Here is a 55,902-nt window from a genome sequence, read left to right on the forward strand (position 1 = left end):
TGTCAAAGAGCGTCGGAGCCGTAACCCCAAGAGACAAAATCAAACCGAGTGCGCTCTAACTACAAGCGCAACCCGCTCAATCTATCCCCAAATTCTCACCCGGATCTCCCTCAGCAGCACCGCTACCTCGTTCCGTCCGGTCCCCAGCGCCGCGTCTCTGCGTCGCCGTGAGGGGGGTTCTACGGTTTGATGCGGTGGGCCGCAAGTGCTTTTTTCACAAACGTCATAATTTTTTCATCGAGGCGTTTTTCCAAGGTATTTGAGAGGGTTAGATTGCAGGAGTTGCGCCGCGCGGCCCGCTGGGGCAACTTTCTTTCCCGCCTCTCGCAGGGTCAACGACTAGATGTTGCGTTATCCACAGACCTGTCCACAAACGGCCCGCCATCGGGCATGGACTCACAGGTCGGAACACCCCCCGAACGGTAACACGACGCCCTCTTGCGACACATCAGAAGAGTCGTTCTGGCCGTAGAACCGACTCAATCACCCGAACAGCGCGACGCGGTTTTCACAAACTGCCCGGATTTCATGCAAGGATTCGCGTCACCCGCTCATGAACCTTGCAGGTCTTGTCTGCGGTGAACCCGGATCAGGCGCGGTTCACGCGGCGTGACACGGCCCCGAAGGGCAGGCGCAGCGCCAGCAGGATCACGATCGCGGCCAGATAGGCCAACGGTTCAAGCTGAAACCCTTTGCGCAGCATCACGAAATGCACCGCCCCCAGAAGCACCACGATATAGGTGAGCTTGTGCACCTGCCGCCAACGCGGCCCCAGCCGCCGCACCGACCAGTTGTTCGAGGTCAGCGCCAGCGGGATCATCGCCAGAAACCCGATCATCCCGATGGTGATATAAGGCCGCTTCACGATATCGGCCCAGATCCGCGCGGGGGCCTGCACATCCAGCACAAGCCAGACCAGCAGATGCAGCGCGACATAGGTAAAGGCCAGAACACCGATTGCACGGCGGAACCGCAGCAGGTTGATCCCGGCGTACCGCCGCAAGGGCGTGATCGCCAGACCCGCCACCAACAGCTGCAAGGCGAACAACCCCAACTCATGTTCCAGCGCCTTGATCGGCTCGACCCCCAGACCCCCGGTCAGGCCCAGATACAGAAACCATGGCGCAGGCAGCAGCCCCGCCACATAGACCAGCCACACGGGCACGCGGCGGACCGCGCCATTCACACGCTCCGCCAGCATCGCTCAGAAATTCTCGGTCAGGTTCATGCCGGCATAGAGGCTGGCCACCTCATCGGCATAACCGTTCATCATCAAGGTCGGCTCGTTGCGCGCAAACAGGCCACCGCCCACGCGCCGCTCGGTCGCCTGGCTCCAGCGCGGGTGATCCACCTCGGGGTTCACATTACTATAGAAGCCGTATTCGCGCGGCGCCGCCTTGTTCCAGCTTGTCGGCGGCTCCTTGTCGGTCAGGGTGATCCGCACCACCGACTTGATCGACTTGAACCCGTATTTCCATGGCACCACCAGCCGCATCGGCGCGCCGTTCTGGTTCGGGATGTCGCGGCCATAAATCCCCGTCGCCATGATGGTCAGCGGATGCATCGCCTCGTCCAGACGCAGCCCCTCGACATAGGGCCAGTCCAGCACGGGATAGCGCACGCCCGGCATTTCCTCGGGACGCAGCAACGTTTCAAACGCCACATATTTCGCCCCCGACTGCACGCCCGCCATCTCCAGCAGATCGGCCAGTTCGAACCCGTTCCACGGAATCACCATCGACCATGCCTCGACACAGCGGAAACGGTAGATCCGCTCCTCGACCGTCATCCGCGCCATGATGTCCTCGAAGGCATAGTCTCCGGGCTTGTCCACCATCCCGTCGATCTTGACCGTCCATGGCGCAATCGTCATGCGCCCGGCATTCTTGACCGGGTCACCCTTGTCGGTGCCGAACTCATAGAAGTTGTTATAGGTGGTGATCTCTTCCCATGTATTGGGCTTCAAGCCACCATCCTGCGCCCGGCCCGGCCCGGCCAGACCCGCCAGCCCAAGGCCAGCCACCCCCGCCAGCAGCGTGCGGCGGTTCAGATAGACGCTTTCGGGCGTCACATCGCGTTCGTGCAGATCGGATTTCCAACGATAGGCCATGCGCCCCTCCTATGACTTTATATACAGGCATGTATCCCGGCTTTGCCGTTTGGCAAAACCACATTGCCTCACAATGGCGTGGCCGGATTGTAACTTGGACGGATCTTGTTCATCGGGATCGACTCGCCATTGGCCTGCACCAGCCGCACATGCCGCCGCCGCATCAGGCGCGGCTCGGACACGCCGACGGAATGGGCGATGGTTTCCACCTCCTTGATGATCGAGGTGGCGTAATTGGCGACCTTGAGGAACTTGTCCTCGACCACCAGACCGCGCTGCAACTTGGGGTCATGCGTCGTGATCCCCGTGGGGCAGGTGTTCTTGTTGCACTTCAGCGCCTGGATACAGCCCAGAGAGAACATGAACCCCCGCGCCGAGGTGACGAAATCCGCGCCTGCACAAATGGCCCAGGCCACATCGGACGGGTTCACCAGCTTGCCGCTGGCGATGATGCGGATGCGTTCCTTCAACCCGTGCCGGTCGCGCAGATCGACGACCCGCACCAAAGCCTCGCGCAGAGGCATCCCCACAAGGTCGATCAGGGGCATGGGGGCGGCCCCCGTGCCACCCTCGCCGCCATCCACCGCGATGAAATCGGGGGCCGACTCCGCTCCGCGCGCATTGATCAGGGTGAACAGATCCTCCCACGCCTCGGACGAGCCGATCACCGTCTTGAACCCCACCGGCTTGCCCGTCACCTTGCGGATATGGCCGATCACGTCCAGCAAGCTCTCGAAACTGTCGATATCCAGATGGCGATTGGGCGAGACACTGTCCAAGCCCATCGGAATCCCCCGGATCGCCGCGATCTCGGCATTCACCTTCTCACCGGGCAGGATACCGCCCTTGCCGGGCTTGGCCCCCTGCGCCAGCTTCAACTCGAACATCTTCACCTGCGGATGATCCGACACCGCGCGCAGCCTTTCGTCGCTCAGGTTGCCATGCTCGTCCCGCACACCGTATTTGGCCGTGCCGATCTGATAGACGATGTCGCAGGCCCCGGTCAGATGAATGGGCGACAGCCCGCCCTCGCCCGTATTCAGCCAGATCCCCGCCTTGGCCGCCCCCCGGCTCAGCGCCTCGACCGCCGGGCGGGAAATCGCGCCGTAACTCATGCCCGAGATGTTGAAGATCGACTTCGCACGATACGGGATCGCCGCCGTCGGCCCGATGATCATCGGCTGCGTGACGGAAAACTGGTCATCCAGCGGCGGGAACACCGCGTTCACGAATATCGGCGTGCCGGGGATCGACAGATTCCGCGTCGATCCGAAGGCCACCGTATTACCCTGCCCCTTGGTGGCGTTGTGAACCCAGTCCCGCTGCGCCCGGTTGAAGGGCATCTCCTCGCGGTCCATGGCAAAGAAATACTGCCTGAAGAATTCGCCCAGCGAGGTGAACAGATGCCGGAACCGCCCGATCACCGGATAATTCCGCCGCACCGCATCCCCGGTCTGCACCTTGTCGGCGACAAAGAAGATCATCGCCATCAGCACCGCGATACCCAGAACCAGAACGAACAGCAGCGCCAGCAGCAAAAGCGCATTCATCGCGAAATCCATATATTCAATCCTTTTGATTTGTATCAAGGTAGCAGGTGGCACAGGCTCTAGACTGATGAGATAATGAGTCCGCGGCAAGACAGGTTCCTGCCACATACCGGCATGGCCGGACAGGTTCATGCCGAACAGGGGCCTTGCCCCAAACAGGAGGAGACCACGATGAGACAGCTCATGATCGGGATGTGCCTTGCGGCGCTGACGGCAACGACGGTTCAGGCCCAGGACATGGTGACCTATACCACGGACCAGCCCTTTGAAGACGTGATCTTCGGGCTGGAGAATGCGATCATCGACCAGGGTCTGGTGATCGACGCCACATCGCATGTGGGCGACATGCTGGAACGCACCAAGGGCGATGTCGGCTCGGATGTCACCATCTTCACCAAGGCGGATGTCTACAGCTTCTGTTCCGCCGCCGTGTCCCGCAAGGTGATGGAGGCGGACCCGATGAACATCGTCTTCTGCCCCTATGACATCTTCGTCGCCGTTTCGCCCGACACGCCGGATCAGACGATGATCGGCTATCGCACCTATCCCGAAGGCCCGATGCAAGAGGTGCAGGCCCTTCTCGACACCATCGCAAAGACCGCGATCGGGCAATGACGACCCACCCGTCAGGGGCGTGTTGATCACGCCACACTCGCGCGGGATCACAAGGTTATCACTGGAAATCGCGAAACGCCGTGGCTTAGCGCTGCGGCGTTTTTCGTCAAGCAGGACAGGCGGAAATCCCCGCTGAACCAATGTCGGATCTGGCGAGTAGTCCTAGTGTTGCCAATGCAGGCATCGACGACACATATACTGGAGATCATCATGTTCCGCAGAACTTATCTTGCCCTGACCGCAGCCGCGCTGATCGCGACCCCGGCCTTCGCTGACACCCATTCCAAGGATATCGTGGACACCGCCGTCGAGGCTGGCAGCTTCACCACGCTGGTCGCCGCCGTCGAAGCCGCCGGTCTGGTGGACACGCTCAAGGGCGAAGGCCCGTTCACCGTTTTCGCCCCCACGGACGAGGCGTTCGCCGCCCTGCCCGCCGGCACGGTCGAAGACCTGCTCAAGCCCGAGAACAAGGACCAGCTGACCGCGATCCTGACCTATCACGTCGTGCCGGGCAAAGTGATGTCCACCGACCTGACCAACGAGATGATGGCAACGACCGTGCAGGGCGGTGATCTGACGATCATGACCGAAGGCGGCGTGACCGTGAACGGCGCCAATGTGACCACCGCCGATATCGAAACCTCGAACGGTGTGATCCACGTCATCGACACCGTGATCATCCCCGAGTGATCGCACCCTGATCTCCCTCTCAGGGTGACCGGGAAGGGCGGGCCGCGATGCCCGCCCTTCTTGCTGCGCGCCCCACCGCGCGCCGCCTGACCACGAACCGCAACACCCCGTCTCCTGCCCCATACTGCCCCCAGCCGCAGGAGATGCCGATGAAGTTGACCGAAATCCCGCTCCGCGACATCGCGGCCGATATCCTGCCCCGCGACCGGACCCTTGCAGACCCGACAGCGCTGGACGATCTGATCCGCTCGATCACCGCCATCGGCCTGCGCCAGCCGATCGAAGTCTTCGGTCTGGTGCAGGAGGACGATCAGCCCCACCCCTATGGCCTGATCTCCGGGTATCGCCGCTTCATGGCCTTCCGCGCGATGGGGTATGAGACGATCCCCGCGCTGTGTTGCAACCCCGGCGATATTCCCGCAGCCCTGGCCGCCATGGTCACCGAGAACGAGGTGCGCGCCCAGATCTCCCCGTGGTAAAAAGGCCGCCTGATCCTGCGCCTGCTTGAGGAAGGCACCTTTCCCGATGCCGCCGGCGCTGTCGAAACCCTCTACCCCGCCGCCAGCCGCCAACAGCGCGCCCGGTTGCGCGGCTTCTTTCTGGTGGTCGATACACTGATCGACTCTCCCCTGCGCACGCCCGAGGCGCTCAGCACCGCCCGCATGGACCGCCTCGCCACCGCCCTGCGCCTTGGCGGTGGGCCTGCGATCATCGCCACGCTGGCCGCCAATGCCACCCCGGCCCATGGCCTGCCCCAGCAATGGGAGGCGCTGCGTCCGATCCTCAACACCATCCTGACCGAGCCGGACATCGGCCCCGACCGCAAACCCAACCGCCCGCGCCATAGCCTCACCCTGCATCAGGGCGTCACCCTCACCCGCGTGCGGGCCCCGAACGGCTGGATCATCCGCCTGACAGGACCGATGGCCAAGTCACCGGGTCTGGTCGATGATGTCTTCGATCTGGTGGAACGCTGGTTGCAACCCGAGGGGTAGAGGGGGCGTCAGACAGCCTCAGGATGAACACCGCATATATCCAGGCCCAGCCCTTTCCGTGCCAGCATCGATTGAAGCAGAAGTATCGCGACAGGGGCGTGGTGGGACAGATTGATCTGCACGGGCTGTCCCGTTCTTCTCCGAACATGGACGTGCGTTTCATCATATGACGCAATCAATTTCCAGAACCCGCTTTCCGGGTCTACTGCCCCGACCGCTCCAGCCCTCACCGCGCGGATCAGACTGACGGCACCAGTTCCGCCAGTCGCGCCGGATCGTTGGCCAACAGCCGCAGCGCCGAATCCGCCGCCTTGCTGATCAGAACATCCCCCGCCTCGTATTTCTGAAAGGCATTCGGCCCCCCGCCAATGATCCGCCCTGCATCGCGCTGTGTCAGGCGCAACCGCTTGCGAACCTGCCGGATCTGGTCCGGCGTCAGCAATCCGGCCTCGCGCGCCTTCATCCGTGTGATCGCACGGTCGGACACCTGCATATCCGCCGGATCATGAAGACCATTCTCTGCCGTCGGATCATCCGCAGGATACCAGCCGGGAAGGTCGATCACCTCTTGCTGCGACCGGAACGACAGCGTGACGCGGCGCACCCCGCGCAGCAGAACAGCGCCTGTTTCGGGATGCCGGCGCGGGCTTGCATCGCTGGACATGTCATTTCTCCTTGAAGGACGTGCAGGTGAAGGCGGTCACCACATCCCGCACGACCTTGATATAAATCTCATGGCCATCCGCCCGCCCGTGATAGACATCCATCCAGACAGAATGATCCTGATGGGTCGTCACCGACTTGTAGAAATCCCGGCGGGACAGCCCTTTGATGACGCGCATCATATCGGCGCGTGTCATCCCCATTTCGGCAGCACCACGCAAAGCGCCACTTGTAACACCCATGGTTGCCCCCGCTGCGGACTGGATCGCTGCAAGATCATAGGACGGTTTCTTCTTTTCCGTCATTTAACACCATAATGGTGTATTTTCAAGCGATGCCATCGCAGGTATCCGCATCTCTCTGGATCAATGAAACCCGCCACCCACAGCATCCTGTTTTCATTCATTCCCAAGGGATCAATACCCGCGCCCAGGCGATGCGCTCTGGCGACGCTAGCCCCCAATTCATTAAAATTTCCCTAACGTGGGCGTGTAACCCACTGAAATAAAACAGTCTGGAAAATGTCCCACGGTGGGACAGACCCAAAAGAAAGGGCCGCAGGGTCTCCCCTGCGGCCCCTGTTTCAGGTCGGATGACGGGCGTCAATGCAGAACGGCATCATCCGGTTTGGGTCGGTTCGACGCGGCGATGCGGTCCCCGATGATCAGCCCGTCCGGTCCGGCGGACACGGGCACGGTAGCCCCGTCCTTGACGTCACCCGCCAGCAGCATCTCGGCCAGAGGGTCCTGCAGCGCCCGCTGGATCACCCGCTTCAAAGGCCGCGCCCCGAACACCGGATCATAGCCTTCATCCGCCAGCCATGTCTTGGCGCTCGCGTCCAGCTCCAGCGCGATCTTGCGCCCTGCCAACCGCTTGAGCAGGCGGCGCAGCTGGATCTCGACGATCCCGTCCATATCCTTGCGCGACAGGCGGTCGAAGATGATCGTCTCGTCCAGACGGTTCAGGAACTCCGGCCGGAAATGTGCCCGCACCGCGTCCATCACGTCCCGCTTGGCCTCGGAAGCGTCTGACCCGTCGGGCAACTGGCTTAACGCCTGCGCCCCAAGGTTCGAGGTCAGCACGATCAGCGTCTGCTTGAAATCCACCGTGCGGCCATGCCCGTCGGTCAGCACCCCGTCGTCCAGCACCTGCAACAGCACGTTGAAGACATCCGGATGCGCCTTCTCGACCTCGTCGAACAGCACCACCTGATAGGGGCGGCGACGTACCGCTTCGGTCAGCACCCCGCCCTCGTCATAGCCGACATAGCCCGGAGGGGCACCGATCAGACGCGCGACCGAGTGTTTCTCCATGAACTCGGACATGTCGATGCGGACCATCGCGCTGTCATCGTCGAACAGGTATTCGGCCACAGCCTTTGTCAGCTCGGTCTTGCCCACACCCGTCGGCCCGAGGAAGAGGAACGAGCCCAGCGGGCGGTTCTCATCGTTCAGCCCCGCCCGCGCGCGCCGGACAGCGTTGGCCACGGCCTTGACGGCGGTGCGCTGGCCGATCACGCGGCGGCCCAGTTCTTCTTCCATCCGCAGCAGTTTATCCCGCTCGCCTTCCAGCATCTTGGTGGTCGGAATACCCGTCCAGCGTTCGACGACCTGCGCGATCTGTTCGGGGCGCACGGCCTCTTCGACCATGACGCCATCGGCACCGACTTCCTCGGCCTCGGCCAGCTTTTTCTCAAGCTGGGGGATCACGCCATAGGACAGCTCGCCCGCCTTCGCCAGATTGCCCTCGCGCTTGGCGATTTCCAGATCGGCACGGGCGCGGTCCAGCTGCTCCTTGAGGTCGCGGGCACCCGCCAGCTTATCCCGCTCGGCCTGCCATTTTGCCGTCATTTCGGCAGAGCGTTCCAGCAGTTCGGCCAGATCTTTTTCCAGCGTCGCCAGACGATCCTTTGAAGCCACGTCATCCTCCAGACGCAATGCCTCGGCCTCGATCTGCTTTTGCAGGATTTCGCGGTCCAGCGCGTCCAGTTCTTCGGGCTTGCTGTCCACTTCCATGCGCAGGCGGCTGGCGGCTTCGTCCATCAGGTCGATCGCCTTGTCGGGCAGGAAACGGTCGGTGATATAACGGTGCGACAGGGTCGCCGCCGCCACAAGGGCCGAGTCGCTGATCCGTACACCGTGGTGCAACTCATACTTTTCCTTGATGCCGCGCAGGATCGAGATCGTATCCTCGACCGTAGGTTCCGAGACCATCACCGGCTGGAAACGCCGGGCGAGGGCCGCGTCTTTTTCCACGTATTTGCGATATTCATCCAGCGTGGTGGCACCGACGCAGTGCAACTCGCCCCGCGCCAGAGCGGGCTTGATCAGGTTGGCCGCATCCATAGCACCATCGGATTTACCGGCACCGACCAGCGTGTGCATCTCGTCGATGAAGAGGATGATCTCTCCGGCCGCCGCCGTCACCTCGTTCAGGACGGCTTTCAGACGCTCCTCGAACTCGCCGCGATATTTTGCACCTGCGATCAGCGCACCCATATCCAGCGCCATCAGGCGTTTGTTGCGCAGGGATTCCGGCACGTCGCCGTTGACGATGCGCAGCGCCAGACCTTCGGCGATGGCGGTCTTACCCACGCCGGGCTCGCCGATCAGGACCGGGTTGTTCTTGGTGCGGCGGCTGAGGACCTGCATCGCGCGGCGAATTTCCTCGTCCCGGCCGATGATCGGGTCGATCTTGCCCTCCTCGGCGGCCTGCGTCAGGTCGCGCGCGAATTTCTTGAGGGCATCATAGCCTTCCTCGGCACTGGCCGTATCGGCGGTGCGCCCTTTGCGAATGTCGTTGATCGCCTCGTTCAGCTTCTGTGCGGTGACGGCACCTGTATCCAGCGCGTCCTTGGCGGGCGATTTGACCATGCAAAGCGCCATCAGGATGCGTTCGACGGGCACGAAGCTGTCCCCGGCCTTGGTGGCCAGTTTGGTTGCCTCATCCAGAACCTTGACGGTGATGTTGTCCAGATAGACCTGCCCGGCATCGCCCGACACTTTCGGGATCTTGCCAAGGGCCAGCGCCAGCGCCTCGGTCACGCGGGCGGGATTGCCGCCGCTGCGCTTGATCAGGTTGCTGGCCAGACCCTGATCGTCGTCCAACAAGGCTTTCAGGATGTGTTCCGGTGCCAGACGCTGGTGATTTTCGCGCATGGCTATGGTTTGGGCGGCTTGGATGAAACCGCGCGACCGCTCCGTGAACTTGTTCAAGTCCATGGTCTTTCTCCTTTGTTCAAGCGCCCGTGTGTTGCGGTGCCCGCCCCTGCGGCACACCCTGATCCGGGCCTCGGATCAAAGATGGTTGCGCAGCGCAACCTGTTCAAGTCCAAAGCGGGGGCAAATCTTCAGTCCCCGAAAAAGTCCGCAATTCATCCGTTCCGCGCCCCACTTCTGCCCTTTGCGGGCGATATGCAAAGGGATAGGGACAGAAATGGAGAAGCCATGTTCATCACGCAGATCGACATCACCGCATTGAACACCAATGATCACGACAGTCTGACGCGGGCCCATGTGGCGATTACGTCGGACAGCGGGCGCGTGCTGGTGGATTGCCATCTGCCGCTGGCGCAGATCGAGCCGACCGAGCACAGACATGCGCTGATGCATGAGGCGATAAGGCAACTACGCCGAATGCCCGAGTATCGCAGCGGCAAGCGCGAAATCCTGCTGGCAGACGGGCTGCTGGCCTGAGGATAGCACGTCTGGCGCTGGAGCGATTGGCAATCTCAAGTCTTGCCGGGGGGCGGGGCAGCGGGTAACACCGCGCGACCCCCCGGACCAGAGGATGCCCTGTCATGACCACAGCTGATGACCGCCTGATCGTTGCCCTTGATGTACCCAACGCGCTGGAGGGCCTGGCCTTGGCCGAGACGCTGGGCGATGCGGTCGGGTTCTATAAAATCGGGCTAGGGATGCTGACGGGTGGCGGGCTGGCACTGGCGAATGAGCTGAAGCAAGAGCACGGAAAGCGCATCTTTCTGGATATGAAGCTGTTCGACATCGGGGCCACGGTCGAGGCTGCCGTGCGCGGTCTGGCACACTATGATCTGGATTTCCTGACGGTGCATGGCGATCCGCATGTGGTGCGGGCGGCGCGGGCCGGTGTTGGTGGCAAGGCGATGAAGATTCTGGCGGTGACGATCCTGACATCGCTGGACCGCGCCGATCTGGATGCGGGGCTGATGAAGGCGGGGGATGTGACCGATCTGGTACTGGAACGGGCAGCGCGGGCCTTTGAGGCGGGGGCGGATGGTGTGATCGCCTCGCCCCAGGAGGCGGCGCTGATCCGGGCCTTGCCGGAGGCGGCGGGGCGGTTGATCGTGACACCCGGCGTGCGGCCAATGGGGGCGGACAAAGGCGACCAGAAACGGATCGCCACGCCCGCACAGGCGGTGACGGATGGGGCCGATCACATCGTGGTCGGCCGCCCGATCTGGCAGGCGGCCGATCCGCGACAGGCGGCGCTGGATATTCTGGAGCAGTTGCGCGGGGCGTGAACCGCCCCGAGCGTTTCAGTTGTCGTTGATATCGCGGTCCCAGATTTTGACCTGACCTTTGCGCACACCCATCAGGCGGCGCAGCGCGATCCATGAGATCAGCGAGGCAATCGCGAAGATCAGGATCAGCACGAAAAGATTGCCGCCCAGCACGCCGATCAGCAGCAAAAAGCCGACGAGGGCTGCGCCGATGGCAAAGCCCAGAAGGATGAAGCCGGGCAACATCACCTCGGCCACGGCCAGCGTCACGCCGATCACGATCCAGACCCACCATTCCTGCCAGAGGATCATCAGCTACGCCCTTTCAGCAGGCCGAAGGCATTGCCGAAGGCCTCGAACGCGGAGGCTGGCATGAGGATGGTCTGCTTGCCTTCGCCCACGGCGACGGCTTGCAGGGCTTCGACCTGTTTGAGCGCAACCTGATATTGCGCGGCTTCGATCCCGTTTTCCTTGATCGCATCGGCCACGACGCCTGTGGCATAGGCTTCGGCATCGGCCAGAACGCGGCGGGCCTTGGCCTGCTGTTCGGCGGCATAAAGATCGGCATCGGCAGCCAGTTCGACGGCGCGCTTGCGCCCTTCGGCCTCGGTCACCTGCGCGCGGCGGGCACGTTCGGCGTTGAGCTGTTGCAGCATGGCCGAGCGCGTGGCGGCATCAAGGTTGACGTCCAGAATTTCGGCCCGCGTCACCTCGATCCCCCAGTCATCGACCATGGCGACGACCTGATCGCGGATCTTGAGGATCAGATCAGCGCGGTTCGACTGCACCTGATCCAGTTCGATCTTGCCGATTTCAGAGCGCACGATCCCGGCGACGGTGGTGGCAATCGCGCCGTCCACGTCACGGATTCGGTAGACGGTCTTTTCCGGTTCGGTGATGCGGTAGAAGACAGACGTTTCCACCTTCACCAGCACGTTGTCCGATGTGATGGCGTCCTGTTCGGCGTTGGGAAGCTGGCGTTCCAGCACCGAGATGCGATGTGCCACGACATCGAGGAAGGGCACGATGAAGTTGATGCCCGGCCCCAGCACGGTGCGCAGACGGCCAAAGCGTTCGACCACATGCTTTTCCGATTGCGGCACGATCTTGATCGCCTTGTAGAGCGATACGATCACCAGAACGGCAAAGGCCAGAGATACGGCGTTGCCGCCCAGAAGGTCTGTCAAATTGTCTTCCATGAAATCCACTCCCAAAGATGCCGGCACAATAGCCTGATGTCCGGTCCAGGGGAATCCGTGATTTATCCCGTGTCACCGAGATAAAGGCGTAGCCTGTCCTGAAAATGCGGGATCGCCAGCTTGTCGGTCAGATAGGCCTGCGGCGTCATCAGCCGCCAGCCCTGCCCTTCGTTGCCGAAGGCCACATCGCGCGCCCGTCCGGACTCCAGATGGGCGGCGAAGAACCAGACCGGGCCGGACGTGCCCGCAAAGCGCCGTGCCCATCGCAGGGCACCGGGTGCGATGACCAGACCCAGTTCCTCATGGGTTTCGCGCAGGACACATTGGATGGGGCTTTCGTCCCCGTCGCGTCCGCCGCCGGGCAGGTCCAGATGGCCCGGCCATGGGATATCAGGGCGCGCGTCGCGCAGGATCACGGCCAGATGATCCCCAAGGAACAGCGCCAGCTTGGCCCCGACGAAATGGGGATCGGTGATATCGGTTTCCTGTGTCATTCCGCTTCTATATGATGAAACTTATCGCCTACCCATCCCCGTGTCCGGAATTTCCCCGATGTCCAGCCTGTGCCGCGACTGCCTGACCCGGTTCGACGCAGCCCCTCGCTGCCCGGCCTGTCGGAGTCCGCGACTCGTCAGTCATCCTGAGCTGGAGAGCCTGAGCATCGCGCATATGGATTGCGATGCCTTCTATGCGTCGGTCGAGAAACGGGACAACCCGGCGCTGGCGGACAAGCCCGTGATCATCGGTGGCGGGCGGCGCGGCGTGGTGTCCACGGCTTGCTATATTGCGCGGATCAAAGGGGTGCGCTCTGCGATGCCGATGTTTCAGGCGCTGAAGCTGTGCCCTGAAGCGGTGGTGATCAAGCCACGGATGCAAGCCTATGTCGATGCATCGCGCGCCATTCGCGCGATGATGGAGGAGTTGACGCCCGCCATCGAGCCCCTGTCGCTGGACGAGGCGTTTCTGGACCTGACCGGCACCGCGCGGCTGCATGGCGCGCCGCCTGCGGTGATGCTGGCACGGCTGGTGCGTCGGATGAAGACGGAGCTGGGTTTGACCGGGTCCATCGGCCTCAGCCATAACAAGTTTCTGGCCAAGGTCGCGTCAGACCTGAACAAGCCGCATGGGTTTTCGGTGATCGGGCAGGCCGATACGATGGCGTTCCTGCGCGGCAAGCCGGTCAGGATGATCTGGGGCGTGGGACAGGCGACGCAGGCGGCGCTGGAGGCAGCGGGTATCCGCAGTTTCGACGACCTGCTGCGCTGGGAAGCGCGGGATCTGACAGCGCGGTTCGGCACGATGGGGGACCGGCTGTGGCATCTGGCGCGGGGGCAGGACAATCGCCGCGTGTCGCGCGACAGCCCGATGAAATCCATCTCGAACGAGACGACCTTCAACGAGGACACGTCAGATCCTGACATTCTGGACGGCCATATCTGGCGGCTGGCGGAAAAGGTCGCGGACCGGGCCAAGGCCAAGGCCATTGCGGGGCGTGTGGTCACCTTGAAGCTGAAGCGCGCGGATCACCGCATCCTGACCCGCCGCCATGCGCTGCGCGATGCGACGCAATTGGCGGATCGGCTGTATCGTGAAGCGCGGGCGTTGTTCGATCAGGGACCCGAGGCAGGGCCTTATCGTCTGATCGGCGTCGGTCTGTCCGATCTGGTGCCCGAAACGGCAGCCGATCTGTCGCAGGACCTGCTGGACCCACAAGCCGCGGCGCGGCAGAAGGCCGAGCGGGCCACGGATTCGATCCGCGCCCGGTTCGGCGAGGAGGCCATTCTGAAGGGCCGTGCGTTGCGGTGATCCGCGCTATTCCGCCGCCAGTCGCTGTTCGCGGGCACCGATCTGGACGATGCGGGCGATGACGCCGGTCAGGATTTTCTGGAAGGTGGCAAAATTGCCATTCGGGCGGATCAGCTGTTCGTTCATGTAGAGCGAACGGTCCACCTCGATCTGAACCACATGTTGTTGGCGCGCGGGGCGACCATAATGTTGCGCGGTATAGGCCCCGGCAAAAGGCGCGTTGCGCGCGACGATCAGACCCGTGCCCTCGAACGCGGCTTCGATCTGGTCAACGACCCAGCCCGAGGCCGAGGCCCCGAAGCGGTCGCCCAGCACCACATCGGGCCGCCGCGCCCCGGAGCGGGCGATGCCGTCCATTGCCTCATGCGGCATGGAATGGCAATCGATCAGGATCGCCTCACCGAAGCGGCCATGCGCCTCGTCCAGCAGGCGTTGCAGGGTGGCGTGATATGGGCGCCAATAGCGGCTGATGCGGCCCTGCACCTCATCCAGATCAAGTTTGCCGCGATAGATGGCACGGCCACCTGCGACGACGCGCGGCACGACTCCAAGACCCGAGGCGATACGGGGATTGTGCGAAAGTCCGCGCACCCCGTCGATCAGGGCCGGGTCCAATTCATCCGCGCTGCGGTTCAGGTCGATGAAGGCGCGCGGTGCGCCGGCCAGAAGAAGCGGCGCGCCGAAACCGGGGGCTGCTTCGTAAAGACGGTCGACAAAGGCATCCTCGGACGTGCGAATCGTATGTTCATTCAGGACGGTACGGCGCAGAAAGCTCCAGCTATAGTCGCGCCCACTGTGCGGCGAGGCAAAGACGACGCTGCTGCGGGTCTGTTCGGGCCGGATCAGGTGATAGGCAACCGCTGTCATGTGATATCCTTGTTTCGGGTTCATCATAGCGCGATAAATCGGTTTGCCAAAAGCCCTTGATCCCGCTTCCGACTCCTTTTATAGACCACGAACCGGCGCGGAAATCCGCGCCCCTCTTCGTTTGGGGGGCAAGGCCTCTGTCCGGTATCATGGGTGATTAGCTCAGTGGTAGAGCACTTCGTTGACATCGAAGGGGTCACAAGTTCGAACCTTGTATCGCCCACCATGATTTCTCCATTCCGGTGACGGGATGTTTCGCTGGCCCCTCCGGGGGCCATTTCACCGTCCCGTCACAGGGGCATGGCTACCACAAGGCGCAAGGCCCGCGCCGCGACTGATAGGAGAAGACCATGAAGGTCAAGAACTCGCTCCGCTCGCTCAAGAACCGGCATCGCGACTGCCGTGTCGTGCGCCGCAAAGGCCGCGTCTACGTCATCAACAAGACACAGCGTCGGTTCAAAGCCCGTCAGGGTTGATCGAAGCGCGATCCAAATGAAAAGACCGCCCTTCGGGGCGGTCTTTTTGTTTGTGCAGGGGCGTGGTGCGGATCAGTCGTAAACGCGCTGATCCTCGATCACCTTGCCGTCATTGGGCAGGCTGCCGGGGGTCAGCAGTTCGATCTTGCCCTTCAGCTTGAGCACCTCGGCGACGGAGCTGGCGTAAGCGTCGGCGCTGCCGCCTGCGGCTTCAATCTGCACGGTCATCACGTCCATCTCGCCCTCGCGGCTGGCGATGACGCGGGCGCGGCTGATCTCGGCGTGTTTGGCGACAAGCTGCGCCACCTGTTCGGGGCGCACGAACATCCCCTTGATCTTGGTGGTCTGATCGGCGCGACCCATCCAGCCCTTGATGCGTGTATTGGTGCGTCCGCAGGGGCTGATACCCTCCATGACGGCGGACAGGTCGCCCGTTGCGAAGCGGATCAGCGGGTAGTCGGGGTTGAGCGTGGTCACCACGACCTCGCCCACCTGACCGGGCGCGACAGGATTGCCGGTGCCGGGGGTCACGATCTCGACGATGACACCTTCATCGACGATCATCCCCTCCTGTGCGGCACTTTCATAGGCGATGTTGCCCAGATCGGCGGTTGCATAGCATTGCAGACAAAGGATGCCGCGATCGGCATATTCCTTGCGCAACGAGGGGAAAAGCGCCCCGCCCCCGACCGCGGCGCGGGTAATGGCCAGCGTCACGCCCATCTCATCCGCCTTGTCGAGGATCACCTTGAGGTAATCCGGCGTTCCCGCATAGGCGGTCACACCCACGTCGCGGCTGGCGGTTACCTGCAATTCGGTCTGGCCGGTGCCGGCGGGCAGGACAGCAGCGCCGACCGCGCGCGCGCCGGATTCGAAGATCATCCCCGCAGGTGTCAGGTGATAACCGAAACAGTTCTGCACGATATCGCCACGCCCGATGCCGCAGGCATGCAGGAAACGGCCCATCCGCCACCAGTCATGCTCGGTGCCGCCGGGTTCATAGATCGGACCGGGGGACTGGAAGATATGGGCAAAGCCGCTGGCGGGCCGTGTCGTCAGCCCACCGAAAGGAGCGGCCCCGGCCTGCGCGCGGCCCAGATCCGATTTCCGCAGCACCGGGAGCCTTGCCAATGCCTCGACCGAGGTGATGCTGGAAGGATTCACCCCATCCAGCGCACCGGCATAGCCGGGCAGCGCCTTGGCCCGTGCGATCTGGTCCGGCAAGGCCTTGGCCAGTGCCGCCGCGCGCTCATCAGGGCTGCGGGTTTCAAGCTCATCAAAATAGCGGGTCATGGCAGACCTTTCGCAAAAGAACCAATCTGTGGAGTGCCGCCCGAGTCGTCAGCTCAGCCAGCGTTTGCGGCGGCGGTAGGAGCGCACGTCGCGGAAGGATTTGCGGCCCTGTTCAGAGACACCCAGATAGAACTCCTTCACATCCGGGTTCTCGCGCAGATCGGCGGCGGGGCCGTCCATCACGACGCGGCCCGATTCCAGAATATAGCCGTAATGGGCAAAGCGCAGGGCCACGTTGGTGTTCTGTTCGGCCAGAAGGAAGGTATTGCCCTCTTTCTCGTTCAGGTTCTTCACGATGGTGAAGATCTCTTCGACCAGCTGCGGTGCAAGACCCATGCTGGGTTCGTCCAGCAGAATCGTCTCGGGGCGGCTCATCAGGGCGCGGCCGATCGCCGTCATCTGCTGCTCGCCACCCGAGGTATAGCCTGCCTGGCTTTTGCGCCGCTCTTTCAGGCGGGGGAAATAATCATAGACCATCTGGAGATCCGCCTCGATGGCCCCTTTGCCGTCCTTGCGCGTATAGGCGCCGGTCATCAGGTTTTCCTCGACGGTCAGGTGTTCGAAGCAATGCCGCCCCTCCATCACCTGGATGACGCCTTTCTGCACCAGATCGTTCGGGCTCAGATCCTGCACGCGTTCGCCGCGATAGGTGATGCTGCCCTTGGTCACCTCGCCGCGTTCGGAGTGCAGCAGGTTCGAAATGGCCTTGAGCGTGGTGGTCTTGCCCGCGCCGTTGCCACCCAGAAGCGCGGTGATCCCGCCTTTGGGCACCTTAAGCGACACGCCCTTGAGCACGAGGATCACGTGATTGTAGATCACCTCGATATTGTTGACCTCAAGAAGGGTCTCGTCGGTCCGGCCTGCGTCCAGCATCATTCACGCTCCGTTAAGGTTAACGCGCCCACCTTTTGGAAGAGCAGCGTTCAGGCTTCTTCTTGCTTCAAATATCCGGGTGCTGCGGGCAGCCGAGAGAGCTGCCCGCAGTTCGTCGCGCTTATTCGCAGCGCGGGGTGATGTTGGCTTCGGCGGCGTAAGCAGCCGAATCTTCCTCGATCAGCGGGTTCAGGACGTCCTGATCCGACTGGAAGAAGTCGGTGATCATCTTCCACTCGCCAGCAGCGGCATCCCACTGCTTCACGGCGCCAAAGCCGTCACCGCCATGGTTTTCACAGGAGACGCTGAAAGTCGGGCCGAAGTTCGGCAGGCCGAGCGCGGCCATCTTTTCTTCGGTGATCTCAAGCGCTTCCATACCGTCACGCATCATCGCAGGGGTGATCTGCGCGGTGCCATGGATGCCCTGTGCTGTCTTGGCAGCCTCAACCGCCAGCATTGCAGCATACAGACCACGGTTGTAGAGCACCGTGCCCATCTGGTCGCCTGCGCCGGCCGCTTTGCCTGCGTCCTTCACGTATTTCTGAAGGTCGGCATAGAGCGGATAGTCAGAGCCGAGGTTGTGGAAGGTCAGCGCCTTGTAGCCGTTGGCACCTTCACCAGCGGGCAGCACGTCGTTTTCCGAACCCGACCACCAGATGCCGATGAAGTTCTCCATGGGATAGCGGATGTTCACGGCTTCCTGGATGGCGACCGAGTTCATCACGCCCCAGCCCCACATCAGGACATAGTCCGGACGCTCGCGGCGGATCTGCAGCCACTGGCTTTTCTGTTCCTGGCCTGGGTGATCGACCGCCAGCAGGGTCAACTCATAACCGTGCTTCTTGGCCAGTTCTTCCAGCGTGCGGATCGGTTCCTTGCCATAGGCCGAGTTGTGATAGACGAGCGCGATCTTCTTGCCGCTGATGTCGCCGTTGTTCAAATCGAGGATATGCTTGATCGCGATGGAGGCCCCATCCCAATAGTTGGCGGGATAGTTGAAGATATGGCTGAAGACCTTGCCGTTCTTGGCGGAGGTCCGGCCATAGCCCATGGTGTGCATGGGGATGTCATCGGCGGTTGCCTTGGGGATCAGCTGATAGGTGATCCCTGTGGACAGCGGCTGATACACCAGAACGCCCTGGCCCTTGGTGGCCTCGTAGCATTCCACGCCTTTTTCAGTGTTATAGGCGGTTTCGCATTCCACCAGGTTGATGCGCTCGCCGCCGATGCCGCCGTCACGCTCGTTCATCAGGGTGAAATAATCCTGATAGCCATCGGCAAAGGGGATGCCGTTCGCCGCATAGGGTCCTGTGCGATAGCTGAGCGCCGAGAAGGTCAGGTCGGCCATCGCCGGGGCCGCGGCCATCATGGCCGCGGTTACCGCAGTGATCAGTTTCAGTTTCATCGGGTTATCCTCCCTTGGTTTTTCCGATGGTGGTGTCCGAAGGCGAGCCTTCGAATAGATTGCCTTGCCCCCGCCCTAGTGCGGGAAGGGCCAAAGCCGCAATTTTTCCTTGGTCACGCGCCAGAGCTGCGCAAGGCCGTGCGGTTCCGCGATCAAAAAGATCACGATCATTGCGCCGACGATCATGAATTCCAGATGCGCGGCAAGGTCGGTGGGCCAGCCGAGGCCACCCACGAGGAAGTTCTTGAGGAACACCGGCAAGAGCACGAGGAAGGCCGCCCCTGCGAACGAACCGAAGATCGAGCCAAGGCCGCCGATGATGACCATGAACAGCACGAGGAATGATTTCTGGATGCCGAAGGCCTCGCCCACCTCGACCGCGCCGAGGTAGATCGCAAAGAACAGGGCGCCCGAGATGCCGACGAAGAAGGACGATACGCCGAAGGCGCTCAACTTGGCGCGCAGCGGGTCCACCCCGATGATCTCGGCGGCGATGTCCATGTCACGGATCGCCATCCATTTGCGCCCGAAGGAGCCGCGGGTCAGGTTGCGTGCGATGATTGCGCAGGCGGCAAGGAAGACAAGGCAGAAAAGATACATCGCCCAGGCCGGTGCGTTGGGTCCCGAGATCGCCACGCCGAACAGGCCGCGCTCGGGGGCCGAAATCTGACCCGAGGCCGAGTAGTTGTAGAACCAGGACACGCGGTTGAACATCCAGACCAGGAAGAACTGCGCGGCCAGCGTCGCCACGGCCAGATAGAATCCCTTGATCCTGAGCGACGGCAGGCCGAACAACAGCCCCACCAGCGCGGTCATCACGCCACCCATCAGCACGCTGAAGAAGATGTTGAATTCGGGCAGGCGGAACAGCAATTCGCCGCCCCACCAGATATCCACGCCGGTCATGAACTTGTAGCAGGAATAGGCGCCCACCGCCATGAAACCGCCGGTGCCAAGGCTGACCTGTCCACAATAGCCGACAAGGATGTTCAACCCGATCGCCGCGATGGCATAGATCAGGAAGGGCATGAAGACCGCGTTCACCCAGTAATCGTTCAGCACGAAGGGGATGATTGCGAAGGCGATGAACAGCACCGCATAGTAACGGTAGCGGTCGAATTTGATCGGGAAGGTCTGGTTGTCATCCACATAGGATGTCTTGAAGTCGCCTGCCTCACGGTAGAACATCTGCCCTTACCCCTCTTCGCGGATTTTCGACATGTGGCGCACGGACGGCGTCGCATGTGACAGTTTCAGATAGGCGATGACGCCCGTGACGAAGCCCAGTCCAGCCAGAAGGCTGGCGGTGGTGATCTGCGAGGTCGTCAGGTCCCCGGCGGTCAGGGCCAGATATCCAAAGGCCCAGAACCCCGACCAGGCGACGACATTGATGATGGCGATCAGCTTGCGCATCGTCAGACCCTTTCGATGATCTTTTCGCCGAACAGACCCTGCGGCCGGAACACGAGGAAGATCAGCGCCAGCACATAGGCGAACCAGTTTTCGGTGGCGCCGCCCATCATGCCGCCCAGCGTGAATTCGAACAGCTTTTCACCCACGCCGATGATCAGCCCGCCCACGATGGCACCCGGGATCGAGGTGAAGCCGCCCAGCATCAGCACGGGCAACGCCTTTAGCGCCATCAGCGAGAGCGAGAATTGCACCCCTGATTTCGCGCCCCACATGATGCCTGCGACCAGCGCCACGAAGCCCGCGATGGACCAGACGAGGATCCAGATGAAGTTCAGCGAGATTCCCACGGACAAGGCGGCCTGATGGTCATCGGCCACCGCACGCAGAGCGCGACCCTGCTTGGAATACTGGCTGTAGAGCGTGAGCGTGACCACGAGGATCAGCGCCACGATCGAGGCCACGATATCGAGATTGTCGATGAAGAAGCCGTAGCCGAAAAGGTTGAACGTCACTTCATCCAGCGTGGCGTTCATGCCTTGCGGCAGGCCGACATCCAGCGTCTTGAGCTGACCGCCCCACATCAGATCGCTGAGACCTTCAAGGAAATAGGCCAGACCGATGGTCGCCATGAACAGGATGATCGGTTCCTGATTGACCAGATGCTTGAACACGAAGCGGTTCACGGCCCAGGCCAGGAAAACCATGACCCCCATGGTCAGCAGGATCCCCAGAAGGGCCGGAATGTGCCAGCCGAAATGATGCACATTGGTGCCGAAGATCGCGTTGATCAGGTGGCTGAAGGGCACCTGACCGTCCATGATCCCCACCAGCGTGGCGGCGGCGAAGAGGGCCATCACGCCCTGGGAGTAGTTGAAGATGCCGCTGGCCTTGTAGATCAGCACGAAACCCAGCGCCACCAGCGCATAGAGAACCCCGGCCATCAGGCCGTTCAGGATCACTTCCAGCGCGAAGAAAAGTTGTTCAGGCATGGGGCACACTCCCTGCGAAACCGTGGATCGTGGTGACGGGTTTGGTCGTAAGGGGCTCAGTCATGGGCCACCCCCAGATAGGCATCGATCACCGCCTGATTGTTGCGCACCTCGTCGGGTGTGCCATCGCCGATCTTCTTGCCGTAATCCATCACGACGACGCGGTCGGACAGGTCCATCACAACGCCCATATCGTGTTCGATCAGCGCGATGGTGGTGCCGAATTCGTCATTCACATCAAGGATGAAGCGGGACATGTCCTCTTTCTCCTCGACGTTCATCCCTGCCATGGGTTCGTCCAGCAGCAGAAGCTTGGGCTCGGCGGCCAAGGCGCGCGCCAGTTCGACGCGCTTCTTGAGACCGTAGGGCAGACGCGCCACGGGGGTCTTGCGGATCGCCTGAATTTCCAGAAAGTCGATGATCTTTTCCACTACTTCGCGGTTCTCGACCTCTTCCTTCTCGGCGGCCCCTTTCCAGATCGCCTGCGCGACCATGCCCGTTTTCATATGCGTCAGACGGCCGGTCATCACGTTGTCCAGAACGCTCATCCCTTCGAACAGGGCGATGTTCTGAAAGGTGCGGGCGATGCCCTGCTGGGCCACCTGATAGGGTTTCATCGGCGGGCGCTTTGCACCCCGAAACCAGACCTCGCCTTCCTGCGGGACGTAGAAGCCCGAGATCACGTTCAGCATCGAGGATTTGCCCGCACCATTCGGGCCGATGATCGCGCGGATCTCGCCTTCGCGGATATCGAAGCTGATATCGGTGATCGCCTTCACGCCACCAAAACGCAGCGTGATGTTCTTCATCTCCATCAACACGCCACCGATCTGGCGGCCGTCAGCGGTGGTGTAACCTTCCGTGCTCATCTGGTTCATTCTGCTGCCATCTTCTGCGTGGTGTCCGGTTGCACCGCTGCGTCGCGGATTTCGAGCGTCGCGCTGATGTATCCCTTGCGCCCGTCCTCATAGGTGACTTCGGTCCGGGTGCTGATCCGCTCTGATCCGTCATACAGCGCGGTGATCAGATCGTTATACTTGTCCTCGACGATCCGGCGGCGGACCTTGCGGGTGCGGGTCATTTCGCCGTCATCGGCGTCCAGTTCCTTGTGCAGGATCAGGAAGCGGTGGATCTGACAGCCCGACAGGATCGGATCTTCGGCCACCGAGCGGTTGACCTCCTCGACATGGGACTGGATCTGATCCAGCACCTTCGGGTGACCGGCCAGTTCCTGATAGGAGGAATAGCCGATGTTGTTCCGTTCGGCCCAGTTGCCTACGGCGCTGAGGTCGATGTTGATGAAGGCCATGCAACGATCGCGGCCATTGCCGAAGACCACGGCTTCAAGGATGTTGGGATAGAACTTCAGCTTGTTCTCGACGTAGTTGGGCGCAAACAGGCGGCCATCGGCCATCTTGCCCACGTCCTTGGCGCGGTCGATGATCCGCAGATGCCCTGAACTTTCTTCGATGAAGCCCGCATCGCCCGTGGCGACCCAGCCTTCGGCATCCTTGGTATCGGCGGTGCTTTCGGGGTTCTTGTAGTAACATTCGAAAACGCCGGGGCTGCGGTAGTAAACCTCGCCATTGTCGCCGATCTTCAGCTCGACCCCCGGTGCTGGCACACCCACGGTATCCGAGCGCACCTCGCCATCGGGCTGCATGGTGATGAACACCGTGGCTTCGGTCTGGCCGTAAAGCTGCTTCAGGTTGATGCCAAGGCTGCGGTAGAAATCGAAGATCTCGGGGCCGATCGCCTCACCGGCGGTATAGCCGATGCGGACACGGCTGAACCCGAGCGTGTTCTTGAGCGGGCCATAGACCAGGATGTTGCCCAAGGCATATTTCAGACGGTCCATGAACCCGACGGGCTTGCCGTCCAGAATCGACGGGCCCACCTTGCGGGCATGGGCCATAAAGGTGTCGAACAGCCATTTCTTCATGCGGCTGGCGTCTTCCATCCGGATCATGACGCTGGTCAACTGGGTTTCGAACACGCGAGGCGGGGCGAAGTAGTAGGTCGGCCCGATTTCGCGCAGGTCGGTCATCATGGTTTCGGCGCTTTCGGGGCAATTCACGCAGAAGCCCGTCCAATAGGCCTGCCCGACCGAGAAGATGAAATCGCCCACCCATGCCATCGGCAGATAGGCCAGAATTTCCTCGCCCGGCCCGAGATTGTCGAACTCTGAAGAGTTCTGAGCGCTTTCGATGATGTTGCGATTGCTGAGGACCACGCCCTTGGGTTTGCCCGTGGTGCCCGAAGTGTAGAGCATCACGCAGGTCGAGGTCAGGTCCAGCTTGGCGCGGCGCCGCTCGAGTTCGGGCGTCAATTCATCGCGCGCGGCATGGCCTTGTTCCTGCACATGTCTGAAGTCATGCAGGTGGGAGTGGTCGTATTTCCGCAATCCGCGGGGATCGAGATAGATCATATGTTCGAACTGGTGCAGGCGATCCTGAATCTCGATCACCTTGTCGACCTGTTCCTGATCTTCGGCGATCACGAAGCGCGCGCCGCAATGGTCCAGCACATAGGCCATCTCTTCGGCGGCCGAGTCCTGATAGAGCGGCACGGGAACCGCGCCCACGGATTGCGCCGCGACCATCGACCAATACAGTTGTGGCCGGTTGCTGCCGATGATGGCGATGAAATCACCCTCATTGACACCAAGGTTGATCAGGCCGCGGGCCAGATTGTTCACTTCGCGTTGAACATCCTTCCACGTCCATGTCTGCCAGATGCCGAATTCCTTTTCACGGTAAGCGGGCTTGTCCGCGAACCGTTGGGCGTTGCGCTGCAACAGCGCCGGTATGGACGTGTGTCCACCGGTCGCCTGTGACGACTGTGCCAAATCTATTCCTCCCTTGTGCCCGTTCTCCCTCCGGGCCGGTGACCACCTTGAGCGGCGATTCTTTACCGATCTTTGATGGTGCACCCCTTACGCTCTACGTCAACTTTTTCCTGATGATTTCCCAATTGTTACGAATTGTAACAGGACGATTCGCGGCCCTTGGCCCTAGGCGGGCGCGTCGCGGAGTGTTAGCCATGTCCCACCAGAGGGATGATCATGAGCACGGGACAGATTGATACATCGGCAATGACCATGGCCGGGCTGAACCTGATCCAGCAGGCCTTGTCGATCTATGACAGCGATTTGCGGCTTGTGGTCTGCAACCGCCCCTTCCGCGAGATGTTCGGCCTGCCTCCGGAACTGACCACGCCGGGGGCCGCCTTCGAGGACACGATCCGCTTTCTGGCCAGCCGGGGTGAATATGGGCCGGTCGAGGATCTGGACGCTGCGGTGCAGATGCGTGTCGAACAGGCCCGCGCCTTTGAGCCGCATTACATGGAGCGCCTGCGCCCGGACGGCCGCAGCATCAGCGTCGAAGGCTCGCCCCTGCCGCAGGGGGGCTGGGTGACGGTCTACACCGATATCACCCGCACCAAGCAGCAGGAGGCGTTGCTGCGCGCCCGGTCGGCCGAGTTGAGTGACAAGGTGCTGTCCTATGCCGAGGAACTGAGCGCGACCAACCGCAAGCTGGAGGCGACGGTCACGGCACTGGAGGAGGCCAAGCGCCAGCTGACCGAAACCGAAGCGCGCACCCGTCTGACGACCGAGATGATGCCGGCCCATATTTCGCATGTGGGACGTGACCGGTGCTATACGTTTTCGAACCGCAAGCTGGGGGTGGTGATGCCGGGGCGTCCGGCGAATATCCTTGGCCTGCCGATCCGCACCGCTTTGGGCGAGTCTGCCTATGCCGCGATCCAGCCGCATCTGGATGCCGCTTTCTTCGGCACGCCCTCGGTTTTTGAGTTCAACGACGAGGAAAGCTCGCGCCGTATCCGCGCGGCCTTTACCCCGGATCGTGCCCCGGATGGGCAGATCAACGGGGTCTATATCCTGTCGATGGACGTGACCGAGGAAACGCAGGCCCGCAGCGCCCTGCAACAGACACGGCGGCGAGAGATGGCGGCGCAACTGACCAGCGGGATGGCGCATGATTTTTCGAACCTGCTGACGATCATCCTTGGCAGCCAGTCGCGTCTGCAACGGATGAGCCTGCCGCCTGATGCGCGCGATCTGGTGACGGCAACACTATCCGCAGCCCATCGCGGCGGCGCGCTGCTGAACCGGATCGCCGATATCACCGGCGCGCGGGAATGGCACCCCGCACCGGCCGATCTGCGCGCGGTGCTGGCTGATCTTGACACGCTGGCCGCCCCTGCGCTGCCGCCGGGGATCACCCTGACCATCCGCAATGACATCGCCCATGACGCGCTGATGCTGGATACCGGCATGTTGCAGGATTCGCTTCTGAACCTGATCCTGAACGCGCGCGACGCTTGTGGCGCGGCGGGTGAGATCATGCTGGATGTCACGGCGCTGCAGGATACATGGGCCGAGTTCACTGTCAGCGACACCGGCCCCGGATTTTCCGAGGCGGCGCTGGAACATGCCTTGGAGCCCTTCTTCACCACCAAGGGCGGCGAAGGCACGGGTCTGGGGCTGGCCATGGTCTATGACATGGTCAAGCTGGCCGGAGGCCGTGTCTGGATCGGCAATACCGAGAGCGGTGGACAGGTTCGGCTGCGCTTGCCGCTGCGCCCCTCGGCCCTGCCGCTGGTGCCGGGGCTGGTGCTGCTGGTCGAGGACAGCCCCGACCTGCGCGCGGGCATCCGCGAGATGCTGCGCGATCAGGGGCATGCGGTGATCGAGGCCGCGACCGTGGAGGAAGCACTGGCCCTGTTGGCGCAACTGCCTGATATTTCGCTGATCCTGTCGGATATCACGCTGGAAGGGGATGCCACCGGACTGGACCTTCTGGGCCGTCTGCCCGAGGGGCATCCACCTTGCCTGCTGATGACCTCCTTGCCGCCCGATCATCCCTGTCATGTCGCCGCGAGCGCGCAGGTTCCGGTGCTGACCAAGCCCTTCACAGCCACAGGCCTGCATGCCTTTCTGCAAAGGGGGGCTACGCCGGAATGACCGCGCCTCTTGTCACGATTCTGGACGATGAACCGGCGATCCGGAACATGCTGGCCCATGCGCTGACCGAGGCTGGGTTCCGCACGATGAGTTTTGGGCGCGCCACGGAGTTCGAGGCGGCATTGAAAACCGCGACGCCGGATATCTGTCTGGTCGATCTGTCCCTGCCTGACCGGGACGGGCTGACGCTGGTGCATCGGCTGGCGCTGGAACAGGGGGCGGTTGTCATCATCATCTCGGGACGCGCGCAGGTGCAGGATCGCGTGACGGGGCTGGAACTGGGGGCAGATGACTACATCATCAAACCCTTCGATCCTGCCGAGGTCGTGGCCCGTATCCGCGCCCGCCTGCGCCGCGGGCAGGTCACGACCCAGACCGGCCAGACCGCGCGCTTCAACGGCTGGACCGCGCATTTCGACAGCTACACGCTCAGGGATGAGAGTGGAGCCGAGACACCCTTTTCCCATGCCGAGGGCGAGGTGCTGCGCCTGTTTCTGGAGCGGCCCAAGCGCTTGATCTCACGCGCGATGATGCAGGAAATTCTGGGCGGGGCGGCAGGCGACAGTTTCGACCGGGCGATGGATGTGCGCATCTCTAGGCTGCGCACCAAGCTGCGCGAGGACCCCAAGAACCCGCGCCTGATCAAGACGATCTATGGCGCGGGCTATATCTTTGTGGGTGATGTGGTCTGGACCGGATAGGTCAGGACCGGGGTTCCACCCCGGACCCCGGGATATTTCCGGCAAGAAGAAGCTTCAGCGGGTCTTTGCCAGATCGGGGAGCGCGGCAGCCATGACGTGAAGCCCGGTCAGCAAGTCGTCTTCTGCTGTATCTTCGGCGAAGGCGTGGCTGATCCCATTGATGGACGGCACGAACATCATCGCGGCGGGCATCAGGGCCGCGACATTGGTTGCGTCGTGCAACGCGCCGGATTGCATCTCGCGCCAGCGGCCGGGAACGTGGGATTCAGCGGATTTGCCCAATGCGGCGCGGAAGGACGGGTCCATTGCCACGGATTCCAGCCCCAGCATGTCCGAGAAGGACAGGCTCATGCCATGGGCGGCGGCGATTTCGGCAACGGTGTCGCGGATCACATCCTCCATCCGCTTGAGGCGCGCCGTGTCGCCGTCGCGCCATTGCATCGAGAATTCCACCCGCCCCGGCACGATGGAATGGGCCCCGGGATGCAGGCTGACATGACCGATGGTCCAGACGGACTGCGGTGTCACGATGTTGCGCAGACGGTCGTTCAGCGCGGCGTTGAAGGCCGAGAGTGCCTGAAACGCGTCGCGGCGGCGGTGCATGGGTGTGGTGCCCGCGTGGTTCTGCTCGCCCTCCATCGTGATGGTCATGTCGCGGATGCCGACGATGTCGGTGACCACCCCGACGGCCTGCCCGGATTCATGCAGCCACGGCCCCTGTTCGATGTGACATTCGACAAAGCCGGTGAAGCGTTTGGGGTCGATGGGTTCGCCCGTCAGATGCGCCATCGCGGCCCGCGCCGCCGCAAAGGTGACGCCTGCGCTGTCGGTCAGGGTATCGGCACGCGCCAGCGGAAGTTGCCCCGCCCAGATCGCGCTGCCGGTGGTGACACCGAAGCGGCCTTCTTCGTCCTGGAAATTGGCGACCGAGACAGGCGGGCCGCCAGCCTCCTGCGTGGAACGGGCGATTTCGAGGGCGATGACGACACCCAGCGCCCCGTCGAGCCACCCGCCTTCGGGTTGGCTGTCGCTATGCGATCCCATCAGAAGGGAACGTCCGGGGGCAAGACCGAAGAGGTTTCCCACCGCATCGAAGCGCGGCTCCAGCCCCGCGTCGCGCATCCGCCCTGCAAGCCATTCGCGCGCAGCGATATCGGCTGCGGAATAGGCCGGGCGGACCACGCCCTTTCCGATTCCTGATGCCCCGAACTGCCGCAGATCATGCAGATCCTTGAGAAACCTTTCGCCATTCACCTGCATCCGACGCCCTTTCCTGTCTGTCGGCTGTTACACAATCTTCATCCGCCGGGGATGTCCAGTGCGCGGCTTGGCGGTTGCGCTGCCGCCGGTGCTGGCCTAGGTCTGCGGCGCAGTCAGATGGAGAGGCGGATGTCGCAGATCACCCTTGTCCGGCATGGACAGGCCCAAACCGGGGCACGGGACGAACATGGCTATGACAAGCTGAGCCCCCTTGGCCATCAGCAGGCGGCGTGGCTGGGCGAGCATCTGACCGAGACGCGCGAGCAGATCAGCCGCGTCTATTGCGGCACGCTGATCCGGCATCTGGAAACAGCCGCCGCTATGGGGGCTGGGCAATATGCCGAGATCGTGCAGGACCCGCGGCTGAACGAGATGGAATTCTTCACGCTGGCGCAGCTTTACGGAACGCAACACGGCGCGGCCCTGCCCGACTCGCGCGAGGGTTTCGTCAGCTACATGCCGCGTCTTCTGGCTGCGTGGGAGGCGGACGAGATCGACAGCCCGCCCGAAACATTCGCCGATTTCACGGCACGGGTGACCGATGCGATCACCGAGATTGCGGGGGGACGTGGTCCTGCGCTGGTGGTGACATCGGGTGGATTGATCGGGATGGTGCTGCGGCAAACGATGGGGTTGGGCACGCCTGCCTTTGCGCGGGCCTGCATTGCGATCATGAATACATCCGTGCACCGCTTGCATCGGCTGGGCAGTGATATGGCGCTGACCCAGTTCAACGCAGTGCCGCATCTGGACCGGCCCGACCGGCAATACGCACAAACGCATCTTTAAGACGCTCTTGGCCTTGTCTATGGTGCGGGCCAATTCACCTGCTGAAAGACCTGAACATGACACATCTGTGGGTGCGCGCCGAACAGCGCGCCAATGAGGAACGGGTCGGCCTGACTCCCGAAGGTTGTGCCGCGCTGATCAAGGCCGGTGTGCGGGTCACGGTCGAGGACAGCGATGTCCGCGCGATTCCGATCGAAGGGTATCGCCGCGCTGGCGCCAATATTGCCGCGCAGAACGCATGGCCCGGTGCGCCTGCAGATGCGATCATCTTCGGCCTGAAGGAACTGCCCGAGGATGGAACACCTCTGTCGCATCGTCACATCATGTTCGGCCATGCCTTCAAGGGACAACCGGCCGGGCAAGAGTTGCTCAAGCGGTTCAAGGCCGGGGGCGGCACGCTTTACGATCTGGAATATCTTGTCGATGCGAACGGCCGCCGGGTCGCGGCCTTTGGTTATTGGGCGGGATTCGCGGGGGCTGCTGTCTCGCTGAAATGCTGGATCGCGCAGCAGAGGGGCGGAATCTGCGGGCCGATCGGGGTTTATGCCGGGCGTGACGCCCTGGTGGCGGACCTGACCCAAGAGATGCGCAGCATCGCGCAGGACCGTCCCCGCGCCATCGTCATCGGTGCGCTGGGGCGTGTGGGCACCGGCGCATCCGACCTTTGCGAGGCGATGGGACTGCAAGTCACGCGCTGGGACATGGCCGAGACCGCCAGCGGTGGGCCGTTCCCGCAGATCATGGAGCATGAGATTTTCCTCAACTGCATCCTCGCCCGGCCCGGCACGCCCGTGTTCGTGCCCGCGAGCGCGCCGACCGATCCGCGCAATCTGACGGTGATCGGCGATATCGCCTGCGACCCGACCAGTGATTTTTCTCCGATCAAGGTCTATGATCGCACGACAACATGGGCGGAACCCGCCTTGCGCGTGCATGATGCGCCACCGCTGGACGTGACCGCGATCGACAATCTGCCCTCGATGCTGCCGGTGGAAAGTTCGCAGGATTACGCGGACCAATTGCTGCCGACCCTTCTGGAACTGCATTCTCTTGAAACCGGCGTCTGGGGGCGTGCGCGTGACACGTTCCTGACCCATCTGGCAAAGGTCTGACATGACGCCTCTTTACATCGGCTATGCCGCTGCCGTCCTTGGGACGATCTGCTGGATCCCGCAGGCCCTTCAGGTCTGGCGGACACGCGATACGCGCAGCCTGTCGCTGATCGCGCAGTTGCTGTTTCTGGCCACGGTCTCGCTGTGGCTGGTCTACGGGATCATGATCGTCGACTGGCCCTTGATTCTGGCCAATATCGTTTCGGTCACGGCGATGATCGCCATCGTCACAGCCAAGCTGAAGTTCAAATAAGGAAAGGAACACCCATGACCATTCACTGGTGCGGCACCGGCCTCTCGGCCATCCCCGGTCTGCGTCGCCTGATCGAGGCGGGGCATGAGGTCGCTGTCTGGAACCGGTCGGTTGAGAAGGCGCGCAAGGCGGTGGGTGATCTGACCGACCGGATCGAGGCTTTCGACATAGACGCCCTGGGCGCGGCGCTGGCCAAGGGTGATGTCGTCGTGTCGATGCTGCCTGCTGACTGGCATGTGCCGCTGGCCAAGCTGTGTCTGGAGAAGGACGCGCATTTCGTGTCGTCGTCCTATATCGCGCCCGAGATGCGCGCTTTGGATGAGGCGTTCCGGGACAAGGGGCTGCGCTCGGTGAACGAAGTGGGGCTTGATCCGGGTATCGACCATCTGATGGCACATCATCTGGTGGCGGAATACCGCGCCTCGGACGCCTACGATCCGCAGAATGCGATTTCTTTCCTGTCCTATTGCGGGGGTGTGCCCAAGATCGCCAATGCCTTCCGCTACAAGTTCAGCTGGTCGCCGCTGGGGGTGCTCAAGGCGCTGCGTTCTCCGTCGCGGTCGATCCGCAACTTTTCGGAACTGCGGGTGGACCGCCCGTGGAACGCATTGAGCAGCTATGACGCGCCGCTGCCCACGCCCGAGACGTTTGAAGTCTATCCGAACCGGGATTCGGTGCCCTTCATCGCGGATTATCGCTTTGATCCCGCCTGGCCGGTGCGTGATTTCGTGCGCGGCACGCTGCGCCTGAATGGTTGGTCTGATGCCTGGGCCGGCGTGTTTTCCGAGATCGAAACCCTGAGCGGACCAGAGGGTGACGCACGGCTGAAGGTAATGTCGGATCAGTTCTGGTCCGAGAACGCCTATGACGAGGGCGAGCCGGACCGCGTAGTTCTGTGTGTCGAACTGAAGGCCGAGAAGGACGGCAAGACCGTCTGGCACAAGTCATATGTCATGGATGCTTGGGGCGATGCGCGTGGCACGGCGATGGCACGGCTGGTCTCGGTGCCCGTATCGCTTGCGGTCGAATCGGTTCTGGCGCGCGAGATTCCCGCCGGTGTTTCGGCCGCGCCGCATGATCCGCGCCTTGTGGACCGCTGGATGGCCGAGATCGACAAGCTGGCGCAACATCTTCAGATCGTGGACCGAACCGCCGCCTGAACCGCGAGAGCGTATCGGATGAAAATTGAAAACCCCGCCTCGGGTAACCGGGGCGGGGTTTTTCCGAACAACGGGGAGCTGTTCAGACAGACGCGTGGGAGGAACCGCGTCTGAAGTCAGGGCTTAGCGCGGCGAGAAGGTCAGGGCGCTGTTGTCTGCCGGAGCGGCAAAGCTGTAGACAGTCACTTGGCCGTCTTCTGCAATCGCCTGCTCGCGGGGTTCGAGGACCAGACCAGCGTCGACCATCGAGGGCACGCCAGCGGTTGCGGCGATGGTGTCGCTGCCGGAGATGCCGCGGTCACGCTCGAACACGGTGACGGATGCGGGCTCGGAACGGGTTGCGAGCGTGTCGTTTGCGGCCATGTCGCCAGCATAGGCAACGGATCCAAAAGTGGCGGCGGCGATAGCGGTCATGATAATACGGTTCATGGTGTAACTCCTTGATGTCTGGTTGCGATCGTTCTTGATCTGCACCCAATATGACCCTGCATGAGCGCACATTCAAAACACGCCTGCTCAAGGGAACGTGTGAACTTGCGATCTTGAAAGGTGAAACTTTTGCCCAAGATGCACGTACTTCAAAAATTAATATTTATTTTCAATAAGTTATTTCTTTATCCCTTGGTGGACTCTGAATTGTTGCTCACGCATGACGCTTCTGTCATCGCCACGTCAGGGAATTCGTGATGGCTGACGCGACGTCGAAATCGGGTCGAAATGCGAATGGCTGCACGATCTTGGTGCAAAATTGCACAACGGCAGACCAAAAGGCACCGGAAGACATCCGTCAAGGGTGCTAACCGCCTCGAATCAAATCATCTTCTTCGTCGATGGCCGACATGCCCAACGCGTCCAGACCGTTTTCCAGGTGGTCGGACAGATGGGGTGTTCCCAAAAGGTAATCTGCGGTGGGTGTGGTTGCCTCTTCGGCGGCCGTCTGGATCGCTTCGGCCAGCTCTTCAGGTTCGAACGTGCCGCGACCGATCCACATCAGCGCAACAAGGCTGATCTGCTCGTCATCGCTGAGCCGTTCGATGAAGGCACGCAGCTCTCCCTCGGCCCGGTCCAGCTCTCGCGACATCAACACGACCTGCGCAACTTTGTTGACGGAAATTTCCAGCATGGCGGGGTCCTCCTGTTGGCACTATGCCAGACAGAAATGATCCCTCCAAATGGAAGCGTCCTTGATCTCAGGCAAAGAGCCGATAATACATCCAGTCCGGCATGAACTGCGACAGGCGGAACAGCCAGCTGAATACACGGGGAAAGCTGCGCTTGAACGTGCCCTGATCATTCATCAGCTCGAACATCTCTTGCGCGGCCTGATCAGGTTCCATCAGGAAAGGCATCGAGAAGTCGTTTTTGTCTGTCAGGCGTGTGCGGATGAATCCGGGATTGGCTACCTGCACGCGAATGCCGGTCTTGCGCAGATCGGCGTAAAGGCTTTCGGCCAGTGACATGGTGCCCGCCTTGGAGGCGGCATAGCCGATGGCGCCGGGCAGACCACGGAAGCCGGACAGTGAACCTGTGATGACGATATGCCCTGCATCGCGCGCCACCATCTGCGGGATCACGGCGCCCACCGCGCGGACTGCACCGGTGAAGTTGATGTCGGCCATCGCTTCGGCCTGCTCGGCATCCCAGGCCTGCGCCTTCATCGGCCAGTAGACACCCGCCAGATAGATCATCCCGTCGATCTGGCCGACCTGTTCGGCGGCAGCCTCCACGCTGGCGCGATCGCTGACATCAACGGTAACATAGGACGCCTTGCCCGGCAGTTCGGCCACCAGCGCCTTGAGGCGATCCTCGCTCCGCGCGGAGACGACGACTTCGACCCCTGCTGCGTTCAGCTTGTGGGCGAGGGCCGCGCCCAGCCCCTCGCTTGCGCCGATCAGCCAGTAGCGTTTGCCTTGCCAGTCATTCATGCCGCATCCACCTTTCGCATCGTGGCGACCAGTTCCGCCACAGGTATCCCGAACTTTCTAAACTGGCTGCGGTTCATGACGGTTCCATTCGGCGCAAGATACATCCAGTCCACCGTGTCCAGAACATGCCCCCCCGAATCTTCGGGCAGACGGATTCGATACTTCAATTGCACCGCCGAGCCGGTCATCTGGCCGCTTCCCGGTCCGACCAGATCATCCGCATCGGCCTTGATCCGCCCGTCATTACCCAGTTCCAGCCGCCATTCGCGATCCTGCGTCGCACCGCTGTCATAGATGAAATGCTCGCGCATGATGCCGCGGTTGCCGTCCCAGCGGGCATCGAACTTGCCCACGAAACGCGAGGTCACACGGCCCAGCGGACCATAGATCACGCCCTCGCAAAGGATGGGGCCGTTCAGATGTTCGCGCAGGTCGAATTGAGGGATACCGCTGGCGTAATCCTCGGGTCGTTGGGAGAGAAAGGACCAGAACCGGGTTTTTGCCCAGATCAGAGCGAGCACACACAGAGCGCCCAAAGCCATGAAAAGGATAGGATCCGTCATCTAGTCCTCCTTCCAGTTGGTGGTGGCCAGCAGGCCGATGGCCAGCAGCTTGAGCAGGCAGGGCACCAGCCCGTAGGCGAGGCTGAGCGCCCAGAGCGCGCTTTCGGAATTGTCGGTCCCGGCGCGGAACCCCGCTGTTTCCAGCGCGGGCAGCAGCGCGATGGCCGCGAAGGCCAGAGAGAGTTTCGACACGAAGGACCACAGGCCGAAGGCACTCGAGGCACCCGGCGCGATTCTGGCCATGCGCGTGGCGAAGATGGCGGGCAGCAGGGTCATGTCAGCGCCCAGTGCGGCACCTGATGCGATGCAGATGAGGGCGAAGGCGATGGTATCGCCCGCTTGCAGCGTGATGGCGAAGGCGAAGGCGGCGATGGCAAGGACCATGCCCGCCAGAAGCACGCGTTTCGGCCCGAAACGTTCGGCTGCACGGCTCCAGAAGGGGGCTGCGATGGCGGCCGACAGAAAGAAGAGCAGCAGGAACGGGCCTTCCCATCCGGGAGCGGCAAGGCGGCTTTCCACGAAGAACAGGAAAAGCGTCGAACTGACCGCGACGGGGGCCGCATTGACCAGTGCGATCAGCAGCAGGCGGCGTGCTATCGGATCGGCCAACACCGGAGCAAAACCCGCTTCGGGGATGGCGCCCTCGCTGCCCCATTCGTTCCGCATCAGCCAGAGTGCGGTCAGACCCAGCAGGGCGAAACCCAAGGCAAAGCCGGTGAAACCACCCAGCATCACAGGCGTCACCGCTGCCACGCAGACGCCCAGCAACGCACCGGTTTCACGCCAGCGCGCCAGTCGCAGATGGCCTGCACCCTCCAACCGGTCGGCGGTCTGCACGCCTTGGGCGTAAAAGCAGATGGTCAGGAAACTGAACGCCGAAAAGACACCGGCCAGCATGATGGCGAACCAGATCAGGGGGGAGATGGGCGGGGTAACGGCGAACAGGCCCAGCATCGAGGCGACCATGAGAATCACGCCCCCAGTGACGGCCAGCGCACGCTGGTTGCGCAGAAATCCAGCCAGACGGCCCAGCAACGGGTCTTGCACCACGTCGAACAGGCGTAGCCCGAACAGCACCGCGCCGAGGGCGGCGAGCGACACGCCGTAGTCATCGACATAGGCCTTGGGTGCGTGGATATAGATCGGCAAACCCGCCGCCGCGAGCAGGGCGGCGAAGACACCGTAAGCCGGAAGCGAGACCGACCGCAGGCTGACCGAGCCTGCCGCTGTCGTCGGTGTGGTTGCCGCCTGTGATGTCACCGGCTGACCTCCTCCACCGGCGGTTCAGGACGGGGGCGATAGGCGGCACCCTTCCACCAGAGTTTGAGCGCCTGCCAATGGATCAGCGCCAGCACCCGACGCGATCCGAAGGGACGACGGAGGGCCCCGCGCAGGATACCGGCATTCGTCAGGGGCTTGCGCGCCCCCACCAGCGTGGCGATCACCCCGCCATTGCCGCCAGTATAGTCGATCCAGATCCCGATCCGGTCCGGCTTGATGTCGAAGCGGAATTCATAGCCACCTTCGACCGGCTGGAAGGGGCTGACATGCATCAATTTAGTCGCGCGCATCCTGTCCTGCGCGGTGATCGGTTCGTGATCGTCGCGATGCACCAGATAGGAGTGACGGTCGCCGAAGGTATTCGTCACCTCGGCTATCACCACACGCAATCCACCTGTCGCGTCATGGCACAGCCAGAAGGATACCGGGTTGAACACATGACCCAGCACGCGCGGTTGCGTCAGCAAGTCGATTCGCGCTGGCGCTTCGATCCCATTGGCGGCCAGCACGTCGCGCACCCAGGGGGCGCCGCGCCCCTGCCTGGGCGCACCGCCATGATCGCTATCCCAGACCGAGGTCAGATTGGCGCGGTTGCGCCCGAACAGAGCGGGGGCCTGCTGCGGACGTTCTGCATCCAAAAGGACGTAGTCTACACCATAGCGAAAGGCGTTCTCGACCTCGCCCTTGCGGCCATGCCATGTGTGGCCTGCGATATGGTCGATCCGGCTCACTGGGCAGCCACCAGTGACACATCGGTGCGGCGCAGCGCCTCGACGACATCGACGGCACTGGCCAAGCCATCCTCGTGGAAGCCGTGGCGCATCCATGCGCCGCAGAACCATGTGTTGCGCGTCCCGTTGGACAGGCGCACGCGGTCCTGAGCGGCCAATGCGGCCAGATCATAGACCGGATGGCGCAGTGTCACCTGATCATAGATCAGATCCTCGCGGATCGGTCGGGTGCTGTTCAGCGTCACGAAATGCGGGTCATCCTTGGGGATGGGCTGCAAAGAATTCATCCAATAGGTCAGATCGATCTTGTCGGATTGTTTGCCCATGATCTCGGTATAGTTCCACGAGGACCATACGACCTTGCGCTGCGGCATCACGGCGGGATCGGCATGTAGCACGATATCGTTGGGCTGATAGGCGATGGCGCCCAGATTGGCTTTCTCGTCCGGCGTCGGATCAGCCAGCAGGCGCAGGGAATCGTCGGAATGCGTGGCGAAGATCACTTCGTCGAAGCTTTCCCATTCGCCGCCCTTGACTTTGATCTCGGCCCCCAGATGCGGGCGCCGGACGGCATCGACGGGTGTGCCCAGTCGGAAGGTGACGCCCTGTGCGCGCATCGCATCGCCAAGACGGCGAACATATTCGACCGACCCACCTTGCACCGTATACCACTGATGCTGCCCCGTCGTGTTCAGCAGGGCGTGGTTCTCGAAGAACTGGATCATGGCATGGGCGGGGAATTCCATGATCTGTTCGACGGGGGTGGACCAGATCGCGCCCGACAGCGGCAAGAGATAGTAGTCGCGGAACCAGTCGCCCGTGCCCAGTTTCTCAAGAAACTGTCCGGTGGTCAGGCTGCGATCCTGCGCGATGATCAGGGCCTGTGCGTTGAATTTCAGAATGTCGCGCACCATGCCGATGAACTTGGGGTTCACCAGATTGCGCTTTTGCGCGAAAAGGGCCGAGAGGCTGGTCAGCGCATATTCCAGTTGCCCGCCTTTGAGCGAGGCCCCGAAGCTCATGTTCGATTTGGTCACCGGCACGTCCAACCGATCAAAGAGCGCGGCCATGTGCGGGTAGTTGGCATAGTTGAACACGATGAAGCCGGTATCGACCGGCTGATCGCCGTTCTTGCCGGCAACGATGGTGCGGGCGTGACCACCCAGACGCGGCTCGGCTTCGAACAGTGTCACATGATGGGTTTCGGCCAGCATGTGCGCCGCCCCCATGCCCGAGATTCCTGCTCCGATGACGGCTATTTTTCTTGGGGCAACGCGGCCCGCTTCGAATGGCATGAGGTGTTTGCTCCGATAGGCTGGGGTAGGTCTTGTGTGGAAATACGCAGTAGATCGCGATTTGGATGATTTACAGAAAAATCAGATCGTCGGTGATCCGGTGACGGTATGCCTGCGTATTCCTCACCATGTTCAACCTTGTTGACCCTTCGGAGCCAAATGTCGCCTCGTCCCCGCGCGCCCTGCGTGGTAGGACAAGGCCCACGACAGATTTGTCCGCGAAGGCGCAGCCGTTGGCCATGAAGACCAAATACGATCCAACCGACTGGATCAGCCATATGACCCGTATCCGGGATGCTCAGGATCAGGCCGCCTTTGCCGAGCTGTTCCAGTATTTCGCACCGCGGGTGAAAGCGTTCCTGATGAGGTCCGGGGCAGACGCAACCCTGGCCGAAGAATGCACACAGGAGGTGATGGCGACACTCTGGCAAAAGGCGCATCTGTTTGATGCCTCTCGCGCCTCTGTCGCCACCTGGGTGTTCACCATCGCACGGAACCGCAAGATTGACGCGCTGCGCAAGCAACGCCGCCCCGAACCCGAAGATCTGGTGTGGGGCCCCGAAGAAGAACCTGATCAGGCCGATATCCTGAGCCTGCAACAGGAAAGCGAACAACTGGGGCGTGCCATAGCCGCCCTGCCCGAGAAACAGCGGGACTTGATCGAAAAGGCCTATTTCGGCGATCTGTCGCATAGCGAAATCGCGGAACAGACGGGGCTTCCCCTTGGCACGATCAAATCCCGCATCAGATTGGCGTTGGACCGGCTTCGCCACGCAATGAAGTGAATACGCATATGCATAACGTGAAACATCATCTGACGGACTCGCTGCTGATGGCCTATTCGGCCGGCAACTTGCCCGAGGCGTTCAACCTGATCGTGGCCGCGCATATATCGATGTGCGACGAATGCCGCGCGCGGGCAGCCAGCTTTGACAGTGTTGGCGGTGCCTTGCTGGAGGACACGGATATGGTGGACATGGAGGATGGCAGCTTTGCCGAAACCATGCGCCTGATCACATCGGGTGCCTTGGCCCCGATACCTGCTCCGATCTGCACAGCTGCACGTGGATCAGTGCTGCCGGCACCGGTGCGTGACTATGTCGGCGGCGACCTGGAGAAGGTGAAGTGGCAATCCATCGGCATGGGCGTGAAACAGTCGATCCTGCCCACGTCCAAGGATGCCTCGATCCGCCTGCTGTATATCCCGGCCGGGACGGCCGTGCCGGATCACGGCCATCGCGGGATGGAATTGACCCTGGTGCTGCAAGGCGCCTTTGTCGATGAAACCGACCGTTTCGGCCCCGGCGATATCGAGATTGCGGATGAAGAGCTGAACCATACGCCGATCGCGGATATTGGCGAGGATTGCATTTGTCTGGCGGCCACGGACGCGCCGTTGCGGTTCAACAAGCTGATCCCGCGCATCGCACAGCCATTCTTCCGGATCTGACAGAATCGCAACGAAAGATAAGCGGGGCAGTCCATGGGGCTGCCCTTTCGCATTGCGCCGCTCAGGTCTCGCGCCGCAATCCCTGAGCCAGGATCAGGGGTTCGGCAACGGGGTCAACCTCGGGGACGACATCCTCGAAATCGAAATTGTCCAACCGCTTGGCGCGGCGTCCGGCCTTGTCGGCGCTGATCTTGATATCGGCAATGTCGCGGCTTGCCTGTCCGAAATGGCGATCAAGGTTCTCGACGCGCTGGCCCAGCCTGTCCATGTCCTGCGCCAGCAGGCCCAACTCGCGCCGGATCGCGCCCGCTTGTTCGCGCATCCGTGCATCCTTGAGGATGGCGCGCATCGTGTGCAGCGTGGCCATGCAGGTGGTGGGTGACACGATCCAGACCCGCGCGGCAAAGCCGTCGCGCACCAGTTCGGGGAAATTGGCGTGCAACTCGGCATAGACCGCTTCGGAGGGCAGGAACATCAACGCGCCATCGGCGGTTTCGCCCTCAATGATATACCGCTCGGCAATCGCCTTGATATGGGCGCGCACGGATTGGCGCAGCAGGCTGGCGGCGCGGGTCAGGTCGTTCGGGTTATCGGCGCGGCGCAGCGCCTCGTAGGCTTCAAGGGGGAATTTACTGTCCACCACGATGGGGCCGGGCGGATTGGGCAGGTGAATCAGGCAATCGGCCCGCCGTCCGTTGGACAGCGTCGCCTGCATCTTGTAGCTGTCCGTGGGCAGCGCCTTGCTGACGATGTCGTGCAACTGGATCTCGCCAAAGGCGCCGCGCGTCTGTTTGTTGGACAGGATGTCTTGCAGGGACAGCACGTCGCCCGAGAGTTTGGTGATATTGTCCTGTGCCTTGTCGATTGCCGCCAGCCGTTGCTGCAACTCGCCCAGCGACTGTGCGGTGCGGCGGGCGGATCCGTGCAGGGTCTCGGTCATCTGCCCGGTGACATGGGCCAGTCGCTGCTCCATCAGGCGGATCATCTGGGCCTGAGAGGCGGCCTGCGCCTCGGCCACATGGGTGAGGCCACCGGAGAGTTGCTGTTGACCATCGCCCAAACCCTGCACCCTTGCGGCGAGATAGGCCATTTGCTGTGCCAGCGGTTCTGTCACCCGGGCGGAACGTGCAGCGGCGCGCAGGGCGAGGATGAGCAGAAACACGATGAGCAGGGTCAGCCCAAGCCCCGACAGCGTCAGCAACACCGCCGGATCATCCAGCGCAAAGGTCTGACCGCCAAGGGTGATCATCGGCGTCCGAACAGCCGTTCGATATCGGCTAGCTTGAGTTCGACATAAGTGGGGCGGCCATGGTTGCACTGGCCTGAATGAGGCGTGGCCTCCATCTCGCGCAGCAGGGCGTTCATTTCCTCGGCCCGCATGCGACGACCAGAGCGGATGGACCCGTGGCAGGCGACGCGACTGAGGATGGCGTCAAGGCGGGTCTGGATGCCCGCGCTTTCCCCCTGATCGGCCAGTTCGTCAAGGATGTCGAGGATCATCGCCCGCGCATTGATCGCGCCCAGCAGCGCCGGGGTTTCGCGGATGGCGATGGCCCCACCGCCGAAAGGCTCGATCCCAAGGCCGAGGCGGGCCAGATCTTCGGCATGATCCAGCAGACGCGCGCAATCGGTGGGAGAGAGTTCGACGATTTCGGGGATCAACAGGGCTTGGACTGCAATGCCGTTCTCGGCCATCTGGCGTTTGAGGCGTTCATAGACCAGCCGTTCATGCGCGGCGTGCTGATCGACGATCACCATGCCGGTATCCGTCTGGGCGATGATATAATTCTCATGCACCTGCGCGCGCGCCGCCCCGAGGGGTAGCGCGGTCTCGTGACCCTCGGGCGCGGTTTGCTCGATCCGGGCCGCGTAGGTTGCGGGCATATCGGCAAAGCCGGGAGCTTGAGCGGTATAGGCAACCTGCCGCGCACCGAGGCTGGGACGATCCATCTGATAGATGCGCGCGGGTTGATCCGGCTGACTTTGTTCCGGTCGGAACGCACCAAGGGTGGCTGTCGCCACGGTGGTCGCGGCGCGGTGCCCGGCTTCGGCGAGGGCGTGGCGCAGGGCGGTCACGATCAAGCCGCGCGCCGTGCCGGGGTCGCGGAAGCGCACCTCGGATTTCGCGGGGTGGACGTTCACATCCACCATCTGCGGATCGCAATCCAGAAACAGCGCTGCGGCGGGGTGACGGTCGCGGCTGAGGAAATCGCTATACGCGCCGCGCAACGCGCCGATCAGCAGGCGGTCCTGCACCGGACGACCATTCACGAACAGGAATTGCGCCACGGACGAGCCACGCGAATAGGTGGGCAGGGCGGCATAACCCGTCAGATGAAACCCCTCGCGCTCGGCATCGACGCGCAGGGCGTTGTCGGCGAAGTCGGTGCCCAGAACACGAGCGAGCCGTCCGTGCAGCGCATCGAAAAGATCTCCGGTTTCGGCATCAGCGCGGAACAGGACCCGCCCTTCTCCACCGCCCGAGACATCGCGCAGGGTGAAGCTGACGAAGGGTTCGGCCATCGCCAGACGTTTGATCACATCGCTGACCGCCTGCTGTTCGGCGCGGTCCGATCGCATGAATTTCAGCCGTGCGGGCGTGGCGTAGAACAGATCGCGTAATTCTACCACAGTGCCAGCGGTCAGGGCGGCGGGCTTCACTGGCCCGGCCTGCCCCCCTGCCACGGTGATCTGTGCGGCATCATGGCCTGCGGCGCGGCTGGTGATCGTCAGGCGACCCACAGCGCCAAGGGATGGCAATGCCTCGCCGCGAAAGCCAAAGCTGTTGATGTTGAGCAGGTCGCTGCCGTCGATCTTGGAAGTGGCATGGCGCGACAAGGCCAAGGGCAGGTCTTCGGGGGACATGCCGCATCCGTCATCCGTGACGCGGATCAGGGTCTTGCCGCCGTCTGCCATGGCGATGTCGATGCGCCGCGCGCCTGCATCCAGCGCGTTTTCCACCAGTTCCTTGACGGCCGAGGCGGGGCGTTCAACTACCTCGCCCGCCGCGATACGGTTGATCGCGGCTTCATCCAGCTGGCGGATAATGGGGCGGTTATCGCCTATCTTGGGGTTCGGATGTGCCATGCCGCTAGACCTAGCATGGGTTGCTGCGATTCGACCACCTGTCAGATGGACAGACGGCGTTCAACCGCCCGTGGCCGTGCGATACCATGCGACGATGGCGGCGCGCTCTTCCTCTTCCATATAGGACAGGTTCGCGGGGGGCATGGCGTGGCTGATGCCCGCTTGCAGATAGATCTCACGCGCTGCCCCGGCAATATGCGCCGGCGAGTCCAGCCGCACACCCTTGGGTGCCCAAAGCAGCCCCTCCCAGAAGGGTTCGGCAGCGTGGCACATGGAGCAGCGGCCCATGACGATGTCATGCACCTGCTCGAAACCCTCAGCCTCGGCAAACCGCAGCGCGTTGCCCTGCGCCGCCTCGGGCGTGTCAGCGCGGAACATCGGCGCGGTGCTGAGCCACATGATCGCGATGAAGATCAGGACGGTGGCCGCCCATGTCCATGTGGGGTTGCCGGTGCGGGCATGGAGCGAGTTGAAATAATGCCGGATCGTGACGCCCATCAGGAAAACCAGGCTGGCGATGATCCATGTATTTTCGGTCCCGAAGGCCAGCGGGTAATGGTTCGACAGCATCAGAAAGATCACAGGCAGCGTCAGATAGTTGTTATGCGTGCTGCGCTGCTTGGCGATCTTGCCGTATTTCGGATCGGGTTTGCGCCCGGCGATCAGGTCGGCGACCACGATCTTCTGGTTGGGGATGATGATGAAAAAGACGTTCCCGCTCATGATTGTGGCCGTGAAGGCCCCCAGATGCAGCATCGCGGCACGGCCCGAGAAGACGCTGGTGTAGAACCAGGCCATCGCCACCAGCACAACGAACAGGGCCAGCATAAGCCCGGTCTGGTTGGCATCAACGAACACTTTGCACAGTGTGTTGTAGATGATCCAACCGAAGGCGAGAGAGGCGAGCGAGATACCGACAGCCTGCCACGTAGCCAGTTCCATCACGGCGGAGTCGATCAGGTAGAATTCCGCACCCAGATAATAGACCAGAACCAGCAGGGCAAAGCCGCTCATCCATGTCCAGTAGCTTTGCCATTTATGCCAGATCAGCCCATCCGGCATATTGGCGGGGGCGACCAGGTATTTCTGGATGTGGTAGAAGCCACCACCATGAACTTGCCACTCTTCTCCATCCGCGCCGCTGGCCAGGTTGCGGTCACGGTGCAGGCCCAGATCAAGGGCGATGAAGTAGAAGGACGACCCGATCCACGCGATGGCCGTAATCACATGCAGCCAGCGGACGGCAAATTCGAGCCATGCGCCCATTGCGGCCAGATCATACATCGCGGTCTCCTTCGGACAGGGGTTTCAATCAGGCTACCCTTGCGGTGACTTGTTTGTTAATCCTTCCAATCACGGGAAGAGTTTCAAGCAAAGACTGATAATGGCCTATGTGAACAATATCCGTATGTTCCTGCGTGTCTATGAACTGGGCAGCATGAGCGCGGCGGCGCGGGATCAGCGGACCTCGCCCGCTGTTGCGTCGTCGCGGATTGCGGAGCTGGAGAAGCATCTGGGTGTGCGCCTGTTCAACCGGACGACGCGGGCGCTGAACCCGACCGAACATGGGCGGCTGTTCTATGACGGGGCGGCGCGCATCCTGGAGACCATCGACGAGGCCGAGGCCGAGGTCATGGCCGCGACTCAATCGCCGCGCGGCACATTGTTCGTGGCCGCCCCTTTGGGCGTGGGGCGGCGGTTCATTGCGCCTGCGGTGCCGGGGTTCAAGCGGGACTATCCGCAGATCGACATCCGGTTGCGCCTGTCCGACCGGGTGATCGACGTGACGGGCGAAGGGCTGGATCTGGCGTTCCATCTTGGACCGCTGACGGATAGCGACCTGAAGGTGCGGGTGATCGCGGATTGCCCACGTGTTCTATGCGCGGCCCCCGCCTATATCGCCGCGCGCGGCATGCCTGCAGATGGGGCGGCGCTGATCCGCGAGGGTCATGATTGCCTGAATCTGCGGTTTCCCGGTGCCAAGGAGTTTCAGTGGACCTTGCAGACAAGGGACGGCCCGAAGCGGTATGAGATTACTGGACCGCTGGAATCCGACGATGGCGATGTGTTGACGGGTTGGGCGCTGGATGGTGCCGGGATCGTGATGAAGCCGATATTCGAGGTGGCCGAGCATCTGCGCGCGGGCACTTTGGTGCCCGTGGCCACCGCGACGCCGCCCCTGCCGACGCAGTTGGCTTGCCTCTCGCCCAGCCGCAAGTATCGTGACCCCAAGGTGCAACGGTTCACCGAGGTGATGATCGCCCATTGCAAGGAGGCTTTGGCCGGCCTTGATCCACGTCCTGTTGCGTCCCAAACCTGAAAGGACCTTTTGATGAAGACCGAAACCATTGGCGATGCCACCTTTGAAACCTGGACGGCCACAGAGTTGGCCGAAGCCTTCGACCGCAACGAGGTTGTGGTGATCGACGTTCGCACACCGCAGGAGTTCATGTTCGAACACATCGAAGGCGCGTTACTGATGCCGCTGGCCTTCTTCAACGCGGCCAAGTTGCCGGGACAGTCCGAAAAGCGGATCGTCTTCCATTGCGGATCGGGCGTGCGCAGCGAGCGTGTCAGCCGCGCCGCGATTGCTGCCGGGTTCACACGCATCGCCCATCTGGAGGGCGGGTTTGCCGCGTGGAAGGCCGCCAAGTTGCCTTATATCGGCACGAACATGGCGACCGGCGCGCCACAACCTGTCAGCTGATCCAAAGCATCGGGAACGCGGGGAATACCCCCGCGTTGTCCGGCTTCAGGTCGTGTCACCAAAGGGTTTCGAGGGTTGTTCGCGTATTTGCGACGCATAGGGCCGGGACACGGACTTATTGACCCGACGTCAAATATTTAATTTCGGTCATATCTTTTCCTGTTTCCATCTGATTTCAAATTGTTTTCGCCATTCCTTAATTGAAACGTGGCAATCTGATTCAGAATTTCTCTGGAACTATTCCCAATCCGACTTGTTGGTTATGCAGAGCCTGACAATAGGTTTGGAATACTGAAGGAGAGATCAAATGAAAAATCTCATGCTGACGACTGCTATCGTCGCTGTGACCTCGATGGGTGCTATCGCACAAACGGCTGATGCGCCCGCGCCTTCGGCCAATGCCGAAGCAAGCGCCACGTCGCAGACGGTGCCCGCTTTCGTGTCCTCGGACTTCAACGACAAGGAACTGTATACGCTGAACAGCGACGATGCGCGCGCGCTGCGCGATGCCCGGTCGACTGATGGCGAGCAGGTGCGTTGGGAGAGCAGCCCCACATTCATCGAGAACCGTGACGCGTGGGAAAACGTCGGGAACATTTCTGACATCGTGATCTCCCAGGATGGCGATGTGCAGGGCGTTCTGATCGACGTGGGCGGCTTTCTTGGACTTGGCGCACGCACCGTAATGATCGATATGAACGAGCTGTATTTCGTGACGAATGATGCCGAAGCGGAAGGCGAAGACCGCTACTCGGTTCTCGTATCGCTGTCCAAGGAACAACTGGAAGCCCTGCCCGCTTGGGATGAAGCGCAGTTGACCTCGGGATTTGGTGCCGAAAGCCCTGCAAACGCGCAGGATCGGGCGCAGATGTCCGCACCTGCGGATAATGCGGCGGCGACCACGGCCACGGGTGATTCGACCGCGGCAGAGGCTGGCTTTGCCCCCATGCCCGAGCAGGACCGGACCGCTGATCGTCTGACGGGTGCCAATGCCTATACGCCCGAGGGCGAGGATATCGCCACGGTCAGCGAACTGGTTCTGGATGAAGATGGTGTCACAAGCCAACTTGTCATGGATGTTGGCGGATTCCTGGGGATGGGCAGCCACACGGTTGCCATCGACATCGACCAGGTCGACATCCTGTGGAATGACGCCGAAGACGAAGTGCGCGTCGAAGTTCCGCTGAGCGAAGACGAGCTGCGCGCGATGCCTGAGTATCAGGAAAGCTGATCGGTGATGTCGGACCACGCCTGTCACCCAACGTGACGACGCGATGAAGAAACCTGCCGGTTTTGCCGGCGGGTTTCAGTGCGCGAGATCGGGCACAGAACCGCTCATCTGGCATCGCGATCCGTGTCAGGGTCCTGTTTGTTGGAACCAGAGTGACACGCGACGCGTTGTATTACTGTAACACCAAGCGAAAAGGAAAATGCTATGAATTGGGATATTATTGAAGGCAAATGGAAGCAATTCACCGGCTCCGCAAAAGAGAACTGGGGCAAGTTGACCGATGACGATCTGGATCAGGCATCTGGCAAGCGCGATCAACTGATCGGCAAGATTCAGGAGAAATACGGTATTGCACGGGACGAGGCTGAAAAGCAGGTCGATGAGTGGTCTGCCAAGATGTGATCCGATCAGGATCGCGGAATGGCCAGACGCCCGACCTTTCCCTTGAAAACAAAGAGACCCGGACGGAAACCGCCCGGGTCTCTTTTTGACTATCGTCGGCTGGATCAGCCCTTGGTGAACTCGGGGTAGGCTTCCATCCCCAGTTCGGACACGTCCAGACCGTTGATCTCGGCTTCTTCGCTGACACGGATGCCCATCGTTGCCTTGAGGATGACCCAGACAATCAGGCTGACCACGAAGACAAATGCACCGATGATGGCAAAGCCGATGATCTGCGTCACGAAGGACGTGCCTTCGGTGTAGAAGGGAACGGCGAGCGTGCCCCAGAAGCCTGCGATCAGGTGAACCGGGATTGCACCGACGACGTCGTCGATCTTGAGCTTATCAAGGAACGGCACGGCCAGAACCACGATCACACCACCGACGGCACCGATCCACAGCGCGCCGAACAGGGTCGGGTCAAGCGGACCTGCGGTGATGGACACCAGACCGGCCAGCGCACCGTTGAGCACCATGGTCAGGTCGACCTTCTTGTAGAGGATCTGCGTCAGGATCAGGGCTGCGACGGCACCTGCTGCGGCGGCCATGTTCGTGTTGGCAAAGATGATCGCTACGGCATTGGCGTCAGCCTCGGTGCCCAAAGCCAGCTGCGAGGCCCCGTTGAAGCCGAACCAGCCCAGCCACAGGATGAACGTACCCAGTGTTGCCAGCGCAAGGTTGGAACCGGGCATCGGGTTGACGCGGCCATCCTTGTACTTGCCCAGACGCGGGCCCAGGATGAATGCACCGGCCAGAGCGGCAAAGCCACCTGCGGCATGGACCAGAGTCGAGCCTGCGAAGTCAGAGAAGCCCATCTCGCTCAGGAAACCACCGCCCCACTGCCACGATGCTTCGATCGGATAGATGAAGCCGGTCAGGACCACGGTGAAGATCAGGAAGGGCCAGAGCTTGATCCGCTCGGCCAGGGTGCCCGACACGATGGAGGCCGTGGTTGCACAGAACATCAGCTGGAAGAAGAAGTCCGAACCCGTGGCATAGCCGGTTTCAAGCGCGGGATCGCCGGTGATATCCGCCGTCGCGAAGATCGGTCCCAACATGCCGGTGATCAGCCAGCCATCGCCGGGATACATCAGGTTGTAGCCGACCAGCCAGTACATGATGGCCGCAATCGAAAAGAGGGCGATGTTCTTGGTCAACTGCGTGGTCACGTTCTTGGACCGCACCAGACCTGCTTCGAGCATGGCGAAACCAGCCGCCATCCAGAACACAAGGAAACCGCCGATCAGGAACAGCAGCGTGTTGAAGATGAAGGCGTTGTCCACCGCGGGCGCTGCCTCGGCCGTGTCCTGGGCGAAGCCCATCACGGGCACAACGGCCAATGCTGCGGCAAGTGGCAGCAATTTAAGAGATTTCATGTCCATGTATCCTTTCCCCCGGCGCGGTTCAGACCGCGTCCTCGTTTGTTTCGCCGGTCCGGACGCGCACGGCTTGCGCCACATCCAGCACGAAAATCTTGCCGTCACCGATCTTGCCGGTCTTGGCTGTTGCGGTGATCGTGTCGACGACCTGATCGGCCATTGCATCGTTCACCACGATTTCCAGTTTCACCTTGGGCACGAAATTCACGGCGTATTCGGCACCACGATAGATTTCGGTATGCCCCGACTGCGATCCGAAGCCCTTGATTTCAGTGACCATCATGCCGCGCACGCCGATGTCGGTCAGCGCTTCACGGACCTCCTCGAGCTTGAACGGCTTGATCGTTGCAATGATGAGTTTCACCTTGGTCCCCTTCGTCTGGAGCGGGATGAGGCCCGCATGTTGCAGTTGCAGCAAAACGGGCAAGACGCTGCGAATGAAAGTCTGCGGCGCGGATTCTGACTGGTGCCTGCGGTGAATTGCACATAATTTGTGCTTCAGTATTTTTTTGCTTATTTTTTTTGCTAAACAAAAAGACGAAAGCGCGGCGGGAAGGGTCAACATTTGGCCCGGCCATCGCTATATTCGCCAAAACAACAGATGCCGGGCAGAACAGAGCATGAGTGATTCAGGTCGCAGGAAACCACCCTTGGTGGCGGACAGACGCGTTCGCGCAAAGAAGCCCGCTCCGGCGGCCAAACCCGCATCCGCGAAACCGGCCCGGCGCAAGGCGGCCCCACGTCGTTCCCGCAACCCGGTAATCGCGTTGATCCAGGGGATATTCTCGATGATCTGGCGCCTGGTCTGGGGCTTTACCTGGCGGATCGGGTTGATCGGCGGCTTGATCCTTGCGGGAGCTGTCGGGTATTTCTACACCACCCTTCCCGAGGCCAGCGCCCTGCTGGACGGGCGGCAGCGTGGTTCGGTCACCCTGCTGGATGCGGACGGTCGTGTCTTCGCTTGGCGCGGTGACCAGTTCGGCGGTGTGGTCAGCGCCGATGCCATCTCACCGCATCTGAAGAACGCGGTGATCGCGACAGAGGACAGGCGGTTCTATCGCCATCTGGGTGTATCGCCACGCGGGATCGCCAGCGCCATCCGCATCAACCTGCGCGAGGGGCGCGGCCCCCTGTCGGGCAACGGCGGCTCGACCATCACGCAACAGACGGCCAAGCTGCTGTGCCTTGGCGTGCCCTATGATCCGCAGCAATGGAAATCCGAGGCCGATTACGAGGCCGACTGCCGCCGTGGATCGCTGTCGCGCAAGATCAAGGAGGCGGTCTATGCCTTCGCGTTAGAAGCCAAATACACCAAGGACGAGATCCTCTCGATCTATATCAACCGCGCCTATCTGGGCGGTGGGGCCTTTGGGGCAGAGGCGGCGGCGCAACGGTACTTCGGCAAGACATCGGGTCAGGTAAACCCGGCCGAGGCGGCGATGCTGGCGGGTCTATTGACCGCGCCCACTAGCCTTGCGCCGACCAACAATCTGCAACGCTCGCAAAACCGGGCCGCCACTGTGATCCGCCTGATGGAGGAACAAGGCTATCTGTCCGAAGCCGAAGCGCGTGATGCGCTGGACAATCCCGCGCAGCTGTCCGAGGCGGCGGAAGCGCGGGCGGGCGGTTTCTTTGCTGATTGGGTGATGTCCTCGGGGCCCGAGTTTTTCACCCGCAACACCACAGAGGACGTGGTGATCCGCAGCACACTGGACCCGCGCATCCAGAAAGCCGCCGAAGAGGCGATGGCCTTCATCTTCGAGAACAAGGTGCGTGAAGGGTCCAAGGCGCAGGCGGCGATTGTCGTGATGTCCTCGGACGGGGCGGTGCGGGCGATGGTCGGAGGGCGCGACACAAAGGTTGTTGGTGCCTTCAACCGGGCTACACAGGCGCGGCGTCAGACCGGATCGGCCTTCAAGCCGTTTGTTTATGCGGCGGCGTTGGACCTTGGCTACTCCCCCAACGACGTGATCGACGATGCACCCTATTGCGTGAACATTCCCGGATCGGGTGAATGGTGCCCCAACAACTATGATCGCACCTTCAATGGCCGGGTCACGATGACCGAGTCGCTGACGCGGTCGCTCAATATCCCTGCCGTGAAGGTGGCGCAGACCGTGGGGCTGGAAACCGTGCGCAAGGTGGCTTCGCAGTTCGGCATCCAGTCGGATCTGGCGGCCGGGCCTGCTTTGGCCTTGGGTGCGTCCGAGGCGACTTTGATCGAGACGACGGGCGCCTTTGCGGGCATCCTGAACGGCGGGTCGGCTGTGACGCCCTATGGCCTGATCGAATTGCGGATGCAGGGCGAGGACGAACCATTGATGACAGCCACAGGCGGCATGGGTGAGCGCGTGATCCGCCAGGAGGCGGCCGAGCAACTGACATGGATGCTGCATCAGGTCACCACGCGCGGCACGGGCACCCGCGCCAATCTGAAGGATCGCGAGGTAGCGGGCAAGACCGGCACGACGCAAGCCGCGCGGGATGCGTGGTTCATCGGCTATTCCGCCGATTATGTAGCCGGGGTCTGGATGGGATATGACGACAACACGCCGCTGACCGGGGTCACGGGGAGTGGTCTGCCGTCCGAAATCTGGCACGAGGTGATGGTGCGCGTGCATGAGGGCCTGCCGCCGCGGCCATTGCCGATGCAGGCGCCCGCGCAACTGGCGCCCCCCGCACCGCAACCCGGCGAGGGTCAGGGATGGAGCCAGAACCAGGGCGGTCAGGGTCGCGGCACCAACAATGGCCAACCCGAAACGCAGACAGCGATTGAACAATTGTTCCGCGATCTTTTCGGCGGTGGGCGGAACTGAATCTTCAACAAAGAAAGGCGCGCCACGATCGGCGCGCCTTTCTGCAATCCGGGATCAGGTCAGGTTTCAGGCCGAGGCGCGCAGATCCGCGATCATCGCGTCGATATTCCCGCCGCGTCGGTCCAGCATCGCGCCGATCTCGGTCCGTTCGGTCAGAAGCATGTTGATGCCTTCGATGAACAGGTTGAAGAACAGGTCCTTGCCGCTGCGGTCCGACACAAGGAAGGTTACTTCGAACGGTGCCTGTCCGCGCAGCTTGGCAAGGCTTTTGACCTCGTAGAAGTTCTTGACGGCACGCGCCTCCTGCACCTCGATCCGGCCACCGATGAATTCGCGGAAGCGCCGACCGTATTTGACCGAGATGTAGCGCTGGAAAACGGTTGTGAACTCGCGCATCTGCGCGGGCGTGGCGCGGCGGCTGTCGACGCCCAGCGCATAGCTGGCAATCGTCGGAACATCGGCATAACGCGCGAAAATCCGTTCGAATTCCACATACATGGCGGCTTCGGATTTGCCTGAGGCGATGACGTCGTTGATATCGGCAACCAGTGCATCCACCAGTGTTTTCGCGCGGGCCTGTGTCATCGCTTGGGCGGGCATCGGAACAACCGACCCCATGACAGCCAGACCCGCCCCTGCGGCGAGGGTGGAGAGGGCGAAACGGCGTGTCAGATCATTCTTCATAGGGGTCCTCATAAGGGTCGTCATAGGGATCGGTCGTCCCCAGGTCATATGGGTCATCATAATCTGCTTCGCCAGACCGTCCCAAGGCAAACCGTCTGCTTTGCAGGTAAATCAATCGCGACTGGGCATAGCTGTCGGCACTGTCATAAAGCACCGAATCGACCGTCTGACCGAAACGGGCACGGTCGCCTACCACATCCACGACCTGAGCGCCGATGCGAATATCGTTCTGTGTGCCCGACAGCGCTTCTGGCAACGGATTCAGGAACAGATCGACGATCCGGCCCACGGCATCGCGCTGGGTCGAGGGGCCGCGGAAGGGGGTTTCCACGTAATAGCCTTCGCTGACGCCCCAGACATGAAGGGTCTCTCCGAAATCGGTATCAACTTCATTCAGTCCCGCGATCTCTCCCACATCTACAAGCCCAGCAAACCCGATGGTGCTGTTCAGCAGAAAGCGCGTCGTATTGGTCAGGGCGCCTTCGACATTGCCCTGCAACAGATTGTTCACCACAAGACGCGGCGTCGAGAGGTTGCCGGCGAAGTTGTTCACCATGACCTGCATCTCATCCGGCACGACCTTGTCATAGCCGCGTGACAGCGGTCGCAGAACGCCGCGGTCGACGCTTTTGTTGAAGGCATGGACCTTGCGGTTCTGTTCTTCGAAGGGATCGTTGACGCCATCACGCGCCACATAGCCTTCTGGCACGGTACAGGCTGCAAGGATCAGGACAGCGGCCAGTGGCAAAGCCCGGGTCAGAATGCGTCCAACGGACCGTGTGCTGTGAAACTGCGTTGCTTGAGGCACTGGGTTTCCCATTTTCAAATGCTTGTGTTCAACAGTCCGGTCAGTCGATCCGGCCAACGGAAAAAGCGCAAACCCCGTCCAGCTTGGCGGGACAGGTTAACCCGAATTTAGGATGGGTTCATATAACGTCCAACCCGTCGGCGAAAGGGTGCCATCGGCCTGTCGGGCAAATTTGATGGTAACAGTGACAAGTTTGGGGGTGTGGTGACAAAGGTGGCAGAGCCGGGCTTGGGTGAATTGCTGGCCGAACGGCGCAAAAGCCGAAACCTCTATTGGGCTGTAGGTCTGTTCAGCGTTTTTGCAAATCTGCTCATGCTGACCGGACCCATCTACATGTTGCAGGTCTATGACCGGGTTCTTGTCAGTGGCTCGATCGCGACTTTGGTGGCGCTGACCGCGTTGGTCGCGTTTCTCTATGGGATCATGGCACTGCTGGATCATGCCCGTGCGCAGGTCATGGCGCGTGTCGGCGCGCGTTTTCAGACCGGTTTGGACCGGCGGGTCTTTGAAGCGACGCTGCAGCGCGCTGCGCGGCGATCCGGAGATGATGTCGCAGTCAACGGCCTGCGTGACCTTGAAGCCGTGCAACGACTGATGTCCTCGCCCGTCGTGATGGCCTTGTTCGACATGCCATGGGTGCCTTTGTTTCTTCTGGGAATCGCCCTGTTCCACCCATGGCTTGGCTATCTGGCCCTGTGCGGCGGTGCGGTTCTGGTTCTGCTGACGCTGGCAAGCCAGATTGCAACCCGCCGAGCCTTGACGCAGACACATGAGGCGCAGGCAAGTGTCGACGCGCTCGCCAGCCAGTTCCAGACAGAGGCCGAGATGGTGAAGGCGCTTGGCATGCGCGATGCCGCCTTGGCGCGATGGCAGCAGTCCCGCGACGGTGTGCTGACCGGGACTCTGCGGGTAACTGATCTGAGCGGGCGTTTTGCCGCTACAAGCCGGGCCCTGCGGTTGTTTCTTCAGTCCGCGATGCTGGGCATGGGGGCCTTGCTGGTGATCCGAGGAGAGGTGACGCCCGGCGCGATGATCGCCGCCTCGATCCTTTTGGGGCGTGCACTCGCCCCGGTCGAACAGGCCATCAGCGGCTGGCCTCTGGTCCAGCGCGCTATGCGCGGTTGGGCGGATCTGTCGCAGCTTCTGTCCGACCACCCGCCAGACGCCGCCCGAACGCCGCTGCCCCCACCGCGCGCCCGCCTGGAAGTGCATAATCTGGCCGTGGTCCCACCGGGAGAAAGCCAAGCGGTGCTGCGGTCGCTGAACTTCACCCTCGCGCCGGGTCAGGCCCTTGGCGTGATAGGGCCCTCGGGCGCAGGGAAATCCGTGCTTGCCCGCGCATTGACCGGGTCATGGCCCCCGGCAGGGGGCAAGATACGGCTGGATGGAGCCTCGCTGGATCAGTATGACCCCAAGGCGCGCGGCAGGCATATCGGCTATCTGCCGCAGCGGGTGTATCTGTTCGACGGCACCATTGCCGAGAATATCGCCCGCATGTCGCTGATACCCGACCCGGCAGGGGTGGTGGATGCCGCGCGCAAGGCTGGCGCTCATGAGATGATCCTGAAACTGCCGGATGGCTATGATACCCGCGTGACGCATGCGGGTGGACGGCTGTCGGGCGGGCAGATCCAGCGGATCGGACTTGCGCGGGCAATCTATGGGGATCCGGTAATCCTAATTCTGGATGAACCGGACGCCAACCTTGACACCGCGGGGTCGCTGGCCCTCAACCGCGCGATCCGGGCAATGAAGGCAGAGGGGAAATCCGTGCTGATCATGGCCCATCGGCCAGCGGCCATTCAGGAATGCGACATGATCCTTGTGATCGAGGCGGGAAGGGGCGTGGCCTTCGGTCCCAGGAACGAGGTGTTGCAAAAGGTTCTGAGCAATCATGATGCTGTGCAAGCCGGTCTGGCATGGGGTTCGGGCGGGGCTGTGCGATGACCCATGATGCAGCCCGCTTTTCCGTCAGGGGGCCAATGCGGTTGGGGCTGGCGGCATTGATCCTGCTGCTGGGCGGGTTCGGGGCCTGGGCGACGCTGGTCGATCTCTCGGGTGCGATCGTTGCAAGCGGCAGGATCGAAGTCGATAAGAACCGGCAGGTCGTTCAGCACCCCGATGGCGGTGTCGTCCACGAGATCCTGGTGACCGAGGGGATGCGGGTGGCCGAGGATCAGGTTCTGATACGGCTTGATCCCGCAACACTCCAATCGCAACTGGCGATTATCGAGGGGCAGCTTTTCGAGTTGATGGCCCGCCGTGGCCGCCATGAAGCCGAACGGGACGGGCGCCGCGAGGCAATGTTCGACCCGCTTCTGATGAAAGCGGCGGCGGAAAACCCAGAGACAGCCCTTCTGTTGCAGGGGCAAAGGCAGCTTCTTGACGCAAGGGGTGCCTCTTTGGCCAGCCAGGTCGAACAGTTGCACAAACGCAGCCAGCAGATCGAAACACAGATTGAAGGGATCGCGTCCCAAAGGGCGGCGCTGGTGCTGCAATTGGGACTGATCACGCGCGAACTGAGCGATCAGCAAAGTCTGCTGAACCGTGGCTTGGCGCAGTCCAGTCGGGTTCTGGCGTTGCAACGCGAAATGGCCCGGCTGAACGGTCAGATCGGTGCGCTGACGGCAGAGGCCGCCACCGCCGAGAGCCGGATCACCGAAACCCAGATCGAGATCCTGCGCCTGTTCGATACGCGCCGCGAAGAGGCGATCACACGCCTGCGCGATCTGCAGTTTCGCGAGATGGAACTGGGCGAACAGCGCCGCGCCCTTGCGCTGCGTCTGGAAAGGCTGGACATTCGTGCGCCTGTCGCGGGCCTTGTCCACGGCTTGCAGGTCTTTGCCCGTCGCGCCGTGCTGCGCCCGGCTGATCCGGTGCTTTATATCGTGCCGCAGGACCGCCCGCTGGTGATCATGGCAAAGGTCGATCCGATGCATGTCGATCAGGTTTATCCGGGGCAGGCCGTGACGCTGCGCTTTCCCGCGCTGGATCAGCGCCGCACACCGGAACTGACGGGACGAGTGGTGCAGCGGTCGGCGGATACGTTTGAAGATCCCGTAACTGGCGCCACCTTCTACCGGACCGAGATCGTTCTGGCCGAGGGTGAGAGGGACCATTTGCCGGAGGGCACGACCCTTGTCCCCGGCATGCCGGTCGCGGCCTTCATCCGCACGGGCGACCGCACCACGCTGGAGTATCTGGCCAAACCGCTGACAGATTTCTTCATCACCGCCCTGCGCGAGAACTGATCCGGGTCAGACCCACCGGGACCGCGTGACTTTGCGGTTCCAATCCGGCCCGAAGCCCGATAGCGTCCGGCGCAAATCACCTGTCAGACAAGGAGCACCGCCATGACCAGTGCCATTGAAACCCGTCTTGCCAGCCTTGGCGTCACCCTGCCCGATGCGCCCGCGCCCGCCGCGAATTACGTGCCCTTCGTGCAGTCGGGCGATCTGGTCTTTGTGTCAGGTCAGATTTCGAACGGACCGGACGGTCTGATCACGGGCAAACTGGGCGACGGGATGGATGTCGCGGCCGGGGCTGCCGCCGCCAAAGCCTGCGCGATCAGCCTGCTGGCGCAACTCAAGGCCGCCTGTGGCGGTGACATCGATCGGCTGGTGCGGGTCGTGAAACTGACCGGTTTCGTCAATTCGACCCCGGATTTCACCGATCAGCCCAAGGTGATCAATGGGGCCTCGGATTTTCTGGTCGATGCGCTGGGTGACATGGGGCGACATTCGCGTTCCGCCGTGTCGGCAGCTTCCCTGCCGCTGGGTGTAGCTGTTGAAATCGAAGCGATTTTCCAGATCAGATGA

The 55,902-nt window shown here is 61.9% G+C and carries 58 protein-coding genes and 1 tRNA gene (1 of these 59 only partly in view); 26 read left to right on the forward strand and 33 right to left on the reverse strand.

The window, feature by feature from the left end; genetic code table 11:
* Positions 1-589 precede the first annotated feature (589 nt).
* From msrQ to PVW27_RS14965, 3 genes are all read right to left on the reverse strand, one after another.
* The gene (msrQ, locus tag PVW27_RS14955; RefSeq protein WP_274559020.1) at positions 590-1,201 is read right to left on the reverse strand and encodes a protein-methionine-sulfoxide reductase heme-binding subunit MsrQ; all 612 of its coding nucleotides are present in this window, start codon (positions 1,199-1,201) and stop codon (positions 590-592) included.
* A 3-nt stretch (positions 1,202-1,204) separates the two neighbouring features.
* Entirely contained in the window at positions 1,205-2,110 is a 906-nt protein-coding gene (gene msrP, locus PVW27_RS14960) for a protein-methionine-sulfoxide reductase catalytic subunit MsrP (RefSeq protein WP_274559022.1), read from the reverse strand.
* Between the two features lie 68 nt (positions 2,111-2,178).
* Positions 2,179-3,672, reverse strand: a complete 1,494-nt coding sequence (locus PVW27_RS14965; protein ID WP_274559024.1) for an FMN-binding glutamate synthase family protein — start codon at positions 3,670-3,672, stop codon at positions 2,179-2,181.
* Positions 3,673-3,831: 159 nt separating this feature from the next.
* On the opposite strand from PVW27_RS14965, the gene PVW27_RS14970 reads away from it, so the two are divergent.
* The 4 genes from PVW27_RS14970 to PVW27_RS14985 all read left to right on the forward strand — a co-directional run bounded on the left by PVW27_RS14970 (position 3,832) and on the right by PVW27_RS14985 (position 5,960).
* Positions 3,832-4,275 carry a DUF302 domain-containing protein gene (locus tag PVW27_RS14970; protein ID WP_274559026.1) on the forward strand — a complete coding sequence of 148 codons (444 nt, stop codon included), beginning with the start codon at positions 3,832-3,834 and terminating at the stop codon, positions 4,273-4,275.
* 210 nt (positions 4,276-4,485) lie between these two features.
* Positions 4,486-4,965: a fasciclin domain-containing protein gene (locus PVW27_RS14975; protein WP_274559028.1), complete on the forward strand. Its 480-nt coding sequence runs from the start codon at positions 4,486-4,488 to the stop codon at positions 4,963-4,965.
* A 47-nt stretch (positions 4,966-5,012) separates the two neighbouring features.
* Positions 5,013-5,444 (forward strand): ParB/RepB/Spo0J family partition protein, encoded by a 432-nt coding sequence (locus tag PVW27_RS14980; RefSeq protein WP_274559030.1) that lies wholly within the window; start codon positions 5,013-5,015, stop codon positions 5,442-5,444.
* Positions 5,445-5,549: 105 nt separating this feature from the next.
* On the forward strand, positions 5,550-5,960 hold the full coding sequence (locus PVW27_RS14985; protein WP_274559032.1) for a hypothetical protein: 411 nt from the start codon (positions 5,550-5,552) through the stop codon (positions 5,958-5,960).
* Positions 5,961-6,198: 238 nt separating this feature from the next.
* Here the strand turns inward: PVW27_RS14985 and PVW27_RS14990 are convergent, their stop codons facing one another.
* The 3 genes from PVW27_RS14990 to clpB form a co-directional block, all read right to left on the reverse strand.
* A complete protein-coding gene (locus tag PVW27_RS14990; protein ID WP_274559034.1) occupies positions 6,199-6,624 on the reverse strand; it encodes a type II toxin-antitoxin system MqsA family antitoxin in 426 nt (141 codons plus the stop codon).
* A 1-nt stretch (position 6,625) separates the two neighbouring features.
* A complete protein-coding gene (locus PVW27_RS14995) occupies positions 6,626-6,928 on the reverse strand; it encodes a type II toxin-antitoxin system MqsR family toxin (protein ID WP_274559036.1) in 303 nt (100 codons plus the stop codon).
* Between the two features lie 297 nt (positions 6,929-7,225).
* Complete coding sequence (gene clpB, locus PVW27_RS15000) at positions 7,226-9,844, reverse strand: ATP-dependent chaperone ClpB (protein ID WP_274559038.1); 2,619 nt, start codon at positions 9,842-9,844, stop codon at positions 7,226-7,228.
* A gap of 225 nt (positions 9,845-10,069) precedes the next feature.
* Here clpB and PVW27_RS15005 point away from each other — a divergent pair, with 225 nt between their 5' ends.
* Complete coding sequence (locus tag PVW27_RS15005) at positions 10,070-10,318, forward strand: hypothetical protein (protein ID WP_274559040.1); 249 nt, start codon at positions 10,070-10,072, stop codon at positions 10,316-10,318.
* A 104-nt stretch (positions 10,319-10,422) separates the two neighbouring features.
* Positions 10,423-11,124, forward strand: coding sequence for an orotidine-5'-phosphate decarboxylase (gene pyrF / locus PVW27_RS15010; RefSeq protein WP_274559042.1), 702 nt, complete (start codon positions 10,423-10,425; stop codon positions 11,122-11,124).
* Between the two features lie 15 nt (positions 11,125-11,139).
* On the opposite strand, the gene PVW27_RS15015 is transcribed toward pyrF, so the two are convergent.
* The 3 genes from PVW27_RS15015 to PVW27_RS15025 form a co-directional block, all read right to left on the reverse strand.
* A complete protein-coding gene (locus PVW27_RS15015; protein ID WP_274559044.1) occupies positions 11,140-11,415 on the reverse strand; it encodes an NfeD family protein in 276 nt (91 codons plus the stop codon).
* Positions 11,415-12,302: an SPFH domain-containing protein gene (locus PVW27_RS15020; protein WP_274559045.1), complete on the reverse strand. Its 888-nt coding sequence runs from the start codon at positions 12,300-12,302 to the stop codon at positions 11,415-11,417. Before PVW27_RS15020 ends, PVW27_RS15015 begins: the two co-directional genes overlap by 1 nt.
* A 62-nt stretch (positions 12,303-12,364) precedes the next feature.
* Positions 12,365-12,796 carry an NUDIX hydrolase gene (locus PVW27_RS15025; RefSeq protein WP_274559047.1) on the reverse strand — a complete coding sequence of 144 codons (432 nt, stop codon included), beginning with the start codon at positions 12,794-12,796 and terminating at the stop codon, positions 12,365-12,367.
* Between the two features lie 58 nt (positions 12,797-12,854).
* Between PVW27_RS15025 and PVW27_RS15030 the strand changes: the two genes are divergently transcribed.
* A complete protein-coding gene (locus PVW27_RS15030) occupies positions 12,855-14,108 on the forward strand; it encodes a DNA polymerase IV (RefSeq protein ID WP_274559049.1) in 1,254 nt (417 codons plus the stop codon).
* Between the two features lie 6 nt (positions 14,109-14,114).
* On the opposite strand, the gene PVW27_RS15035 is transcribed toward PVW27_RS15030, so the two are convergent.
* Positions 14,115-14,975: an N-formylglutamate amidohydrolase gene (locus PVW27_RS15035; RefSeq protein WP_274559051.1), complete on the reverse strand. Its 861-nt coding sequence runs from the start codon at positions 14,973-14,975 to the stop codon at positions 14,115-14,117.
* Between the two features lie 151 nt (positions 14,976-15,126).
* Here PVW27_RS15035 and PVW27_RS15040 point away from each other — a divergent pair.
* Both PVW27_RS15040 and ykgO read left to right on the forward strand, forming a co-directional pair.
* Positions 15,127-15,201, forward strand: a tRNA-Val gene (locus tag PVW27_RS15040).
* Between the two features lie 124 nt (positions 15,202-15,325).
* Entirely contained in the window at positions 15,326-15,451 is a 126-nt protein-coding gene (gene ykgO / locus PVW27_RS15045; RefSeq protein WP_008562923.1) for a type B 50S ribosomal protein L36, read from the forward strand.
* 72 nt (positions 15,452-15,523) lie between these two features.
* On the opposite strand, the gene PVW27_RS15050 is transcribed toward ykgO, so the two are convergent.
* The 8 genes from PVW27_RS15050 to PVW27_RS15085 form a co-directional block, all read right to left on the reverse strand.
* Complete coding sequence (locus PVW27_RS15050) at positions 15,524-16,744, reverse strand: phenylacetate--CoA ligase family protein (RefSeq protein WP_274559138.1); 1,221 nt, start codon at positions 16,742-16,744, stop codon at positions 15,524-15,526.
* A gap of 48 nt (positions 16,745-16,792) precedes the next feature.
* Positions 16,793-17,617 carry an ABC transporter ATP-binding protein gene (locus tag PVW27_RS15055; RefSeq protein ID WP_274559243.1) on the reverse strand — a complete coding sequence of 275 codons (825 nt, stop codon included), beginning with the start codon at positions 17,615-17,617 and terminating at the stop codon, positions 16,793-16,795.
* A gap of 121 nt (positions 17,618-17,738) precedes the next feature.
* The gene (locus PVW27_RS15060; protein WP_274559139.1) at positions 17,739-19,022 is read right to left on the reverse strand and encodes an ABC transporter substrate-binding protein; all 1,284 of its coding nucleotides are present in this window, start codon (positions 19,020-19,022) and stop codon (positions 17,739-17,741) included.
* Between the two features lie 75 nt (positions 19,023-19,097).
* Positions 19,098-20,210, reverse strand: a complete 1,113-nt coding sequence (locus PVW27_RS15065; protein ID WP_274559140.1) for a branched-chain amino acid ABC transporter permease — start codon at positions 20,208-20,210, stop codon at positions 19,098-19,100.
* Between the two features lie 6 nt (positions 20,211-20,216).
* The gene (locus tag PVW27_RS15070; protein ID WP_274559142.1) at positions 20,217-20,435 is read right to left on the reverse strand and encodes a hypothetical protein; all 219 of its coding nucleotides are present in this window, start codon (positions 20,433-20,435) and stop codon (positions 20,217-20,219) included.
* 2 nt (positions 20,436-20,437) lie between these two features.
* The gene (locus tag PVW27_RS15075; RefSeq protein ID WP_274559144.1) at positions 20,438-21,424 is read right to left on the reverse strand and encodes a branched-chain amino acid ABC transporter permease; all 987 of its coding nucleotides are present in this window, start codon (positions 21,422-21,424) and stop codon (positions 20,438-20,440) included.
* Between the two features lie 56 nt (positions 21,425-21,480).
* The gene (locus tag PVW27_RS15080) at positions 21,481-22,302 is read right to left on the reverse strand and encodes an ABC transporter ATP-binding protein (protein ID WP_274559146.1); all 822 of its coding nucleotides are present in this window, start codon (positions 22,300-22,302) and stop codon (positions 21,481-21,483) included.
* Positions 22,299-24,272, reverse strand: a complete 1,974-nt coding sequence (locus PVW27_RS15085; RefSeq protein ID WP_274559148.1) for an AMP-binding protein — start codon at positions 24,270-24,272, stop codon at positions 22,299-22,301. The genes PVW27_RS15080 and PVW27_RS15085 overlap by 4 nt, the downstream gene beginning before the upstream one ends.
* Before the next feature lie 216 nt (positions 24,273-24,488).
* On the opposite strand from PVW27_RS15085, the gene PVW27_RS15090 reads away from it, so the two are divergent.
* Together PVW27_RS15090 and PVW27_RS15095 are read left to right on the forward strand one after the other, a co-directional pair.
* Positions 24,489-26,411, forward strand: coding sequence for a PAS-domain containing protein (locus PVW27_RS15090; protein ID WP_274559149.1), 1,923 nt, complete (start codon positions 24,489-24,491; stop codon positions 26,409-26,411).
* The gene (locus PVW27_RS15095; RefSeq protein ID WP_274559151.1) at positions 26,408-27,112 is read left to right on the forward strand and encodes a response regulator transcription factor; all 705 of its coding nucleotides are present in this window, start codon (positions 26,408-26,410) and stop codon (positions 27,110-27,112) included. The genes PVW27_RS15090 and PVW27_RS15095 overlap by 4 nt, the downstream gene beginning before the upstream one ends.
* 54 nt (positions 27,113-27,166) lie before the next feature.
* Here PVW27_RS15095 and PVW27_RS15100 read toward each other — a convergent pair whose 3' ends face one another.
* Positions 27,167-28,372, reverse strand: a complete 1,206-nt coding sequence (locus PVW27_RS15100; protein ID WP_274559152.1) for a hydantoinase/carbamoylase family amidase — start codon at positions 28,370-28,372, stop codon at positions 27,167-27,169.
* A gap of 129 nt (positions 28,373-28,501) precedes the next feature.
* Here PVW27_RS15100 and PVW27_RS15105 point away from each other — a divergent pair, with 129 nt between their 5' ends.
* Genes PVW27_RS15105 through PVW27_RS15120 form a run of 4 tightly spaced genes read left to right on the forward strand, consistent with a single transcriptional unit; the run spans position 28,502 to position 31,686 of the window.
* Positions 28,502-29,161 (forward strand): histidine phosphatase family protein, encoded by a 660-nt coding sequence (locus PVW27_RS15105; protein ID WP_274559154.1) that lies wholly within the window; start codon positions 28,502-28,504, stop codon positions 29,159-29,161.
* Positions 29,162-29,217: 56 nt separating this feature from the next.
* Positions 29,218-30,273 carry a saccharopine dehydrogenase gene (locus PVW27_RS15110; protein ID WP_274559156.1) on the forward strand — a complete coding sequence of 352 codons (1,056 nt, stop codon included), beginning with the start codon at positions 29,218-29,220 and terminating at the stop codon, positions 30,271-30,273.
* Position 30,274: 1 nt separating this feature from the next.
* Entirely contained in the window at positions 30,275-30,526 is a 252-nt protein-coding gene (locus tag PVW27_RS15115; RefSeq protein ID WP_274559157.1) for a SemiSWEET family sugar transporter, read from the forward strand.
* A gap of 14 nt (positions 30,527-30,540) precedes the next feature.
* Positions 30,541-31,686, forward strand: coding sequence for a saccharopine dehydrogenase family protein (locus PVW27_RS15120; protein ID WP_274559158.1), 1,146 nt, complete (start codon positions 30,541-30,543; stop codon positions 31,684-31,686).
* A gap of 123 nt (positions 31,687-31,809) precedes the next feature.
* On the opposite strand, the gene PVW27_RS15125 is transcribed toward PVW27_RS15120, so the two are convergent.
* From PVW27_RS15125 to PVW27_RS15155, 7 genes are all read right to left on the reverse strand, one after another.
* Entirely contained in the window at positions 31,810-32,115 is a 306-nt protein-coding gene (locus PVW27_RS15125) for a hypothetical protein (RefSeq protein ID WP_274559160.1), read from the reverse strand.
* A gap of 367 nt (positions 32,116-32,482) precedes the next feature.
* Positions 32,483-32,809, reverse strand: coding sequence for a DUF3775 domain-containing protein (locus tag PVW27_RS15130; protein ID WP_274559161.1), 327 nt, complete (start codon positions 32,807-32,809; stop codon positions 32,483-32,485).
* Positions 32,810-32,876: 67 nt separating this feature from the next.
* Positions 32,877-33,611, reverse strand: coding sequence for an SDR family NAD(P)-dependent oxidoreductase (locus tag PVW27_RS15135; protein ID WP_274559163.1), 735 nt, complete (start codon positions 33,609-33,611; stop codon positions 32,877-32,879).
* On the reverse strand, positions 33,608-34,174 hold the full coding sequence (locus PVW27_RS15140; RefSeq protein ID WP_274559165.1) for a DUF3833 domain-containing protein: 567 nt from the start codon (positions 34,172-34,174) through the stop codon (positions 33,608-33,610). The genes PVW27_RS15135 and PVW27_RS15140 overlap by 4 nt, the downstream gene beginning before the upstream one ends.
* On the reverse strand, positions 34,175-35,383 hold the full coding sequence (locus tag PVW27_RS15145) for an MFS transporter (RefSeq protein WP_274559245.1): 1,209 nt from the start codon (positions 35,381-35,383) through the stop codon (positions 34,175-34,177).
* A gap of 47 nt (positions 35,384-35,430) precedes the next feature.
* The gene (locus PVW27_RS15150) at positions 35,431-36,186 is read right to left on the reverse strand and encodes a DUF1365 domain-containing protein (RefSeq protein ID WP_274559166.1); all 756 of its coding nucleotides are present in this window, start codon (positions 36,184-36,186) and stop codon (positions 35,431-35,433) included.
* Complete coding sequence (locus tag PVW27_RS15155; RefSeq protein ID WP_274559167.1) at positions 36,183-37,481, reverse strand: NAD(P)/FAD-dependent oxidoreductase; 1,299 nt, start codon at positions 37,479-37,481, stop codon at positions 36,183-36,185. The genes PVW27_RS15150 and PVW27_RS15155 overlap by 4 nt, the downstream gene beginning before the upstream one ends.
* Before the next feature lie 239 nt (positions 37,482-37,720).
* Between PVW27_RS15155 and PVW27_RS15160 the strand changes: the two genes are divergently transcribed.
* Positions 37,721-38,266, forward strand: a complete 546-nt coding sequence (locus tag PVW27_RS15160; RefSeq protein WP_274559247.1) for a sigma-70 family RNA polymerase sigma factor — start codon at positions 37,721-37,723, stop codon at positions 38,264-38,266.
* 8 nt (positions 38,267-38,274) lie between these two features.
* Entirely contained in the window at positions 38,275-38,931 is a 657-nt protein-coding gene (locus tag PVW27_RS15165) for a ChrR family anti-sigma-E factor (protein ID WP_274559168.1), read from the forward strand.
* A gap of 61 nt (positions 38,932-38,992) precedes the next feature.
* Here the strand turns inward: PVW27_RS15165 and PVW27_RS15170 are convergent, their stop codons facing one another.
* The 3 genes from PVW27_RS15170 to PVW27_RS15180 are packed head-to-tail and all read right to left on the reverse strand — an operon-like array spanning position 38,993 to position 43,302.
* Entirely contained in the window at positions 38,993-40,180 is a 1,188-nt protein-coding gene (locus tag PVW27_RS15170) for a DNA recombination protein RmuC (RefSeq protein ID WP_274559169.1), read from the reverse strand.
* Entirely contained in the window at positions 40,177-42,018 is a 1,842-nt protein-coding gene (mutL, locus tag PVW27_RS15175; protein WP_274559170.1) for a DNA mismatch repair endonuclease MutL, read from the reverse strand. The genes PVW27_RS15170 and mutL overlap by 4 nt, the downstream gene beginning before the upstream one ends.
* A gap of 60 nt (positions 42,019-42,078) precedes the next feature.
* The gene (locus PVW27_RS15180; protein WP_274559171.1) at positions 42,079-43,302 is read right to left on the reverse strand and encodes a urate hydroxylase PuuD; all 1,224 of its coding nucleotides are present in this window, start codon (positions 43,300-43,302) and stop codon (positions 42,079-42,081) included.
* 100 nt (positions 43,303-43,402) lie between these two features.
* On the opposite strand from PVW27_RS15180, the gene PVW27_RS15185 reads away from it, so the two are divergent.
* The 4 genes from PVW27_RS15185 to PVW27_RS15200 all read left to right on the forward strand — a co-directional run bounded on the left by PVW27_RS15185 (position 43,403) and on the right by PVW27_RS15200 (position 46,358).
* Positions 43,403-44,338 carry a LysR family transcriptional regulator gene (locus PVW27_RS15185; RefSeq protein ID WP_274559173.1) on the forward strand — a complete coding sequence of 312 codons (936 nt, stop codon included), beginning with the start codon at positions 43,403-43,405 and terminating at the stop codon, positions 44,336-44,338.
* 12 nt (positions 44,339-44,350) lie between these two features.
* Positions 44,351-44,725 (forward strand): rhodanese-like domain-containing protein, encoded by a 375-nt coding sequence (locus tag PVW27_RS15190; RefSeq protein ID WP_274559174.1) that lies wholly within the window; start codon positions 44,351-44,353, stop codon positions 44,723-44,725.
* Positions 44,726-45,032: 307 nt separating this feature from the next.
* The gene (locus tag PVW27_RS15195) at positions 45,033-45,956 is read left to right on the forward strand and encodes a PRC-barrel domain-containing protein (RefSeq protein WP_274559176.1); all 924 of its coding nucleotides are present in this window, start codon (positions 45,033-45,035) and stop codon (positions 45,954-45,956) included.
* A gap of 204 nt (positions 45,957-46,160) precedes the next feature.
* Complete coding sequence (locus PVW27_RS15200; RefSeq protein WP_274559178.1) at positions 46,161-46,358, forward strand: CsbD family protein; 198 nt, start codon at positions 46,161-46,163, stop codon at positions 46,356-46,358.
* A 104-nt stretch (positions 46,359-46,462) separates the two neighbouring features.
* On the opposite strand, the gene PVW27_RS15205 is transcribed toward PVW27_RS15200, so the two are convergent.
* Positions 46,463-47,773 carry an ammonium transporter gene (locus PVW27_RS15205; protein WP_274559180.1) on the reverse strand — a complete coding sequence of 437 codons (1,311 nt, stop codon included), beginning with the start codon at positions 47,771-47,773 and terminating at the stop codon, positions 46,463-46,465.
* Positions 47,774-47,801: 28 nt separating this feature from the next.
* Positions 47,802-48,140, reverse strand: coding sequence for a P-II family nitrogen regulator (locus PVW27_RS15210; protein WP_274559249.1), 339 nt, complete (start codon positions 48,138-48,140; stop codon positions 47,802-47,804).
* Between the two features lie 256 nt (positions 48,141-48,396).
* Here PVW27_RS15210 and PVW27_RS15215 point away from each other — a divergent pair, with 256 nt between their 5' ends.
* Complete coding sequence (locus tag PVW27_RS15215; RefSeq protein WP_274559181.1) at positions 48,397-50,592, forward strand: transglycosylase domain-containing protein; 2,196 nt, start codon at positions 48,397-48,399, stop codon at positions 50,590-50,592.
* Between the two features lie 66 nt (positions 50,593-50,658).
* Here PVW27_RS15215 and PVW27_RS15220 read toward each other — a convergent pair whose 3' ends face one another.
* Positions 50,659-51,276: an MlaC/ttg2D family ABC transporter substrate-binding protein gene (locus tag PVW27_RS15220; RefSeq protein ID WP_274559183.1), complete on the reverse strand. Its 618-nt coding sequence runs from the start codon at positions 51,274-51,276 to the stop codon at positions 50,659-50,661.
* On the reverse strand, positions 51,266-52,084 hold the full coding sequence (locus tag PVW27_RS15225) for an MlaA family lipoprotein (protein WP_274559185.1): 819 nt from the start codon (positions 52,082-52,084) through the stop codon (positions 51,266-51,268). Before PVW27_RS15225 ends, PVW27_RS15220 begins: the two co-directional genes overlap by 11 nt.
* A gap of 201 nt (positions 52,085-52,285) precedes the next feature.
* Here PVW27_RS15225 and PVW27_RS15230 point away from each other — a divergent pair, with 201 nt between their 5' ends.
* Positions 52,286-54,031 carry a type I secretion system permease/ATPase gene (locus PVW27_RS15230; protein WP_432762090.1) on the forward strand — a complete coding sequence of 582 codons (1,746 nt, stop codon included), beginning with the start codon at positions 52,286-52,288 and terminating at the stop codon, positions 54,029-54,031.
* Entirely contained in the window at positions 54,028-55,335 is a 1,308-nt protein-coding gene (locus PVW27_RS15235; RefSeq protein WP_274559189.1) for an HlyD family type I secretion periplasmic adaptor subunit, read from the forward strand. Before PVW27_RS15230 ends, PVW27_RS15235 begins: the two co-directional genes overlap by 4 nt.
* Before the next feature lie 102 nt (positions 55,336-55,437).
* Positions 55,438-55,902: a RidA family protein gene (locus PVW27_RS15240; protein WP_274559191.1), complete on the forward strand. Its 465-nt coding sequence runs from the start codon at positions 55,438-55,440 to the stop codon at positions 55,900-55,902.
* Positions 55,899-55,902, forward strand: partial view of a glycerophosphodiester phosphodiesterase family protein gene (locus tag PVW27_RS15245; protein WP_274559192.1) — the beginning only. It continues 764 nt past the right edge of the window; 4 of the gene's 768 nt are visible here — the first part of the coding sequence; it begins with the start codon at positions 55,899-55,901; its stop codon lies beyond the right edge, outside the window. Before PVW27_RS15240 ends, PVW27_RS15245 begins: the two co-directional genes overlap by 4 nt.

This window comes from Seohaeicola sp. 4SK31 (assembly GCF_028802875.1).
In the GTDB taxonomy this organism is placed as follows: domain Bacteria; phylum Pseudomonadota; class Alphaproteobacteria; order Rhodobacterales; family Rhodobacteraceae; genus Seohaeicola.

Bases quoted from the DNA above. Each gene is read 5' to 3' on its own strand.
- msrQ (WP_274559020.1), bottom strand. From the start codon at position 1,201: ATGCTGGCGGAGCGTGTGAATGGCGCGGTCCGCCGCGTGCCCGTGTGG.
- msrP (WP_274559022.1), bottom strand. From the start codon at position 2,110: ATGGCCTATCGTTGGAAATCCGATCTGCACGAACGCGATGTGACGCCC.
- PVW27_RS14965 (WP_274559024.1), bottom strand. From the start codon at position 3,672: ATGGATTTCGCGATGAATGCGCTTTTGCTGCTGGCGCTGCTGTTCGTT.
- PVW27_RS14970 (WP_274559026.1), top strand. From the start codon at position 3,832: ATGAGACAGCTCATGATCGGGATGTGCCTTGCGGCGCTGACGGCAACG.
- PVW27_RS14975 (WP_274559028.1), top strand. From the start codon at position 4,486: ATGTTCCGCAGAACTTATCTTGCCCTGACCGCAGCCGCGCTGATCGCG.
- PVW27_RS14980 (WP_274559030.1), top strand. From the start codon at position 5,013: ATGCCCGCCCTTCTTGCTGCGCGCCCCACCGCGCGCCGCCTGACCACG.
- PVW27_RS14990 (WP_274559034.1), bottom strand. From the start codon at position 6,624: ATGTCCAGCGATGCAAGCCCGCGCCGGCATCCCGAAACAGGCGCTGTT.
- PVW27_RS14995 (WP_274559036.1), bottom strand. From the start codon at position 6,928: ATGACGGAAAAGAAGAAACCGTCCTATGATCTTGCAGCGATCCAGTCC.
- clpB (WP_274559038.1), bottom strand. From the start codon at position 9,844: ATGGACTTGAACAAGTTCACGGAGCGGTCGCGCGGTTTCATCCAAGCC.
- PVW27_RS15005 (WP_274559040.1), top strand. From the start codon at position 10,070: ATGTTCATCACGCAGATCGACATCACCGCATTGAACACCAATGATCAC.
- pyrF (WP_274559042.1), top strand. From the start codon at position 10,423: ATGACCACAGCTGATGACCGCCTGATCGTTGCCCTTGATGTACCCAAC.
- PVW27_RS15015 (WP_274559044.1), bottom strand. From the start codon at position 11,415: ATGATCCTCTGGCAGGAATGGTGGGTCTGGATCGTGATCGGCGTGACG.
- PVW27_RS15020 (WP_274559045.1), bottom strand. From the start codon at position 12,302: ATGGAAGACAATTTGACAGACCTTCTGGGCGGCAACGCCGTATCTCTG.
- PVW27_RS15025 (WP_274559047.1), bottom strand. From the start codon at position 12,796: ATGACACAGGAAACCGATATCACCGATCCCCATTTCGTCGGGGCCAAG.
- PVW27_RS15030 (WP_274559049.1), top strand. From the start codon at position 12,855: ATGTCCAGCCTGTGCCGCGACTGCCTGACCCGGTTCGACGCAGCCCCT.
- PVW27_RS15035 (WP_274559051.1), bottom strand. From the start codon at position 14,975: ATGACAGCGGTTGCCTATCACCTGATCCGGCCCGAACAGACCCGCAGC.
- ykgO (WP_008562923.1), top strand. From the start codon at position 15,326: ATGAAGGTCAAGAACTCGCTCCGCTCGCTCAAGAACCGGCATCGCGAC.
- PVW27_RS15050 (WP_274559138.1), bottom strand. From the start codon at position 16,744: ATGACCCGCTATTTTGATGAGCTTGAAACCCGCAGCCCTGATGAGCGC.
- PVW27_RS15055 (WP_274559243.1), bottom strand. From the start codon at position 17,617: ATGCTGGACGCAGGCCGGACCGACGAGACCCTTCTTGAGGTCAACAAT.
- PVW27_RS15060 (WP_274559139.1), bottom strand. From the start codon at position 19,022: ATGAAACTGAAACTGATCACTGCGGTAACCGCGGCCATGATGGCCGCG.
- PVW27_RS15065 (WP_274559140.1), bottom strand. From the start codon at position 20,210: ATGTTCTACCGTGAGGCAGGCGACTTCAAGACATCCTATGTGGATGAC.
- PVW27_RS15070 (WP_274559142.1), bottom strand. From the start codon at position 20,435: ATGCGCAAGCTGATCGCCATCATCAATGTCGTCGCCTGGTCGGGGTTC.
- PVW27_RS15075 (WP_274559144.1), bottom strand. From the start codon at position 21,424: ATGCCTGAACAACTTTTCTTCGCGCTGGAAGTGATCCTGAACGGCCTG.
- PVW27_RS15080 (WP_274559146.1), bottom strand. From the start codon at position 22,302: ATGAACCAGATGAGCACGGAAGGTTACACCACCGCTGACGGCCGCCAG.
- PVW27_RS15090 (WP_274559149.1), top strand. From the start codon at position 24,489: ATGAGCACGGGACAGATTGATACATCGGCAATGACCATGGCCGGGCTG.
- PVW27_RS15095 (WP_274559151.1), top strand. From the start codon at position 26,408: ATGACCGCGCCTCTTGTCACGATTCTGGACGATGAACCGGCGATCCGG.
- PVW27_RS15100 (WP_274559152.1), bottom strand. From the start codon at position 28,372: ATGCAGGTGAATGGCGAAAGGTTTCTCAAGGATCTGCATGATCTGCGG.
- PVW27_RS15105 (WP_274559154.1), top strand. From the start codon at position 28,502: ATGTCGCAGATCACCCTTGTCCGGCATGGACAGGCCCAAACCGGGGCA.
- PVW27_RS15110 (WP_274559156.1), top strand. From the start codon at position 29,218: ATGACACATCTGTGGGTGCGCGCCGAACAGCGCGCCAATGAGGAACGG.
- PVW27_RS15115 (WP_274559157.1), top strand. From the start codon at position 30,275: ATGACGCCTCTTTACATCGGCTATGCCGCTGCCGTCCTTGGGACGATC.
- PVW27_RS15120 (WP_274559158.1), top strand. From the start codon at position 30,541: ATGACCATTCACTGGTGCGGCACCGGCCTCTCGGCCATCCCCGGTCTG.
- PVW27_RS15125 (WP_274559160.1), bottom strand. From the start codon at position 32,115: ATGAACCGTATTATCATGACCGCTATCGCCGCCGCCACTTTTGGATCC.
- PVW27_RS15130 (WP_274559161.1), bottom strand. From the start codon at position 32,809: ATGCTGGAAATTTCCGTCAACAAAGTTGCGCAGGTCGTGTTGATGTCG.
- PVW27_RS15135 (WP_274559163.1), bottom strand. From the start codon at position 33,611: ATGAATGACTGGCAAGGCAAACGCTACTGGCTGATCGGCGCAAGCGAG.
- PVW27_RS15140 (WP_274559165.1), bottom strand. From the start codon at position 34,174: ATGACGGATCCTATCCTTTTCATGGCTTTGGGCGCTCTGTGTGTGCTC.
- PVW27_RS15155 (WP_274559167.1), bottom strand. From the start codon at position 37,481: ATGCCATTCGAAGCGGGCCGCGTTGCCCCAAGAAAAATAGCCGTCATC.
- PVW27_RS15160 (WP_274559247.1), top strand. From the start codon at position 37,721: ATGAAGACCAAATACGATCCAACCGACTGGATCAGCCATATGACCCGT.
- PVW27_RS15165 (WP_274559168.1), top strand. From the start codon at position 38,275: ATGCATAACGTGAAACATCATCTGACGGACTCGCTGCTGATGGCCTAT.
- PVW27_RS15170 (WP_274559169.1), bottom strand. From the start codon at position 40,180: ATGATCACCCTTGGCGGTCAGACCTTTGCGCTGGATGATCCGGCGGTG.
- mutL (WP_274559170.1), bottom strand. From the start codon at position 42,018: ATGGCACATCCGAACCCCAAGATAGGCGATAACCGCCCCATTATCCGC.
- PVW27_RS15180 (WP_274559171.1), bottom strand. From the start codon at position 43,302: ATGTATGATCTGGCCGCAATGGGCGCATGGCTCGAATTTGCCGTCCGC.
- PVW27_RS15185 (WP_274559173.1), top strand. From the start codon at position 43,403: ATGGCCTATGTGAACAATATCCGTATGTTCCTGCGTGTCTATGAACTG.
- PVW27_RS15190 (WP_274559174.1), top strand. From the start codon at position 44,351: ATGAAGACCGAAACCATTGGCGATGCCACCTTTGAAACCTGGACGGCC.
- PVW27_RS15195 (WP_274559176.1), top strand. From the start codon at position 45,033: ATGAAAAATCTCATGCTGACGACTGCTATCGTCGCTGTGACCTCGATG.
- PVW27_RS15200 (WP_274559178.1), top strand. From the start codon at position 46,161: ATGAATTGGGATATTATTGAAGGCAAATGGAAGCAATTCACCGGCTCC.
- PVW27_RS15205 (WP_274559180.1), bottom strand. From the start codon at position 47,773: ATGAAATCTCTTAAATTGCTGCCACTTGCCGCAGCATTGGCCGTTGTG.
- PVW27_RS15215 (WP_274559181.1), top strand. From the start codon at position 48,397: ATGAGTGATTCAGGTCGCAGGAAACCACCCTTGGTGGCGGACAGACGC.
- PVW27_RS15220 (WP_274559183.1), bottom strand. From the start codon at position 51,276: ATGAAGAATGATCTGACACGCCGTTTCGCCCTCTCCACCCTCGCCGCA.
- PVW27_RS15235 (WP_274559189.1), top strand. From the start codon at position 54,028: ATGACCCATGATGCAGCCCGCTTTTCCGTCAGGGGGCCAATGCGGTTG.
- PVW27_RS15240 (WP_274559191.1), top strand. From the start codon at position 55,438: ATGACCAGTGCCATTGAAACCCGTCTTGCCAGCCTTGGCGTCACCCTG.